This window comes from Williamsia sp. DF01-3 (assembly GCF_023051145.1).
Lineage (GTDB): Bacteria > Actinomycetota > Actinomycetes > Mycobacteriales > Mycobacteriaceae > Williamsia.
Genome location: NZ_JALKFS010000005.1, coordinates 2,179,123 through 2,235,414, shown reverse-complemented (window position 1 = coordinate 2,235,414; position 56,292 = coordinate 2,179,123). Strand labels below are relative to the sequence as shown.

Genomic DNA, 56,292 nt, shown 5'->3' with positions numbered 1-56,292 from the left:
CAAGAAGTCGACGTCACCGGTCTCGCGATCACCGGTGAGCTCCCCACGGACCTGGTCGGGAGCTATCTCCGCAACGGGCCCAACCCTCGCTTCGATCCGATCGGGAGTTACAAGTACCCGCTTGACGGCGACGCGATGGTTCATCAGGTCGACTTCGACGGCATCACAGCGGGATACCGGAACCGCTTCGTCCGAACCCCGGCGGTGATCGCCGAGGAGAAGGCCGGCCATGCCCTGTGGTCGGGAATCTTCGACCCGTATTCCCCCTCTGCCGACGACCTCGGTCCGGGCGTGGCGAACACCGGGCGCGATCTTCCCGACATCAATGTCGTCAAACATGCGGGTCGATTGCTGGCCATGGCCGAGACCGCTCCACCGTATGCACTTGACCCTGCCGACCTCAGCACGATCGGCCGCGAGACATGTGATGGCGCAATACTTGTCGGGAGCACCGCGCATCCGAAGATCGATCCGTCCAATGGCGAGATGGTCCTGTTCAACTATGCGTTCGAGGCCCCCTACCTCACCTGGTCGGTGGTGTCCGCAGACGGGAAATGCACCCGTCCGCCCACAGCGATCGACGGCGTGAACGCACCAATGATGATTCACGACATGGCATTGACCGAGAAGTACGCGGTCATCTTCGTCTGTCCGCTGAAGTTCGACATCTTCGGGGCATTCGCCACCGGAGGGTCGCCACTGGAATGGCAACCCGAACTCGGCACCCGGATAGCGCTCGTCCCCCGGGACGGTTCGGCGGTGAGATGGATCGAAACTGAGGCATTCTGGGTGTGGCATTTCGCAAACGCCTACGACACCCCCACCGGAGAGGTGGTCATCGACTACGTCTGGTGGAATCAGCCGGAAGCCCTTGGCATCTCGGACGATCCATCCGTCGGCAACATCACGCGCACGGTGCTCGACCCGTCCAACGGGCGGTGCACGCACACCATCTTGAGCGACTCCGATGTCGAGTTCCCCAGGGTCGACGACCGTTTGTTGACCCGGCCACACGATGCCATCGCCACCGCCGGACACATGCCCGGTGCGCAAGACGGCGTCAACACCGTGTTCTTCGACAACCTGACGTCGGGTGGCCAGACGTTCTGGGACTCCGGATCGGTCAGCGTCGGTGAACCGATCTTCATGTCCGGCGACACCAACAACTACTGGGGGACCATCGGTACCGACATCAAAACGATGTTGTCTGCCTTCTACATCTTCCCCGAAGACAGTCCGGAGACCGGCCCGCTCTGCACCATCGACCTTCCCATCCGCGTACCCGCGGGCCTGCACGGATGCTGGGTTCCGGGCTCGCCCAGATAGGACATCGCAGGGGTACCGGCTATTTCAGTTGCCACTTCACCGTGACGGTGAAGCTGACTGTCTGCTGTCCGGGTTCCAGCGGCACTGCAGTGTCGACCATCGCCGACCGCATCTGATCGGACGCCGAAACCTCTTGGCCACTTGTGGTTTCATCGATGGTCAACACCTTGCCCAGCTCGTCTCCGGACAGGCCGGCATACTGTTGCGCGCGTTCTCGCGCGTCGTTGAACGCCTGCTCTCTCGCGTTGGTCACGAGCTCTGAGTCGTCGTCGATCACAAACGACACGTTGCTGATCCTGGTGGCATCGCCCCCGGCATTGACCGCTGCCGTCAGCACATCGGAAGCTTTTGCCAGATCATGGATCTCGACTCGAAGAGAGTTGGTGGCACGGTAGCCCGTGATCGCACTGGAGCCCCCTGGAGAGGGAGTCGAGTAGTCCGGGGTGAGAGTGACCTGCTGGGTCTGCACGTCCTCCCGCGGTACACCGGCGTCGACCACCGCGTCGGTCAGTGCCTGAATGCTCGCGTTCGCCGCGTTGATGGCACCGGACACGTCGTCGCCCGTTGCTTCCACCCCGAGATCGGCACGCAGGGTATCCGGAGCGCCCTTCACCTCGCCGTTGCCGACAACCGTCACAGACCTCTGGTTCCCGGGATCGGACGGTTCGTCGCTGCCACACCCCACAGCGACCGCGAGCACCAGAGCGGAGCTGGTCAAGGCACAGGCAATTCGCGCTATTGGACGGCCTGATCGCATACGCCGGCGGGAAGTTGGTCGAGACGAGTGGTCAGCCATGCGCTGACAGTATCGAGGATCGCCGTTCCGGCCTCGAAAGTGCCGGAATCGGCAGTGGTGGCCATCGCGATCGCAACGTCGCCGGTGGCTGTCGGCACGATCGCAAGCTGCCGTACGAGGTAACCACTGCCGACACCCGGCCCCCATCCGCCCTTGACGGCAGCGCCCTCAACCATGTGCATTCCCCACTGTTGGTTACCTGCGACTTCCCGCATCAACGTGAGGACATTCTTGCTGTCCGACTGGCAAGGCAGCTGCGACGCGAAATCGGCTGTATCGACGAGACTCCACTCGGTTTGGCCGAATGCGGTGAATCCCGAGCGCACGCGTTGCGACTCGACCACCCGTCTTGGTGTCTCCGGATTCGGCCAACACCCGTTGAACTGCCGCCGCGGCCTGCGCCGGCGTTCCGAGCATCGACCACAGTTGCTCGGCAGCCGCGTTGTCGGAGTTCACGATCGCCTCCGTGATGGCCGACAACGCCATTCGTCCACCGGCCCGCTGGGCGGCAAGGGCAAGTGGCACCTTGATCGTGGACCAGGCGACATCGGTGTCGAGGTTGCCGAACGCCTGAGCCGGCAGGTCGCCGCCCACTGGTCCGATCGCGACACCGACAGACCCCGGTTGCTGGGACAGAACCGCCGTCAGTGCCTTCGCCAAAGATGGCGATACCCCGTTCGCGACGGCTGGTGATGCGTCCGGGTTCGCGGGGGGCGACCCGGTAGCGGGAACTGATGCGCCACTCGGCGTGACGGTCACCGTGGTGACGGAGGTTCGAGGCGTCGATGATCCGGGGTTCGCGCACCCCGTGACCCACAGTGCCGCACACAGCATCACCGACACTGCGGCGACCGCGCGGAATCGGTCAGTAGAGATGGACAACGGCATTTTCTCCGCCCGTGCACGTGGTTGCAGTCGCGGTCGGCACGCAGTTCATCGTGTACGTCTGCCCGGTGATCGGGCTGGTAGCCACCACCGGCCGGGCTTCACCGGGTGATCCACCCCTGACGTACCCGGCTCGAACCTCTTCGGCGAACGCGCAACTGGTCACGGGTGACCCGATCGCCGAACCGGTGAAGACGCCGAGCGGGCCATAAATTGGCGGACACAGTGTGGAGCCCGCCGGCGGGACGCCACGACCGGCAGGCGCGGCAATCTGCGGCGCTTGTTGACTTGCCGGCGCTTGAGTTTCGGTGAACGTACTCACCGCTACGTCCGCGTCGGCACCGGACTCGTCCTGGCTGCGCACAAACCATACGAGCAACGCTGCGAGACCAATGAGGGCAAGAACAATGAGCCCCAGCAAAAGCCCGATGAATGCCTTCGACTGCGAGGCCGGTTGCATTCCGGCGCCTGGCCCCGCGCCGGCGAATCCCGGATTCGCGTAGTAGCCGGCTGATGCTGCAGGCTGGTAGCCCGGCCCCGGGGACATCGGCCCGCTCTGCATGGTCGGATTGAATGCTGCGCCGAAACCCTGGTTCGTACCGACGCCGGCGTAGCCGGCACCGCTTCCGAAGCCCGGACCAATTGGTCCATCCGCCACGGTGTAACCCTTTGTCGGATGCGATTTCGTAAGTGCTTCCCGAGCCGCGTTGGCCAACAGGCCCGCACTGCCGAATCGGTGCTCGGGTGACTTCGCAAGACCTTGCGCTATCACCTGATCGAATCCAACGGGGATCCCTGGGTTCTGCCGACTCGGCAACGGCGGAGCACTCATCACGTGGGCTTTGACTGCGGAAGTCAGTGTGTCCGCCTGATAGGGAGTTGATCCCGTCAAGCATTCGTACAAAACACAAGTCAAGGAGTACACGTCGGCCGCAGGAGTGACCAGATCGTTGTCGAAGCGTTCGGGCGCCATATAGCGATAGGACCCGATTGCCAGCCCCGCAACCGTCAATTGGGAGTCGTCGCCGGAATGCGCGATGCCGAAGTCCACAAGATAGGCAAAGTCGTTCTCATCCAGCAAAATGTTCTCGGGTTTGATGTCGCGATGGATCAGCCCATCGGCGTGCGCGGCGTCAAGTGCGCCGGCCACCTGCTCGACGATCGAAACTGCACGGGAAGGATTCATCGCGCCGCCGCTACGAAGCACGGCACGTAGGTCGGCGCCGGCGACCAATCTCATATCGATGTACAGAACCCCGTCGATCTCGCCCCAGTCGTGGATAGGGACAACATGTGGCTCCTGCAGCCGGGCAGCAGCGTGCGACTCGCGCCGAAATCTCTCCTGATACGTCGGGTCTTGAGCGAGTTCGGGATTGAGGAGCTTCACCGCGACCGTACGGTCTTTCACCGTGTCGTAGGCCCGATAGACCTCGCCCATTCCGCCCCGACCAATCATTGCGTCAAGCCGGTAGACCCCGAACTGTGTTCCTGTCCGAGTGCCCTCGGTCATTGTTCGCCTCCGATTACCAGGTGCGATCCCCCGCGACCACTGAAAACCATCATCCTAGTTCGGCGTCGTGGCCAAAAAACAGGATTGTGGTCCGAACGTGCCACATATGGCTGGGGTAGGCGCTGGTAACGGTCCGCTGCTACGAATCAGCAGTCGCTGGTTCGTCTCGGTCCGTCTCTGTCTCTGCCAACGGTCGAGCTCCGCTCCGCTCCGTCTCCGCCGACGGTCGAGCTCCGCTCCGCTCCGTCTCCGCCAATGGTCGAGATCCGCTCCGCTCCGTCTCGGTCTCTGGTCGAGGTCCGCTCCGCTCCGTTTCCGCGGGCCGCCAACTCCCCATCCCCAAGAAGATCATCACGATCTGCTTCTCGGTCCGCTCGATGAGATCGGCCTCTTCTTGGGTGTTGCGGCGATCGAGTTCGACCAATTCGGCTACCGCGTGCAGCATCACCGTCACGATCAGGTCGCCGGCGAGCTCGAGATCGTCGGCGGGCCACTCGGACAGCTCCGGGATGCGCGAGAGATCGATGGCGAGCTCGCGCGAGAACAACTTGAGCTCGGTGTCGATGGCGCGGCGGACCTCACTGATACCGCCGTATTGTTCGCGAACCAGAAACCGGAACTGTGCTTCGTTGGCGTGCGCCTGCCGGACCAGCACCGCCAGCGACTCCTTCGCCGTCGGCACCGCCGCTCGCGCTGCAAGGTCACGACGTCCTTCTCGCAACATCCTGCGCAAGGTCCGCATGGCGTCTTCGACGAGCGTGACACCGACCTCTTCCATCGACGCGAAGTGGCGATAGAACGCAGTCGGAACGATGCCCGCACGTTTGGTGACCTCACGCAGGCTGATCGAGGAGAAGCTGCGTTCTCCCACCAACTCCAGGGTCTGATCGAGCAATGCCTGTCGAGTGCGGCTCTTCTGTTCGGCACGCGTCCGCGTCGCGTCGGCAATGCGTTCGGTGGAGGCCGAGTCACGACGTGCAGCACTTCGGCTACTCGAACTGTGGTGTTTCGAACTCCGCGACACGCAGGTCAGTGTACGTCCGTGCACCGGCCGATTCGGGTACCGCGTCCGGCCCACGCTGCGAAAGACCCTGAGAAGGTGATGGCGGTTACACCGAGAACCCTTGACTTCGCAGACCCATGGGATGCGACACTGTTTGTGTACAGTTGTTCACTGAACGGAAGGAAGTGCGGATGCCGAAGTCACTCTCCGGAATTCTCGGCTCGGTGCTAGAAGTAGCCCTGACGCCCCACCCTGTGGACCGCTATCTCGAACTGTTCGACCCTCGCATCACCTGGAGTGATCTCCGGGCCGAAGTACTACGGGTCGATCGCCACTCACCGCGATCGGTAACCCTCACCCTCAGGCCGACCCGTCAGTGGACAGGCTTTGAACCCGGACAATTCGTGCAGCTCAGCACCGTGATCAACGGTGTTCGGCACAGCCGTTGCTACTCGCCGGCCAGCAGCGCGAAACGCCAGGACGTCATCGAACTGACCCTGACTGCCCACGACGACGGCTTCGTCTCCAAGCACCTGCGCGACCACGCGCAGGCGGGCCAGGTCCTCGGTCTCCAACCGGCCACCGGGACATTCACGATGCCCTCGGAACGTCCGGATTCGATGCTGTTCATCAGCGGCGGGAGCGGCATTACACCCGTGCTCTCAATGTTGAGAACACTTGTTGACGAAAAGCACCGGGGCGACGTCACGTTCGTCCACTATGCGCGCAGTCCGCAGGATCACCCCTACGCCGACGCGCTGGCTTCGATCGCCACTGCCCGCCCCGACTGGACGATCACCACACACTTCACCCGACCCGGCGACGAGCAGTCGGCAGGAGGCTCGGCGCGCACGTACTTCTGCGCCGACCACCTCTCCTATGTGGATCTCGCATCCACCGAGGTGTTCCTCTGCGGGCCTCCGGCACTGCACGAGTCCGTCACCGATCACCTCAGTGCCAATGGCGCCGAGGAACGGCTACACACCGAGCAGTTCGTATTGGTGACCCCGGCAGCCGACGACGGCGCTCCAGCGCACGGTCGTCTGCAATTCGCCGGAAGCGGCAAGGAGACCGACAACGACGGCTCGTCGATTCTCGAGCAGGCAGAGAACACCGGCCTGTCACCCGAGTTCGGCTGCCGGATGGGGATCTGCTTCTCCTGCAGTGCGGTCAAGAAGTCCGGGCTGACGAAGAACATCCTCACCGGCGAGACCGACAGCGAAACCGACAAGCACATCCAGCTCTGCATCAGCGCGCCGGTCGGCGACTGCGTCATCGACATCTGACGCTCGCCGCCAACGCCCACCCACCACCATCAGGAGTCCTCAATGACAAGCACTCAACTGGTACTCACGGACGATCAGGTCGACGAGCTCGGTCGCGAGCTCGACGCCCTCAAAGCACGGGTCGTCGCCGACCTCGGCGAAGCCGACCGCGAATACATCTACTCGATCATCAAGGCTCAGCGCACCCTCGAGGTCGCCGGCCGCGCACTCATGTACTTCCCGTTCATCCCGCCGGCCTGGCTTGCCGGAGTGGGCGCACTGAGCGTGTCGAAGATCCTCGACAACATGGAAATCGGCCACAACGTGATGCACGGTCAGTACGACTGGATGCGCGAGCAGAGCCTGAACTCGCGCGAGTTCGAGTGGGACACAGTGTGTCCCGCCGACCAGTGGCGCCACAGCCACAACTACATGCACCACACCTTCACCAACATCGTCGGCCAGGACCGCGACATCGGCTACGGCATCTTGCGCATGGACCGCGACCAGAACTGGAACCCTTACTACCTGGGCAACCTGATCTGGGCCAGCGCCCTGATGGTGCTGTTCGAGTGGGGCGTGATGCTGCACGACCTCGAGGTGGAGAACATCGTCCAGGGCAAGCGCAAGTGGACCGACATCAAGGGTCTCGCCAAGGGGATGTGGCGCAAAGCCCGCCGCCAGGTCCTCAAGGACTACGTGGTCTACCCGGCGCTCACCGGACCGTTCTTCGTCACCACGCTGGTCGGCAACGTCAGCGCCAACCTCATCCGTAACCTCTGGACCTTCTCGATCATCTTCTGCGGCCACTTCCCCTCGGGCGTACAGACTTTCACCCAGGAAGAGACCGAGAACGAGACCCGCGGCCAGTGGTACCTGAGGCAGATGCTGGGGTCGGCCAACATCACCGGCACACCCCTGTTCCACATCATGAGCGGCAACCTCTCGCACCAGATCGAGCACCACCTGTTCCCGGACATCCCGGCCAACCGGTACCCGCAGATCGCAGGCGAGGTCAAGGAACTGTGCGAACGATACGGATTGCCTTACAACACCGGCAGTTTCAGCCACCAGATCGGCTCGACCTGGCGCAAGATCGCGCGTCTGTCGCTTCCGAATTTCCTGGTGGCAGATGACGCCCAGTTCAGTGTTAAGGTCGAGTCCAAAGTCGCCGCTTAGCACCCGTCACCAGGGGCTGGGCCGCTGTCAGCGCAGACACGGAAGGGTCCCATGGTCTCGCGATTCGAGCGAAACAAAGACACAGCCCAGGAGATGATCGAGTCGACCGCCCACCGGGTGGGACGGATCGCCTCGATCATCACCGGGGCGGTCATCGATGTCACACGGGAGATCGGCGACCTGATCTCCGACGGTATCGAGATGCGGGAAGCGGCGAAGAAAGCTCGGGATGACAAACCCGACGTATAAACGCCGCAATCTCGCGATGGCGATATTGACCTTCGCGATGTTCATGGATCTGATGGACGTCACGATCGTCAATGTCGCCATTCCGTCCATCCGGGACGACCTCGGCGCGAGCCCGGCACAGATCGAGTGGCTCGTCGGCGGGTACGTCCTGGCGTTCGCGGGCGTTTTGATCACCGCCGGCCGGCTCGGTGACCGCTACGGCCGCCAACGGATCTTCCTCATCGGAATCATCGGATTCACCCTCGCGTCTGTCCTGGCCTCCACCGCCCAGACCGGCAGCATTCTGGTCGCCTCGCGTGTACTGCAGGGATTCTTCGCCGGATTGATGGTTCCCCAGGTACTCGCCAGCGTGCAGGCGTTGTACCGCCCCAAAGAGCGGGCACCGATCTTCGCCATCCTGGGAACCATCACTGCCATGGCGGCGGTGATCGGGCCGGTCCTCGGCGGCTGGCTGGTCACCAACAACCCCATCGGCGGCGAGTGGCGCTCCATCTTCTTCATCAACCTGCCGATCGGCATCGTCATCGCTGTCGCCGGGTTCTTCCTGGTCCCCAACACCAAATCCGAGGAAGTCCGCGACCTCGACATCGTCGGTGTGGTGCTGGCGGTGGGTGGCGTGCTGCTGCTCGTCTACCCGCTCGTCGAGGGCCGTCAGCTCGGTTGGCCCGCCTGGTCATTCGTTCTGATGGCGTTGTCGCCTGTGGTGCTGACCGCGTTCGTCTTTCAGCAGAAGCGGCGGACGATCACCGACGCACTGATCCCCCTGCGCCTGTTCGGCAACCGCGGGTTCGTGGGCGGATCGGCCATCCAGTTCCTTTTCCAGGGGTCCATCACCTCGTTCTTCCTGATCCTTGCTCTCTACGTCCAGGTCGGTCTCGGATTCGAGGCCATCGCGGCCGGCGCTATGACACTGCCCTTCAGCATCGGGGCGGTGTTGGCCGCCGGTGTCGCAGCCGCGCTGACCACCCGGCTCGGCCGGAACCTTCCGCTGATCGGGGGCTGATGATGAGCTCGGGAACCGCCTGGACCATCGTCACGATCCGGTCGGCCGACGAGAGCTTCTCGAGCTGGGACACCGTCATCCCGATGGGTCTGGCCGGGCTGGGCCTGACCATCATGCTGGTTCCCCTGCTCGACATCGCGCTGTCGACTGTCGACGTGGAGGACTCGGGAGCGGCGTCCGGCACCCTCAACACGTTCGCGCAGATCGGCGGCGCAGTCGGCGTCGCCGTCACCGGCGTGCTGTTCTTCGGGGAGGCGGGACGCTACTCGCAGCCAGAGTTGTTGCACGCGTTGTCGATTGCTGCCTGGGTTCCCATCTGCGGCTACGCATTGTGTGCCGCGGCGAGCTTCCTGCTGCCCGGGCTGGGTGCGGTGCGCAAGCATGCCGAAGAGCAGGAGCGTATCGCCGAGCTCGAGGAAGCCCGACTCGCCGCCGAAGCCCGATGATGGTGGGTTCGGGCGGGCGTTTGACCAGGTCACGCTCACCAGAACCCACCACTTCCGGGTTTCGGCCGGTGAGTCCGTAGCCTGTCTCTGTGCTGACTTTTCCCAATCCGGTCAACGACTACGCTGCCCGATCCACCGCCGGGCTGGTCGTGCTCCTGGCCGTCGTCGCCGTCGCGGTGAACAACCCCGTCGTCTACGCGCTGTTGGCGGTCGGGTTCGCCCTACGTGTCGCGTCCGGCCCGACTCTGTCGCCGTTCGGTCAGTTGTCCGTGAGGGTGATCGTGCCGTACCTGATCAAGAAGACAAAGCTGGTCCCCGGGCCACCCAAACGATTCGCCCAGACCATCGGGCTTGTCGTCAGCGGCGCGGCGTTGATCCTGTCGCTTCTCGGACTCGGGCTCGCCGCACAGATCGTCACCGGCATTCTCATCGTCGCAGCGCTGCTCGAATCGGCGCTCGGATTCTGCCTCGGCTGCACCGTCTTCGGCTTCCTGCAACGCCACGGCGTCATCCCCGAGAGTGTCTGCGAGGCGTGTAACAACATCTCGCTCCGGCGCCCGGCCGGTGAACAGGTCAGCTCTTAGCGAGAAGTGACAGCGCGATTCCGTCGAGGATGTCGTGTTCGGAGACGACCATCTCTCGGATCGGGCTCTGCTCGGCGATCACCCGGGCCAGTTCCAGCGTCACCAGCGACCCGCCACCGATGACGTCCACCCGGCCCTCGTGCATCGGCCCCAGAGCGGCACGCTCGGCGCGCGGCATCCCGACCAGATCCCAGCAGACACGGGCGAGGTCGTCGAAGCCCACTCGGGACAGATGAATGACCTCCGGGTTGTACTCGGACAAACCCGAAGCCAGTGCGGCAAGGGTGGTCATCGTGCCCGCGACGCCGACGAAGGTGCGCGCATCGGCCACCGATACATGCGTAAAAGCTTCTGCCAGAAGCTCTCTGATGACCTCCTGCGCCTCGTCGATCTCGGATTTCGTGGGCGGGTCGCTGTGCAGGCACCGTTCGGTCAACCGCACGCAACCGACGTTCGCCGAGTACGCGGCGTGCACTCCCTGCTCGTCGCCGACGACCACCTCGGTGGAACCGCCACCGAGGTCGACGACAACAAATGGACCCTGTGCCGGATCGAGATCGCCCACAGCCCCTGCGAACGACAATCGGGCTTCCTCGTCGCCCGTGATCACCTCGGCCACACCGCCCGGAACAACCTCGCCGAGCAGTTCCCGGGTCATCGCGAAGAAGTCGTCCCGGTTCGCCGCGTCACGCGTGGCCGAGGTGGCGACCATCCGCACAGCGCTCACGCCATGCGCCTTCATCACGTCCACGTACTCGGCCAGAGCCTGCCGCGTGCGCTCGATGGCTTCAGCGGCGAATGCGCCCGTCGCGTCGACCCCTTGGCCCAGACGGACAACACGCATCTCGCGGTAGAGGTCCACCAGACCGCCGTCGCCGCCGCACGCCACCAGAAGGCGAATGGAATTGGTGCCGCAGTCGACCGCGGCGACAACCTGGGTCATTTCGGGGTGTCCGCTGCCGGCGTCCGCGGCCAATCCTCCGGTACCGCGGTGCCTCGCAGGCCGGCGTCTGCGGCAAGGGAGACCGCCTCGTCGCCCAGAGGGTTCACTCCCGGACCCTTCGCGAGCGAGTGCGCGATGAGGACGTGCAGGCATTTGACCCGCTGTGGCATCCCCCCGCCGGTGAAGTCTGTTCCGAGCGGTTCGATGGCATCACGCTCGGCGAGATAGGACTCGTGCGCTCGCCGGTAGTGCTGGGCCAACTCCGGGTCGTCGGCGAGACGCGCGGTCATGTCACGCATCACCCCGGCCGACTCCTGGCGGCTGGCCTCAGCCGTGAGCCGCGGGTCGGTGAGGTAATAAAGCGTGGGGAACGGCGTGCCGTCGGGCAGTCGCGGCGCCGTCTTGACCACGGCGGGCCGTCCGTCGGGCGTGCGGTAGCTGATCTCCAGCACCCCGCGCGGCACCCGGCCGAGCTGCTCGGCAACCGCGTCGAGATCTTCTTGCGAGACAGCCGAACCCGCTTCTGACCCCTGCTCGGACTCCGCCATCACTTCTCGGGAACCGAGATCGAGTTGTACAGGCTTGTGTACCAAGGGTTGGCCGCCACCCTCTCGGCTTCACGTTCTTCTTCTGTCTTCTCCGGAGGAACCGGGTACTGCATCAGCAGCGGCTTCTCCCCCGGCATCACGAACTGCAAACGCTCGCGGGCTTGCGCTTCGATGTAGGCCGGATCGTTCTGCTCGGCCACCTTCTCTTCGTACTCCTGCACCTGCACCTGCAGCTGAGCGTTGCTGGCGCGGAGTTCGTCGAACTCGGTCTGCTGCGAGAAATACGTCCGCATGGGCACCGCCAAGGTCAGCGCCAGAAGACTCAGAACCGCCGCGAGTACCACTGCCCGCTTCGGGTTGATGTTCTCCCACCGCGAGGAGAGTGCCGACGCGGTACGGGGGAACGTCGTCGACGATGCCGCGGATTGCCGATTCGCGCTCCGGGAACGGGCGGGCCCAGGACTGGGCGCACCTCGTGACCCGGAGCGCGACGGCCCGTGCTTCACGTCGGCCGAGGTCCGTCTCCGGTTCCCGCGGGGCGCATCGGAGCCGCCCCGCCTCCGGTTTCGTCTCTCGGCCATCATCATCGATCCATCAACCCGTTCGGTACCGATCAGCCTTCGAAGGAGAACCGCGGGAAGGCGAGGTCACCGGCGTACCGGGCGGCGTCGCCGAGGCCTTCTTCGATGCGGAGCAGCTGGTTGTATTTCGCGACGCGCTCGCTGCGAGCGGGAGCGCCGGTTTTGATCTGGCCACAGCTGCACGCCACTGCCAAATCGGCGATGGTGGTGTCCTCGGTCTCTCCGGAACGGTGACTCATCATCGACTTGTAGCCGTTGTTGTGTGCCAGCGCGACAGCGTCGAGGGTCTCGGTCAGGGTGCCGATCTGGTTCACCTTCACCAGCAGTGCGTTCGCCGCGCCGCGGTTGATGCCGTCTTCGAGGCGCTCGGGGTTGGTGACGAAGAGGTCGTCGCCGACCAACTGGATCTTGTCGCCGATCGACTCGGTGAGGGCAACCCAGCCGTCCCAGTCATCCTCGGACAGCGGGTCCTCGATGGAGACCATCGGGAACTCGGTGATCAGTGCCGCGTAGAAATCGGCCATCTCGGCAGCAGTGTGGGTCTTGCCCTCGAAGGCGTAACCCGTTCCCTCGGTGTGAAACTCGGTGGCTGCCACGTCCAGGGCCAGAGCCACATCGGTGCCGAGCTTGAGACCCGTCTTGCCGATGGCCTCGCTGATGAGTTCCAGAGCTGCGCGGGTACCGGCCACGTCGGGGGCGAAGCCGCCCTCATCGCCCAGCCCGGTGGCAAGACCCTTGGCCTTGAGCACGGACTTGAGGGAGTGGTACACCTCGGCGCCCCAGCGCAGTGACTCCTTGAACGTCGCTGCACCGATCGGCGCGACCATGAATTCCTGGACGTCGACGCCGGTGTCGGCGTGTGCGCCGCCGTTGAGGATGTTCATCATCGGCACGGGGAGGATGTGGGCGTTCGGTCCGCCGAGGTAGCGGAACAGCGGCAGGCCGGCCGACTCGGCGGCGCCCTTGGCCACGGCAAGCGACACACCAAGCAACGCGTTGGCGCCCAGTCGCGACTTGTCCGGCGTGCCGTCCAGGTCCAACAACGCCTGGTCGACGAGACGCTGATCGTCTGCCTCGATGCCGATCACAGCGGGAGCGATCTCCCCGAGGACGGCCTCGACCGCCTTGGTGACGCCCTTGCCGCCGTAGCGGTCGCCGCCATCGCGCAGCTCGACTGCCTCGTGCTCACCGGTCGATGCGCCGGAAGGCACCGCAGCGCGGGTGAAGGTGCCGTCGTCCAGTACCACCTCCACCTCGACTGTGGGATTGCCCCGCGAGTCGAGAATCTCGCGCGCTCCGACCTGATCGATGCTGGCCACGGCATATCTCCTTCGAGTTGGGATGTCACTCCACGTTCAGCGCACGCACCATCGCGGGTGCGGCGAGTATCGCTACAAAGACTAGTGCCCAACCCCTCGCCATACCGACTTGACTCACCGACCGGGCGGCTGGGAAATCGAGACGGCGCGATCGAGACGGTGGGGAATCGGTCAGTAGGCGACGTTGACCGAGTAGGCGTTGGCGTGGTCACGCACATCCAGTACGTACTGCATCGAGTTGTTGTAGACCTTGACCGCGTTCTCCCAACCCTCGGGAGTGGTCATGTCGCCGCCGGACACGCAGAGGTAGCGCGCCGCAGACAGCGCTGCGTCGTCGATGTTGTCCATGTCGGCACGCCCATCACCGTTGGCGTCGACGCCGAAGCGTTCCCACGTGGTGGGGATGAACTGGAAAGGCCCCATGGCGCGGTCGAGCTGGTCGTCACCGTCGAGAACGCCGCCGTCGGTGTCGTTGATGGTCGCGTTGCCCTGTGTCCCGTCGAGCGGAACACCACGGATCTCCGGGGACACGTCCCCGTTCGCCGCGATGTCGGCTCCGCGGTAGCGCCCATGTTTGCTTTCGACCCCGGCGATCCCGGCGAGAGTGGTCCAGGTGATGCCGCACTCGGGGTGTTGCTGGCGCTGGATCTCCGCGGCATTGCCGTACGCCTCCAGTGCCACCAACGGGATCCGGGTCTGTTCGGAGATGGGAGTCGCCCAGTCGCGCAGCAGTTCTGCCGTGCGCCCGGGGGTGTTGATGTCGATGTAGGGAACGGGCGCACCCGGATTGGGCGGTATGCCCTCGGGGATGGCGACCTTCGATTTCGACGGCAGATCGAGGCAGCCTGCGGTCAGGAACATCGCCGAGGCGATGGCCGTGGCAGCCACTGTCCGTCCGGCGGTCGACCGCACACCGATTCGGGGTCGTCGCCGTCGCGAAGGCACCACCGTCATCCTCACTTCCGTCCTCGTGAACCGCTCACCGGTCACTCACCCACTGTGCCCGACACATCTCCGGCGACACGGGAACGAATCGCCGATGCCCTGCCGCCGCCCCGACCACTATGCCCGATATGTCCGTATTCGCAGGTAACGGGCGTGTACACCCAGCCAACCAACTCTCGGGCGCCGCTCGGAGTTCCTGCAATCTGGCTGTACGATCGCCGAATTAGGCAACGCGACCCTAATCTGATGCACGAGGAGCCCACACCGTGAACCTGGCTGACACCGGCTCGGCACCATCGGTGGGGACGCAGCTGTTCGGCAGTGGGCTGATCGGTCTGCGTGAGGGCCTCGAAGCCGGGATCGTCGTGATGATCCTCGTCGCGTTCCTCGTGAAGTCCGACCGCCGCGACGCGTTGAAGTGGGTGTGGCTCGGGGTGGGCGCTGCGGTCGCCATGGTGCTGATCATCTTCGCGGCCATCCACTACGGCACGTCCACCCTCACCGGGCTCACCGCTGAAGCGATCGCGGGAGTCACTTCACTGGCCGCAGTGGTCATCGTGACGTTCATGGTGCTGTGGATGAAGAAGGCCGCGGCGTCGATCTCCGGTGAACTCAGGCAGTCGATGACCCGGGCCCTCGAAGTGGGGGCCGGCGCCGTTGTCCTGCTGTCATTCCTGGCCGTCGGTCGCGAAGGCGTCGAGACCGCCCTCTTGATGGTCGGATACGCGGAGAACACATCGGGAAGCAACTGGCCTCTGATCGGTCTGATCATCGGCGTGGTCGGGGCGGTGGCGCTGACCGTCCTCCTGTACCAGGGCACCGTCCGGATCAACTTCCAGAAGTTCTTCACCTACACCGGCGCGTTCCTTGTCTTCGTCGCCGCCGGGATGTTCGCCTACGCGATCCGTGCACTGCAGACCGTCAACTGGATCCCGGGGTTGTCGAACATCGCCTTCGACATCACCGACCACTACGACCAGACGTCCTGGTACGGCACGGTTCTGGCCGGCATCTTCAACTTCCGGCCCGATCCCACCGTGCTCCAGGTGACCGGCTGGGCGGCCTACCTCGTCATCGTCATGACCGCGTTCCTGTGGCCGACAAGGCGTGAGAATCCCGCCACTCCCCCGGCACCGACCCCCACCTCGGCCACCGTCTGATCGACGCCCGGCCTCCCGCGCCACCCAAGAAAGGCAGCACCCCCTTGAAGAATCCCACCCGAGCCACGAAAGTCGTTGCACTCATGTGCGCGGCTGTCGTCGGCCCCGTGTTCCTCGCGGCATGCACCGACAAATCGGAGCCGTCCGAAGGTGACATCGCGGTGACCTCAACCGATGAGAGCTGCGACCTCGCGGCCACCGACGCCCAGACCGGCGACGTGTCGTTCAACGTGACGAACAACGGCAACAAGATCACCGAGTTCTACGTGTACGGCAACAACAATCGAGTGCTCGGCGAGGTCGAGAACATCGGCCCCGGTCTGACCGGCAAGCTGACGGTCGAGATCGTCGAACCCGGCACGTATGAGACGGCATGCAAACCGGGCATGGTAGGCACCGGTATCCGCAAGCAACTCGAGGTCACCGGGGAGACGAAGGAAAAGGCCAAGGCCCCGGCCGACGTCGAACAGGCCAAGGCCAGCTACCTCGATTACGTGCGCGGGCAGGTCAACGGATTCGCCGCGCAGACCGCCATCTTCGTCGAGGCCGTGAAGTCGGGCGACCTGGAGGCCGCGAAGGCGCAGTTCGGCCTCACCCGCACATTCTTCGAGCGGATCGAGCCGGTTGCCGAGTCGTTCCCCGACCTCGACCCCGCAATCGACATGCGTTGGGATGACACCGAAGACGGCGCCCAGCCGTTCACCGGTTTCCACCGTCTCGAGCGTTTCCTGTGGCCGCCGCAGCAGTCCGATGTGGGCGAGAACCCCGGTGATGTGACCCAGGCCGACTTCGACAACGCCCAGAAGACAGACAACAAGACCGAGGCAGACAAGGCCGCGGACGAACTGCTGGCCAACGTGAACGAGCTCAAGACCGAGGTCGACAAGCCCGACTTCACTTTCGAGACAGGCTCTTTCGTGAAGGGTCCGCAGGCGCTGATCGATGAGGTCGCGGCCACGAAGGTCGGGGGCGAGGAAGATCGTTACAGCCATACCGATTTGTGGGATTTCGCAGCCAACGTCGATGGTTCCGAGACGCTGATCGCTGCGATGCAGCCCATCATCGCCGCCAAGAATCCCGAACTGATGGACAAGATCACGGCACAGTTCGCCACCGTCCGGCAGTCCGTGGAGCAGTACCGCGAAGGTGACGGATACAAGTCGTACGACCAGGTGCCCGAAGAAGCGCGCAAAGCGTTCTCCGACCAGATCGATGCGCTGTCGCAGAGCCTGAGCCTGGTTCCGGGGCTTGTGATGGGTCAGTAGTGGAGGGACCCGACGACAGGCGGGCCGCCGACAAGCCGGCCGACACCCCGTCCGAGCAGCCCCGACACCATGCCGGCGTGACCCGCCGGGTGGTGCTGGGTGCCGCCGGCGTGGGTGCGGTCGCAGCTGCGGCCGTCGGCGGCGCTGCGGTGGGACGGTCCACCGCAGCCGAATCGCAGGCCGACGCCAACGCCCACATCGTCCCGTTCTACGGCGAACGGCAGGCGGGCATCATCACCGAGGCCCAGGACCGCCTGCACTTCGCCTCGTTCGACGTGATCACCGACTCCCGAGAAGAGCTGGTGGACATGCTGCGACGCTGGACCGCCGCGGCCGAGCGGATGACCCGCGGTCTCGACACCGTCGAAGGCGGTGCTCTCGACATGGGCGACTACACGCCCCCGGCCGACACCGGCGAGGCCATCGGCCTGTCCGCTGCATCGTTGACGCTCACCATCGGCTTCGGGCCCGGACTGTTCGGGCCGAGCGCGTCCAATCCCGCCGGGGTGGACCGCTTCGGCATCGCCGACCGCAAACCCGCTGCGCTGGTTGACCTCCCACCCTTTGTCGCCGATGCCATCGAGCGCACCCGCAGCTTCGGCGACATCGCCGTGCAGGCCTGCTCGAACGATCCACAGGTGGCGGTACACGCAATCCGGAATCTGGCGAGGATGGGGTTCGGCGTGGTGAGTGTGCGGTGGTCGCAGCTCGGTTTCGGTCGCACGTCGTCGACCACCACATCCCAGGCGACACCGCGGAACATGTTCGGCTTCAAGGACGGAACAGCCAACATCAAGGCCACCGACACCAAGGCGCTCGACGAGCATGTCTGGGTGGCCGAGAGCGACAACCCCGCCGGCGCACAGTGGATGACCGGCGGGTCGTACCTGGTGGCCCGGCGCATCCGGATGGACATCGAACCGTGGGACCGGGCGATGCTCCTGGAACAGGAACAGATCGTCGGCCGCTTCAAAGGCAACGGCGCCCCTCTGGGCAAAGTAGACGAATTCGACGAACCCGACTTCGCGATCGGCGACGGCACCGGACCGCTCATCGCCCGCAATGCCCATGTGCGCCTGGCACATCCGAACAACCTGGACGGCGTGCGGATCCTGCGCCGCGGCTACAACTTCACCGACGGTTCAGACGGCTTCGGACACCTCGACGCCGGTCTGTTCTTCATCGCCTATTGCCGCGACGCGCACAAGCAATTCGTCCCCATGCAGCGTGCGCTCTCCACCAAGGACGCGATGATGGAGTATCTGATGCACACCGGCAGTGCACTGTTCGCCTGCCCACCCGGGATCAACGAGGGCGAATACTGGGGTCAACACCTCTTCGAATAGTCCAGCCCCTCCGGAAATGGTGGGTTCGGGCGAGTGAATCCGCAGGTCGGGCTCACCCTAACCCACCAATATCGGGTTATCGGGGGAGGTTGGTGCGCCAGAACTCGGCTGTTCTCGGCCCGGGCCCTGCGGCCTCGGCAACGCGGATGTCGGCCATGAACTGGAGAACCGCGGCGCGCAGGGCGTCCTCGACACTCGGCCCGTCGGCAACCACCCGGACAGAACGTACGGCGTCGGGAACGAGGTCGTCCGGAAAACCGGCAGCGGCAAGGCGTTCGAGTACCTTCTGGGCCAGCGCCAGGGCCGGCTGACCGGTGGCGATGCCGTCGAGTACCGATCCCCTGGCCTTCTCCGCCGCCTTTCGGGTCTCCCATTCCTCGAGTTGGGTCTGCAGGTCGATGTCGTTCCCGCTGAGCACACCCTGGGTTCGAGCCGAGATCTTCGTGGTGAAAGCCCGTGCCACATCGTCGATGTCGAAGGGGTCATCGGGCCGGTCGGCCGCGACCCGGGCGTGGAACAGCACCTGCAACAGGATGTCGCCCAGTTCCTCGAGCAGATGGTCGCGGTCGCCGGAGTCGATGGCGTCGAGCAGTTCGTAGGTCTCTTCGACGAGGTACCGGCGCAGCGACTCGTGCGTCTGATCCCGCTCCCACGGTCCGTCACGGCGCAGTCGGTCCATCAGCTCGACGGCCGCGAGAAGCTCCCAGCCGCTGGGCCGTCCGGTCACGCGCCACCTGCCGTGCCGGCCGCCGCAGGAACGGCCGCACGCATGTTGACCGAGCCCGGCGTGCGACCGTCGACAACCAGCAGGAGGTCGGCGACCACCTGCACCAACTCGACGTCGCGGACCCTGTCGCTGCCGATGCCGCCGGTACGCGGGATGGGTAGGCCGACCACGCCGGTGGTCGCACGATAGACCACGCTCGGGTAGATCCGCTTGAGTCGGACCTGTTGGGAATCCATGAGTTTGAGCGGCGAGATCTTGATCTGACTGCCGGCCACACCCACCTCTTTGACCCCGAGTTCGCGCGCCAGCATCCGCAACTTGGCCACCGACACCAGCCGTGCGACCTCTTCGGGCAGCGGACCGTAACGGTCGACCAGTTCGTCCACCACCCCGCCGATCTCCTCGGCCGAGTCCGCGGCGGCGAACTTGCGGTACGCCTCCAGGCGCAACCGGTCCGAATCGACATAATCGACCGGGATGTGCGCATCCACCGGCAGATCGATCCGCACCTCGCGGTCTTCCTCGGTCGCGATCGGCCGTCCGTCTGCGGCTGCCCGGTAAGCCTCCACCGCCTCGCCGACGAGTCGCACGTAGAGGTCGAATCCGACCCCCGCGACGTGGCCGGACTGTTCGGCGCCCAAAACGTTTCCGGCGCCACGCAATTCGAGGTCCTTGAGCGCGACGGCCATACCGGCGCCCAATTCGTTGTTCTGCGCGATGGTCGACAATCGCTCGTAGGCAGTCTCGGTGAGCGGCTTGTCGCCGTTGTACAGGAAATACGCGTAACCGCGTTCGCGGCTGCGACCGACTCGGCCACGCAACTGGTGCAGCTGCGACAGTCCGAGCACTTCCGCGCGGTCGACGATGAGGGTGTTCGCGTTCGAGATGTCGAGGCCGGTCTCGATGATCGTGGTGCACACCAGGACGTCGTATTCGCGGTCCCAGAAACCCGTGACCGTGCGCTCGAGAAGGTCCTCGCCCATCTGGCCGTGTGCCACCACGACCCTGGCCTCGGGCACCATCTCCTTGATGGACGCCGCGGTCTTGTCGATGGTGCTCACCCGGTTGTGCACGTAGAACACCTGACCATCACGCAGCAACTCACGCCGGATCGCGGCCGCGACCTGCTTCGCCTGATAGGCACCGACATACGTGAGAACCGGGTGCCGTTCCTCGGGCGGGGTCAGGATGGTCGACATCTCGCGGATACCGGCCAACGACATCTCCAGCGTTCGCGGAATCGGTGTGGCCGACATGGTCAGCACGTCCACGTGGGTACGCAGCGCCTTGATGTGTTCCTTGTGCTCGACGCCGAAGCGCTGTTCTTCGTCGACCACGACCAGGCCGAGGTCCTTCCACCGCACACCCGAGGCCAGCAGTCGGTGGGTGCCGACCACGATGTCGATGCTCCCGTCGGCGAGACCGTCGGTGACCTTGCGTGATTCGCGGGTGTCGGTGAAACGGGACAAGCCGGCCACGGTGACCGGGAACCCGGACATGCGTTCGGTGAACGTCTGCAGATGTTGTTGCGCGAGAATGGTTGTGGGCACCAGCACCGCAACCTGCTTGCCACTCTGCACGGCCTTGAACGCCGCGCGGACGGCGATCTCGGTCTTGCCGTAGCCCACGTCACCGACCACCACACGGTCCATCGGGACCGGCCGCTCCATGTCGCCTTTGACCTCGCCGATCACGGTGAGCTGATCGATGGTCTCGGTGAACCCGAAGGCGTCTTCCATCTCCCGCTGCCACGGGGTGTCGGGCGCGAACGCGTATCCGGGCGCGGCGTGCCGGGCCGCATACAGCTGCACCAGTTCGCCGGCGATCTCGCGAACAGCCTTGCGCGCCTTGCGTTTGGTGTTCTGCCAGTCCGACCCGCCGAGCTTCGAGAGCGAGGGCGCCTCACCGCCGACGTACCGCGACAGCTGATCGAGCGAGTCCATCGGGACGAACAGTCTGTCGCCGGGATGACCCCGCTTGCTCGGTGCGTATTCGATGACCAGGTATTCGCGGCGCGCGCCGCCGATCGTCCGCTCGATCATCTCGACGAACTTGCCGATGCCGTGCTGATCGTGCACCACCATGTCGCCGGCGTTCAGTGCCAGTGGGTCGACCTGGTTGCGTCGCTTGGCCGGGAGTCGTCGCCCGTCCTGGGCGCCGGTCACCCGCGCACCGGTGAGGTCGGCTTCGGTGGCGACCACCAGGCCCGCATCGGGCAGCACCAGTCCCGAGGTCAGCGCGCCTCGCAGCACCGACACCACGCCGGGCTCGGGAACGGAGCCCGGCTCGGCCAGTCGCGCCGCCACCTCGGCCTCGCCCAGTCGTTCCACCAGGCGCTCGGCTGTTCCGGCGCCGGCCGCGACCACAGCGGCGCGATTACCTGCGCCGATGTGAAGGCGCAGGGAGGCAAAGGTTTTGGTGAGTTCGTCGCGGTCTCCGCGCGGTGCGGGCCCGGGCGTGACCGCGAGTTCGGTGCCCATTCCCATCGGACTCAACGTCCACCACGGCCGTTCGGCCTCGACGGTCTGCGTGTGGACCTCACCGAGTGACCGGTATGCGCTGGCCTCCAGGTGCAGGATGCCTCCCAGGTCGATCGGGGCGTCGGCCCCGCCACCGGCAGCAGTCCACGACGCCTCGAGGAACTCGGCGCCGGTGCGGGCGAGATCCGAGGCGCGGGTACGAACCTTCTCGGGATCCAGGACCAGCACGTGCGTGCCCGCCGGCATCACCTCGGTGAGCAGTTGCATCTGCCCTGGGACAAGTGCGGGGATCAGCGCTTCCATGCCCTCGGTCGCGATCCCGTCGGAGAGCTTGGTGAGCATCTCCACCAGCGGACCGGTCGAACTACGCTCGACATCGTTGCCGGTCCCGGCGATCTCGCCTGCGAGCTCTGCCGCACGATTCCGGACCCCGGTGGTCAGCAGCAGTTCCCGGCACGGATGGATGTGGACGAGCTTCATGTCCACCTCGGGCTGACTGCGCTGGTCGGCAACCGAGAAGGCACGCTGCTCGGTGATCTCGTCGCCCCAGAACTCCACGCGCACCGGGTAATCGGTGGTGGTCGGGAACACGTCCAGGATGCCGCCGCGCACCGCGAACTCGCCTCGTTTGCCGACCATGTCGACGCGGGCGTAGGCGAGTTCGACCAGTTTCTCGATCAATGCATCGAAGTCGACCTCCGCTCCCTCACGCAGGGTGATCACGTCGAGGTCGCCGAGTCCCGGGGCCATCGGTTGCACCAGCGAACGCACGGTGGTGACCACCACGCTCAGCGGTGGGCCGTAGCTGCTGTCGTCGGGATGCCGGAGGCGATGCAGCACTCGCAGCCGCTGGCCGACCGTGTCCGCCGACGGCGACAACCGCTCGTGCGGCAGCGTCTCCCACGACGGGAAGTTGCTGACCCTCTTGCCGATCATGTCCCGGAGTTGGGCCGTGAGCTCATCGGCTTCGCGCCCGGTCGCCGCGACGACGAGCACGGGATCCGGGGAGGCCGCCGCCATTGCCGAGATCAGGAACGGCCGGGCGGCGGGTGGGCCCACCAGCTCCAATTCCGGGGCTCCCAGCTGGGCCACCACCCCGGTCAGGGCCACGTCCGACGCCGCGATCTGCGCCAAACCCGACAGCTGTCCCGTGAAAAATGCAGCAGAGGGCCCAGTCACACGACCAGTTTACGGGTGCGAACAAGGGCCGCCGGGCCGGGACCGTCGTGGACCGGAACGAAACCCGGGCAACACCCTCGTCGCCGGAGACCGGGCAGTTACGCTAGGCCGCATGAAAACCCGCTGGTCGGTGGCCAACCTGCCACGTATGGACGGCAAGCGTGTTGTCGTCACCGGTGCCACGAACGGCATCGGATGGGAAACCGCGCGTGGCCTGGCGCGTGTCGGGGCCCAGGTGGTGCTGGCGGTACGCGACCTCGATCGCGGCAAGGAGCGTGCCGAGCAGATCGCCGACGAGACCAGAGGCGCCCACCCCGAGGTCGTCGAACTCGATGTCGCCGATCTGTCCTCGGTTCGTCGATGCGCCGACGGTCTCGGACCGCTCGACATCCTCGTCAACAATGCGGGCGTGATGGCGTCCGAGCGGCGTACCACCGTCGACGGGTTCGAGATGGCACTCGGAACCAACTTCCTCGGACCGTTCGCGCTCACCAACCTCTTGCTGCCCCAGATCGCCGAGCGCGTCGTGATCGTCGGATCCACGTCGCACAAGACCGGTGAGATCAACCTGGACGATCCACATTTCGAGCACCGCACGTGGACACGTCCCACGTCGTACTCCCAATCCAAGTTGGCCGACATGCTGTGGGCGCTCGAACTTGATCGTCGATTGCGCAAGGCTGGTTCGACGATCACCACTGCCATCACCCACCCCGGATGGGCCACCACCGGCATCCTCGGGGTCACCGGGATCGCACCTCTGGACAAGGTGATCGAGGCCGCCGGCGCGGTGCTCGCCAACACGCCGGAACAAGGCGCGGCGGTCACGCTGTACGCGATGAATCCCGATGTGCCGTCGGGAGCGTATGTCGGACCCGACGGTCGATTCGGCCTGCGCGGCGATCCGGTTCTGGTCGGGCGCACCCCGAAGGCCTGCGACTTCCGGACCGCCGGCCTGCTGTGGGAGTTCGCAGAGCGCGAGACCGGCACGGAGTTCGGTCTGTGAGTGTGGTGATCCGACCGGCCACCGCGCCGGATTGTGTTGCGGTGGCCGACATCTACCGCCACTACGTCGAGAACACGGTGATCACGTTCGACTACGACTCGCCGTCCGCAGCCGACTGGAAAGCCAAGCGTGCGGATCTGAACGCCCAGCGGATGCCGTTTGTCGTCGCCTCGGACGAGACCGGCGCGGTGCTCGGGTTCGCGTACGTGGCGCAGTATCGCGTCAAACAGGCATACGCCTGGACAGTGGAGAACACCATCTACCTCAGCCCCGACCACACCGGAAAGGGCTATGGAACCGCGTTGATGAACGGGCTTCTCGACGCGGTGCGATCGACGTCGATCCGCCGGATCGTCGCGGTGATCGCCGACGTGCCCGGTACGGGCTCCATCGCACTGCACACCAAGGCCGGTTTCTACGACGTCGGCAGGTTGCGGCGGATCGGCTACAAACACGGCGCGTGGGTCGATTGCGTGCAGATGCAGCTAGACGTGAACGAATCGGACGATCCACCTGCCTGAGTACCCAGCGCGGGGATTAAACGGACCGCGGTCCGAGTTGATATTGTCATGTCTGTGCCGCGCATGCCCGCCTTGTTCCTCAGTCACGGTGCGCCGCCGTTGGTGGATGACACCCGGTGGGTCTCCGAACTCCGTGCGTGGTCCGGCGATCTGCCCCGGCCGTCGGCGATCCTGATCGTGTCGGCGCACTGGGAGTCGGCTCCGCTGACCATCGGTTCGACCGATCCCACCGTGCCGCTGACCTATGACTTCGGCGGTTTCCCCGAGCACTACTACCGCGCACGCTACGACGCCCCCGGGGCCGTCGACCTCGCCGCCCAGGTCGCCGCGTTGATGCCCGACGGACAAGCAGTCCACCACGACACTCACCGCCGACTCGACCACGGTGCCTATGTGCCGCTGACCGTGATGTACCCCGAGGCGCAGATCCCGGTACTGCAGGTCTCGCTGCCGACACTCGACCCAGAGAAGTTGCTCGACCTCGGCCGGCGACTGCGCCCGTTGCGCGACCTGGGCGTCCTCATCATCGGGTCCGGGTTCACCACACACGGGCTGCCGTTCCTGCGTGACCCACGCCCCGACGCCCCGGCACCCACCTGGTCGAAGGAGTACGACAGTTGGGCCGCAGAACGATTCGCCGCGGGCGACGTGGAGTCACTGGTGCGTTTTCGGACCGAGGCGCCGGGCATGCCGTACGCCCATCCGACGGTCGAGCACTGGTCGCCGCTGTTCGTGGCACTGGGCGCAAGCGACGACCCGGAGCAGCAGGGTCAGCAGATCATCGACGGATTCTGGATGGGCCTGAGCAAACGTAGCCTGCAGCTGAGCTGACGAGTCGATACTGCGACAGCAGCCTGGGGCTACCCTTTCTCGGTGTAGTCCGGACCGACGAGATGTGGGTCAGATTCCAAGTGCGACAACCCGTTCCAGCAGAGGTTCACCAGGTGGGCGGCCACCACCTCCTTGGACGGCTCACGGACGTCGAGCCACCACTGGGCGGTCACGGTCACCATTCCCACGAGGGCCTGTGCATACAGGGGCGCCAGTGCCGGGTCGCGGTCGCGGCGCTGAAAATCACTGGCCAGCAGGTGCTCGACCTGGCTGATGGCGTCGGTCAGCAAGCTCGAGTACTTACCGGTCTCACCCGCTGTGGGGGTACCCCGCACCAGGATCCGGAACCCCTCGGTGCGGTCTTCCATATAGGTCAGCAGGGCCAACGCCACCTGCTGTATCCGAAACCTCGACCGGTTCTGGGTGAGCGAGGACGTGATCATTCCCAACAGGGTTTCCATCTCGCGGTCGACCACCACGGCGTAGAGGCCCTCTTTGCCGCCGAAATGTTCGTACACAACAGGTTTGGAGACGCCTGCGCGCTGAGCGATCTCCTCGACAGAGGTCGAGTCGAAACCGCGTTCGGCGAACAGCCCACGGGCCACCTCGATCAGCTGGTGGCGCCGCTGTGTTCCCGTCATGCGGGCTCGCGGGGCGCGTTGCACCTTCTCTTCGTGAGCGGTGGGACGGTCGACGGTCACCTCGGTCCCTCCTGTCACTCGTTGCTCCGCCACCAGGACTCGAACCTAGAATGCCTGAACCAAAATCAGGAGTGTTGCCGATTACACCATGGCGGATTGCGCTCACGATTGTGCCACGCGTCCGGACACCGAGCGCAACAGGTCCGGACTGCGCACAGCTCAGTCCTTGGGGCCGCCTGCGACGTAGATCACCTGTCCGGACACGAAACCGGCACCTTCGCTGACAAAGAACGAGGCCGTGTGCGCGATGTCATCGGGCACACCGGTCCGCGCGACCGGGATCTGCGAAGCAGCGGCCTTCTTGAAGTCCTCGAAGGGAACGCCGACGCGTTCAGCCGTCGCCGCGGTCATCTCGGTCTCGATGAATCCGGGGGCGATGGCATTGGCGGTGACGCCGAACTTGCCCAGTTCGATGGCCAGGGTCTTGGTGAAGCCCTGCATGCCCGCCTTGGCGGCCGAGTAGTTGACCTGGCCACGGTTGCCCTGGGCCGAGGTGCTCGAGAGGTTCACGATCCGGCCGAACTTGGCGCCGACCATGTGCTGCTGCACCGCACGCGACATCAGGAAAGCACCGCGCAAGTGCACGTTCATGACCGCGTCCCAGTCCGAGACGGGCATCTTGAAGAGCAGGTTGTCGCGGGTGATGCCGGCGTTGTTGATCAGGACGGTCGGGGCACCCAGTTCACTCGCGACACGTTCGACCGCGGCGGCCACCGAGTCCTCGTCGGAGACATCGGCGCCCACGGCCAGCGCTTTGCCGCCGGCGTCGGTGATCGCCTTGACGGTGTCGGCACAACTGCCCTCGTCGAGGTCCAGCACTGCCACCGCCAGGCCGTCGGACGCGAGACGCTTGGCCACCGCCGCACCGATGCCGCGGGCCGCTCCGGTCACGATCGCCGTTCTCTGTTCGCTCACAAACAACTCCTTGTCGAAGAAACCTGATTCGTCCACCCGGCCGGCCCGAACCATCACTGCGCTGCCCGGTCGATACTCCCCCAGTTGTATCAAGACCCCCCCGAAGGTGCGTAGGATCGGGCCGTTCCCCCGCTTCCAACCGCATGGGAGTTCTATGTCCGCGGCCCCCGTATCCGCGCCTTCGTCGTCCGGACCGACCGCAGTTCTGGTTCTCGCCGCAGGCGCAGGCACCCGGATGAAGTCCGCGACCCCGAAAGTCCTGCACACCATCGCCGGCCGCACGCTGCTGTCCCACGCGCTGCACGCCGCAGACGACATCGATCCCGACCACCTGGTGGTCGTCGTCGGCCACGACCGCGCCCGGGTCGAGACCGCGTGCTCGGAGATCGCCGCCACGTTGGGCCGCCAGGTGGTGACGGCGGTGCAGGAGCAGCAGAACGGCACCGGTGACGCCGTGCGCGCCGGACTGTCGGCACTGCCCGACGGGTTCGACGGCACCGTGCTGGTGACCGCGGCGGATGTCCCCCTGCTCGACGGACCGACACTTCATGCGCTGATCAGCGACCACACCGCGTCGCCCCGTGCCGCGGTGACAGTGCTCACGTCCACCGCGGAAGACCCCACCGGGTACGGCCGGGTTCTACGCACCCAGGACGGTGCGGTCACGGCGATCGTCGAACAGAAGGACGCCACGGAGCAGCAACGGGAGATCACCGAGATCAACTCGGGCGTCTACGCCTTCGACGCGCAGACCCTGATGGGGGCCCTGGCCGAGTTGTCGCCCGACAACGCACAGCACGAGCTGTACCTCACCGATGTCATCGAGATCGCCAACCGGCACTCGAAAGTGGTGCGCGCCAAGCACATCGACGATGCCGCCTTGGTCGCCGGCTGCAACGACCGACTGCAACTGTCCACCCTGGGCGCCGAACTCAATCGTCGGGTCCTCGCCCGCCACATGCTGGCCGGCGTCACGATCATCGATCCGGGCACCACCTGGATCGACGTCGATGTGACGATCGAGCCCGACGTCACCATCGCTCCCGGTACTCAGCTGCTCGGAACCACCGACGTCGCGACCGGGGCGCAGATCGGGCCCGACAGCACTCTTGCGAACGTCACCGTGGGGACCGGCGCCTCGATCATCCGAACCCACGCGACCGACGCGGTGGTGGGCGCCGACACCCAGGTCGGCCCCTTCGCCTACCTGCGACCCGGCAGCGTGCTGGGCGATGGCGGCAAGATCGGGACCTTCGTCGAGACCAAGAACGCCGACATCGGGCCCGGCGCCAAGGTGCCCCACCTGACCTATGTGGGCGACGCCACCATCGGCGAGGGCACCAACATCGGCGCCTCGAGCGTCTTCGTGAACTACGACGGTGTGAACAAGAACCGGACCGTCGTCGGCTCGCACTGCCGCACCGGGTCCGACACGATGTTCGTCGCACCGGTCAACGTCGGTGATGGCGCCTACACCGGAGCGGGTACCGTCTTGACGCAGGATGTGCCCGCGGGCGCCTTGGCGATCTCCGGTGGCAAACAACGAAACATCGACGGTTGGGTGCAAGCCAAACGGCCCGGCACGCCCGCGGCCCGGGCGGCTGCCGACGCACTCACCGTCGCCGATCACGTGCAACAAGAAAGTGAAGATCAGTGACCTGGACCACCACCGACAACCAGAAGAGCCTCATGCTGTTCTCTGGTCGTGCACATCCCGAGCTGGCCGACGCGGTCGCCCGGGAACTCGACATCAAGGTCACCCCGCAAACCGCCAGAGACTTCGCGAACGGTGAGATCTTCGTGCGTTTCGAGGAGTCGGTCCGTGGCTCGGATGCTTTTGTGCTCCAGAGCTGCCCGTATCCCCTGAACAAGCACCTGATGGAACAGCTGATCATGATCGACGCCCTCAAGCGTGGGTCGGCCAAGCGCATCACCGCCATTTTGCCGTTCTACCCGTATGCGCGTCAGGACAAGAAACATCGTGGGCGCGAACCCATTTCGGCTCGCCTGGTTGCCGATCTGCTGAAGACCGCGGGCGCCGACCGCATCATCACGGTCGACCTGCACACCGACCAGATCCAGGGCTTCTTCGACGGACCGGTCGACCACATGCACGCGCAGGGTCAGCTATCGGAGTACGTCAAGAACAAGTACGGCACCAAGCACATCACCGTGGTCTCCCCCGACTCCGGACGTGTCCGCGTTGCCGAGAAGTGGGCCGACTCGCTCGACGGTGCTCCGCTGGCCTTCATCCACAAGACACGCGACCCCCTGGTGCCCAACCAGGTGAAGTCCAACCGTGTTGTCGGTGACGTCTCGGGACGCACCTGCGTGCTGATCGACGACATGATCGACACCGGCGGCACCATTGCCGGCGCGGTCCAGGTACTCAAGGACGCCGGCGCGGGCGACGTGATCATCGCGACCACACACGGCGTGTTCTCCGACCCCGCTGCCGAGCGACTCGCCAACTGCGGAGCCCGTGAGGTCATCGCCACCGACACGTTGCCGATCGGGCCGGAGAAGCAGTTCGACAGCCTCACCGTGCTGTCGATCGCGCCGCTTCTGGGCCGCACCATCCGTGAGGTGTTCGAAAACGGTTCGGTGACAAGCCTGTTCAACGGAAGCGCATAGGCACTCCGGTGGCGACCATTTACCACAACCCCAAGTGCTCGACGTCGCGCAAGGCATTGCAGCGAATGCGCGACGGCGGGGTCGAGCCGACGATCGTCAAGTATCTGGAGACACCGCCGAGCCGTGTCGCCCTGGAGAAGATGATCGCCGACGCCGGCATCGAGGTCCGTCAGGCCGTTCGCAAGCGCGAGTCGCTGTACAACGAACTCGATCTCGCGGACGCGACCGACGACGAGTTGCTCGACGCGATGGCCACCAACCCGATCCTCATCGAGCGACCGTTTGTGGTGACCGACAAGGGCACCCGCCTCGCCCGTCCGGTCGAATCGATCGACGACATCCTCTGAGAAGAAGAACGGCCGCCTAACCGCCGAACGGCGCGATGGCGGTCAGGGTGGGCTTCGGTAGCGGTCGCTGCACACGCGGCACGGCGATGGCGGCCAGGCCGCGAAGTACACCCTTTGTCATGTCGAAGAAGTCGAAGTAGTCGCGCCAGACGGTGATCAGGCCATCCTCGATCTCGAACCGGCCACAGACCCAGAACTGCATCGAGAACCTGCCGAAGGTGAGTTCGTCGATGCGTTCGGTCAGCACCACGGGACCGTCGGTGGTGACGTTGATGAACTGCACGCCGAAGCCCGCGCGAGGGTTCTCCATCACCTTGAAGAGCTTGGCAACGCGGGACTTGCCGCGGATCGTCGAGACGCCCACGTTGGTGTAGTCGATGTCGGGGTGAACCAGCTCCATTGCCGCCCCTAGGTCGCCGAGGGCGAGCAACTCGAGGAACGACCGGGCGATCTCCGCCTCAGATCTGTCGGTCTCTGTGTCGAAATCGTCTGTCATACCGGCGACGCTACCCGCCGGTGCCGCGGCGTGGTCGCCGAAGCCGGCGAGCCGGTCACAGCGCCGCCCATCAGCGCGAATCGGAGACGCGGCACGGGTGCGGTATAGTCTGACCCGTTGTCTCGGCGAGGGTGATCTCGATTGTCACCGTGATCGGCGCGGCGTGGTTCTCCCCTTCGGGTGCACTGTGGCTGTCTGTCGATGTTGTCGTGACCCACAGACCCACCACCCGTAGCACCGAGGAGAACACCCATCATGGCCAACGCCAATCAGGCCAGCAATCTGAGCGTTTCGATCCGCACCGAGAGCGGCAAGGGCGCAGCCCGTCGCACCCGTCGCGCAGGCAACGTGCCCGCCGTGCTCTACGGCCACGGCACCGAGCCCCGACACCTCACCATTCCGGCCCGCGAGTTCGCCGCGATCCTGCGTAACAACGGTCTCAATGCCGTCATCGACCTCGACATCGAGGGCGAGACCCAGCTGGCACTGACCAAGCAGGTCGACGTGCACCCGATCCGCAACTACATCGAGCACGCCGACCTCGTCGTGATCAACCGCGGCGAGAAGGTCACCGTCGAGGTCGCGATCGTTGTCGAGGGCGACGCCGCCCCCGGCAACCTGGTCACCCAGGACGCCAGCGTCATCGAGATCGAGGCCGACGTGCTGTCGATCCCTGAGCAGATCGTCGTGTCGGTCGAGGGCAAGGAAGCCGGCTACTCGATCAGCGCTGCCGAGCTCGAACTGCCCGAGGGCGTCACCCTGATCTCCGATCCCGAGACGTTGATCATCGCCGTCAACGAGGCCCAGAAGGCCGAGACCGAATCGGACGCCGATGCTTCCGAGCCGGCCGAGACCGCCGAAGCGGCCGACGAGGGCGACTCCGCCGGCGAGTAGATCAACGCCGCAACGATTCTGCCGTCTCCGGCCCGCGCACCTCGGTGTCGCGGGCCGGAGTCGTCTGCGGCGCCTGTCTCGACGAGGCGCCTACCGACGTCCCCAGCAGCTTGATCGTCACGCCCGCCGCGCTGACCACGACGCCGGCAACCTCCCACACCCCGAGCTGATCGCCGAACATCGGCCAGGCGATCACCATGGTGGTGGGCGGCACGAGCAGCAGCAGAGTGCTCAGGTGCATCGGTCCGGCCTCCCGATTGACCCACAGGTAGGCACCCCAGCCGCCGAACGTCGCAAAGACAACGGCCCATCCCAGCGACCACGCGAAGTCGAACGTCATCGGCGGAATCACGTCCCCCACAGCCGCATTCACAGCCCAGAAGATGACGGCACCCACGACACACTGCACAGCCAGGGCGGCCGCCATCGGCTCGGGCGGTCGCAGTCGCCGCTCGGTGAGCGTGGCCGCGACCAGGGCGAGCATCCCGAACGTGCACAGCAGGTAGGCCCACCAGGGAACGCCGCCGGCGTGCATCTTGCCCCCGACCACGAGTCCGACACCCACGATGCCGACGGTCAGGCCCATCCACTCACGGGCTCCTATCCGCTGACCGAGCACGGGCACCGCACACGCCGCCACCACCAACGGCTGCAGTGAACAGATCAATGCGGTGATGCCGGGACTGAGCCCCGCACCCACCGAGGCGCTGATCGCCCCCAGGTACAGACCCTGCATCACGATCGCCAGGCCCACCTGTCGCATCACGCCTGCGCGGGTGATGCGCAGACGCCTCACCACACAGAAGCCGATCAGCAGGATGGCAGCCACCGCGAACCGGCAGCTGAGCAGCATGTGCCAGGAGGAGTAGCGGGCGGCGAGTTCTGCTCCGAGATAACCCGAGCTCCACGTGAGCACCAGAACCGACGAGGCTTTGATCATGGCGACAGGTAAACACACCGGTCGGTATACTTGCAGTGTACCGAGCCACCGACGAGGAGATCCATGACCGTTCCCGCTGTCCTCGACGTACCGACCGAGGCGCCCATGACCCCCGCAGCCGAGCGAATCCTTGACGCCGCGGGGACCTTGTTCTACACCCACGGCATCCGAGCCGTCGGTGTCGACTCGATCGCCGAGACCGCCGGCACCACCAAGAAGACGATCTACGACCGGTTCGGATCCAAGGACGGGCTGATCGTCGCGTATCTACATCGCCGAAGTCTGCGGTGGCGCACCCTCGTGCTCGACTTCATCCGTCCCCTTCCGGTCGGACGCGCACAGGCCCTGGCCGTCTTCGACGCCACCGATGAATGGATGGCGTCGTGGGTGCGCGGCTGCGGCTTCATCAATGCGTATGCCGAACTCGGCGGAACCGACCATCCCGGTGTCGAGATCATCGTCGAGGAGAAGGCGTGGGTGCGTGACCTGTTCGCGCACACATGTACCGCAGCCGGCTATCCCGAGCCCGATTTCCTCGCCGGGCAGTTGACGCTGTTGCACGAGGGCAGCATCGTCGCCCGGACCGCGGGGGCACAGGACGATGCATCACGGGTTGCGAAGCTGACCGCGCAGGTGCTGCTGGACGCTCCGGCGCGCGAACCGTCGTGATGGGCGCGGATGACAGAATGAGCGCGTGACCGAGAGCATCGTGATTGTCGGCCTGGGCAATCCGGGCACCCGCTACGAGAAGACCCGCCACAACGTCGGGGCGATGGCGGTACAACACCTGGCGCACAAGCTCGGCGAGAAGTTCAAGGTACACAAGAAGTCCGGGGCCCAGATCGCGGTCGGACGGTTGGCCGGCAGTCCCGTTGTCCTGGCCGTCCCGACGTGTTTCATGAACGAATCAGGCCGCCAGGTCGGACCGTTGGCGGCGTTCTATTCCGCAGGTCCGCAGTCCTCGGGACCACACACACTCGTGGTGGTCCACGACGAATTGGACATCGAGTTCGGTGCCGTCCGCCTGAAGCAGGGTGGCGGCGAAGGTGGCCACAACGGCCTCCGCTCCATCTCGCAGGCCGTGGGCAGCAAGGATTATCTCCGGGTCCGGCTCGGAGTGGGCCGACCACCCGGTCGTCAGGATCCCGCCGACTTCGTCCTCAAGCCGTTCTCGACGTCCGAACGCACCGAGGTGCCACTGCTGCTGGAGAACGCGTCCGACGCGATCGAATTGCTGATCTCGAACACCCTGGAAGACGCTCAGAACCGCGTGCACGCGTGGTGAGCTGACAACCGCGCCGTCGCGCCGGAGAAGCTCGATTTGTGAGGTGGCACTCGCTAGCCTGTTACAAGCTTCGCCGGCCGACCGATACATCGAAGAAGCCGCAATGAAAAGAGGAACGCATGCCTGTCATCGCTGACAAAACCGGGATCAACAACGTCGGGATTCTCGGCATCGGCGCCTATCGGCCGGATCGCGTGGTCACCAACGCAGAGATCTGCGAGACTATCGACTCCAGCGATGAATGGATCTACACCCGCACCGGAATCAAGACCCGGCGGTTCTGCGGGCCGGACGAGAACGTCACCACGATGGCCATCGATTCCGGACGCAAAGCCATTGCCAATGCGCTGCTCAGCGGTTCGGACATCGACGCCGTCATCGTCGCCACCAACACCCACCTGCTGCTCACCCCCGGTGCCGGCACCGCCGTCGCCACCGCGCTCGGCGCCAACGGCGTGCCCGCCTTCGACGTCACCGTCGGATGCGCCGGATTCGGCTACGCGATGGGTATCGGCGCCGACATGATCCGCGGCGGCAGTGCCACCAACGTTCTTGTCATCGGATCCGAGCAGCTCTCGATCGCGCTCGACATGACCGATCGCGGCAACTGCTTCATCTTCGGTGACGGCGCCGGCGCCGTTGTCCTCGGAGCCACCGAAACCCAGGGCGTCGGCCCGGTCATCTGGGGCAGCGACGGTTCGCAGTACGACGCGATCCGCCAGGACATCGACTGGCTCGAGTTCATCGAAGGCGACCGTAAACAGCGCCCCTACCTGCGAATGGAGGGCACCAGCGTTTTCCGCTGGGCGGCATTCGAGATGGGCAAGGCAGCTCAGCGGGCACTGGACGCCGCAAAGATCGACGCGCAGGAACTCGACGTCTTCGTCCCACACCAGGCGAACGCACGGATCAACGACCTGCTGGCCCGCGGCCTCAAACTCCGCGACGACGCTGTTGTCGCCGGCGACATCGAGACCACCGGCAACACCTCTGCCGCCTCGATCCCGCTGGCCATGGAGGACCTGCTGTCCAACGGCAAGGCCAAGCCGGGCGATACCGCACTGCTGCTCGGTTACGGCGCCGGCCTCAGCTACGCCGCGCAGGTGGTCACCCTCCCGCCGGTTCCTTTCGAGTAGCACCTCCACCGAGCGGGCCGCTCGGCGGTGGCGGCGATTGGTACCCGAACGCGCTGGTCTGTAGCCTTTTCTGAGTGAGTTCCGACCCGACCGCTACACCTGCCGAAACCCCTACCGCCAACAAGGCCGTGGTGGCCCGCGAGGTGGCCCGCCGTCGCACATTCGCGATCATCTCGCACCCGGACGCCGGTAAGTCGACGATGACCGAGGCGCTGGCCCTGCATGCGCGGATGATCAGCGAAGCGGGCGCCATCCACGGCAAAGCCGGCAGGCGCTCGACCGTGTCGGACTGGATGGAGATGGAGAAGGCTCGCGGTATCTCCGTGAGCTCGACCGCACTGCAGTTCAACTACCGGCTCGACAAGACCAGTAGCGGTGTCGACGAGGTCAATGTGATCAACCTCGTCGACACGCCCGGTCACGCCGACTTCTCCGAGGACACCTACCGGGTGCTCACGGCCGTCGATGCCGCCGTGATGCTCATCGATGCGGCCAAAGGACTCGAGCCGCAGACGCTCAAGCTGTTCCAGGTGTGTCGCCACCGCGGCATTCCCATCATCACCATCGTCAACAAGTGGGACCGGCCGGGACGCACTCCGCTGGAGCTGATCGACGAGATCAGCGACCGCATCGGTCTGACCCCCACCCCCTGTACTTCCCTGTCGGCATCGCCGGAGACTTCCGCGGATTGCTCGACCGGCGGACCGGCAAGTACATCCACTTCACACGCACCGCCGGTGGCGCGACGATCGCACCCGAAGAGCTCATCGAACCCGAGGACGCCCTCGCTCGCGAGGAGGACGACTGGACCACCGCGGTCGAGGAGAGTGAACTGCTCTCGGAGATGGGTCAGGACCATGACCAGGAGATGTTCCTGGCCGGCCAGACGTCGCCGATGATCTTCGCCTCCGCGGTGCTCAATTTCGGTGTACGCCAACTGCTTCAGGCGCTGATCGAGTTGGCACCGCCGCCCACGGGCCGCGAGGCGATCGACCACACGGTCCGCGAGGTCACCGACGCGTTCAGCGCCGTGGTCTTCAAGGTGCAGGCGGGCATGGATTCCTCGCATCGAGATCGACTGGCCTACATGCGCATCGTCTCGGGGGAGTTCGAGCGGGGCATGGTGGTCACCCACGCTCAAACCGGGAAACCGTTTGCCACCAAATACGCCCAAGCCGTGTTCGGCCGAGACCGCTCGACGGTGGACACCGCCTACCCCGGCGACGTGGTGGGTTTGGTCAATGCCATGGCGCTGGCGCCCGGCGACACCCTTTACTCGGGTCCGAAAGTTCAATTCCCGCCCATCCCCTCCTTTGCCCCCGAACACTTCTCGGTGTGCCGTGCCGAATCGGCAGGCAAGTACAAGCAGTTCCGCAAGGCCATCGACCAGCTCGACTCCGAAGGTGTTGTGCAGGTGCTGCGCAACGATATTCGCGGCGATGCCTCCCCGGTGCTCGCCGCTGTCGGTCCGATGCAGTTCGAGGTCGTGACGGCACGGATGAAGACCGAGTTCGGGGTCGAGACGAGCTTCCAGGGCCTGCCTTACCAGTTGGCCCGTCGGACCGACGCCGAGAGTGTGGACGAACTGAACCGGCAGCGAGGGGTGGAGGTGTTCACCCGCAGTGACGGGGCACTCCTGGCTCTCGTCAGCGACAAGTGGCGGCTGCAGTACATCGAGAAGGAACACGGCGACCTTACTCTCGAACCCCTGGTGGCGGCGGCAGATTGATGCGGTCACGGTTCCACCGGGTCGCGATGGCGGTCGTCGCATGCGCTCTGGTGACGGCCGGATGCGGCGGCCAGTCGAATTCGCCCGAGTACCCCGTGAGTTCATCGACGGTCGCGCCGACGCCGACGGCCCCGCAGAACGCCAGAGTCGCCGATGACCAGTGCCGATCGACACCGCCGGCCGGCCCGATCGATCACAGTCTGCAGAATCTCTCGTTCGCCACCGGCCAGGCCACGGTCGCGATCACGGGCGCCGAACCACAACAAGGCTGCTATCGCTTCGCGCGGTGGGGCAACGCCGATCCGGCGGTCCCGATCGACAGTCTGCTGTTCCTGTTCAAAGACGAAGGCTCCGACGGCGTCACCATCGACATGCTCGTCGGCGACCTGACCACCCGCACCGCCCTCAATGCGCGGGTGACGGTTGTCGTCGACGGGACCGCCTACGGGGCCGACACCTGTGCGACGACGGTGACCGCCCTGTCCAGCACCGCGGTCGCCGGTGAGTTCAACTGCCCGACCGCAACTCGCGTCTTTGGCAACCCTTTTGCTCCGCTCGACGACACCGAGCCCGAACCCAGCCAGTCGTCACCCCTGCCGACGGTCGCGGTGTCGGGTTGGTTCACCGTCGCTCCGGACGCGGGCTAACGCGAGACGTCGAAAGCCGCCGATGTACCGGTGAAGCCGGTGATCGTGCCCTCCGAATTCTTCGAGTCGCCGAAGTAGCGGATGCGGAACCTGCCGGCCGTCCCGGCAGGAATGTTCCACAGGACGGTGATCACCGAGGTGTCGGTACTGTTGACCGGTCGCGCCCAATGCATCTCGGTCGACCATGCGTTGTCGTCGTAGACCCGGTCCCACGTCCCGGCCGTCCACTGTTGCACTTCGACATAGGTATCTGACGTACGGAGATTGTTGTTGGGGTGGGCGCCGACGAACTCCACGGCCACCGTGCTCGCGCCTCGATAACGAGGCTCAGGACCCCTCAGTACTTCTCCGAAACGGTGCCCCGCGATCGGGACGTCCGGAGGTGGAGGCGGCACGAGATCCGGTTGGATGCCGGATTTGTTCAGCGGCGCCGGTCCCCGTCCGAGATCGGAACCCCTCGCCATGGCCCCGGCGAGGGCGTCGAAACTCTGCATGTACGCCGGCAGTGTCCACCGGCCGAATTGCGTCTCCCCACCCTCGTACTGCTGTGACACATACTCTTCCGGGGTGGTGACGTACTGGCTGTATCCGTTGGCGAAGCCCTGCAGCAGTACGTTGTCCGCCGAGATCTGCAAGGCATGTGCCACCACTTGCCGTACGCGGAGCCCTGAGACGATGGTGAACTCGGCAGGGGCAGCCGCAAGCACGAGATCGCCTATCCGGATGATCTGGACCGGCATGATCTGAGGTATCCATGGCCACGGTGGGAGCAGCCCCAACGGAAACGCGATGAGCTTGGGAGCCTGCGCGTCTCGCACCCATGGCGACACCTCGGCGTCGAGCCCACCCACCGCGGCCACCAACGGATTGACCTGCCCCTCATAGAAGAACGGCAAGGGCTGTTCGAAGTTGTCTTCCGAGCTGGTTGCCACCGCGCCGGCGCCCATCATCGCCGGGCTGGTGCGCGCCGGCTTCCCATCTGGGGTGTACGTACCGTCGATGGCGACGTCGGAGAAGTCGACGTAGTGCACCACAGATTCCACCCCGGTGCGAGTCATCGGCGAGGCAGAGCGGGATGCCTCACGGCCCGCCTGATATTGACGCTCACCGATGATGGCGCAATTGGCCCGGTTGTCGGGCGTGGGTCCAGATGGACTGAACGGCACCAGATCGAGGTTCGGGGTCATGTCTCCGGCATTGGTCTGCGGGAACGCCGCGATCACGCCCGGCTCATCACTCTCCCATCGGTGGCTGGCATAACCCTTGTTGTCCACCGTGATCAGGCGATTGTGGTCGGCGATCGAGGTTCCGTGCGTGGAGAACCAGGTGATCACGCCGATGTCCTTGCCTGCCTGCGCCAGCCGGAGCACGGTCACTGCTGGGTCGATGGCGTCGGGGAACGCATTCTTGTCATGGGGCGGGTTCAGATCGAAGGCGATTCTCGAACGCTGCGCGCTCGCATTGTGCAGCTCGGTTCGCCCGAGCTTCACCGTGCCGGGTGCAAGAGAGTCGTGTGCGCGGCAGATCGCGGCAAATATCCCGTTGACCTCCGCGTCGTAGGAGTTCTTTTTGAAGCCGAACGCGGCCAACGTATACGCGTAGTCCCATGCGGTACCACCACACGAGTTGTGGTTGTGGGTGGCGTTGAGGTTGACGTTCTTCTCGGTGTACAGATCGCCGTACCGTGCCCGCAGCTTGACCAGCACTCCGATGTGGATCGACTCGAACAGGCACGAGGAGTCAGCCGTCACGAAGACCACCCGCTGACCCGAGGCACTGTCTGCGATGATGTATGCCCTTGCGTGATAACGCATGTGCAGTCCCGCGGCGACCTGCTGGGGCTGGGAGTAGCCCATCATTCCTTGGCCTGCCACCGCGCCCGTCATGTCGGAACGTCCGGCTCCCACGAGATAGCCGGTCTGCGCCGGTGCGGCCCCCGCTTGTGCGGAACCGAGCACTCGAGAGGCACCGACCGCCACGGTGGTCGCAGCGGCGCCGCCGAGAACGCGGCGTCGGGAGACTTCTGGTCCGTCGAACTTCATGGTCACCGATCCGTTTGTTCAGTCGCCGAGTACCGACGCGAGGTAGGGGTTGACAAACACTCGATCGGGATCGAGTTCCTCACGCACACTGAGAAACTCGCCGAACCGCGGATACACCGACCGGAGGTGACGAGCGTCGCGGGTGTGCATCTTCCCCCAATGGGGGCGCCCACCGTGGTCGGCCATGATCCGTTCGACCTCGTCGAAGTAACCGTCCACCGGGTCTGCGTGATACCGGTGGACGGCGACGTACCCACTGTCCCGTCCACTCGCCGTCGACAGCATGAGGTCGTCCGCGGCCGCCGCACGAACCTCGATCGGGAAGCTGACCCTGAACCCTCGCCGGTTGATCATGTCGCGTACCTCGTTCAGCGCCTGCGGTACCCGGTCCAGCGGGATCGCGTATTCCATCTCCCGGAATCGAACCCGACGAGGTGAGACGAAGACCTTGGTCGATGCATCCGTGTAGGTCCGAGCCGACAAAGCGTTCCCGGCCAGTGAATTGATCCTCGGAACCGCCGAAGGAAAGCGGGCCCCGACCTCACAGGTGACGCGAAACAGCCCGTTGCTCACGACCTCGTCGTCGATCAACCGCCGGACCACGCCCGGGCCGGACCTGGGTGTGTCAAGGGGAAGCCTGGTGTTGGTCTTCGTCAGTGCGAAACCGGTGTGCGGGAACCAGTAGAACTCGTAGTGGTCGTGGAGCGCGACCTTCTCGAGGAACGAGTCGATGACGTCGTCCACCTGCTCCGGACCTTCCTGGGCGCGCAGGGTGAATGCGGGTACACACTGCAGTGTGACCTCGGTGATCACACCGAGTGCACCGAGCCCGAGTGCGGCGGCCGAAAGCAGTTGGGGCTCGGAGGTATCCACTGTTCGGACGTCACCGTTGCCCGTGACCAACTGCACTGCGGTGATCTGTGTGCTGATCCCACCGTGGCGCAGGCCGGTGCCATGGGTCCCCGTCGATGTTGCACCTGAGATGGTCTGGGCATCCACGTCGCCGAGGTTCGCCATGGCCAACCCGTACGGCGCGAGAAGACCAGGGATCTCGCGCAAGGTGGTACCAGCTCGCAGTGTCGCCCGGCCCGTGGCCGTGTCGACGGCGACGAGTCCGCGTTGCCCTGACATGTCCAGCTGAATCTCTGGAGCAATCGCAATGGCACTGAAGCTGTGTCCCGACCCCACGGCCTTGACGGTCACACCGTTGGTGCGAGCTCTCGCCACCACATCGGCAACCTCATCGGTGCCTCGTGGCGTCACCACCTCGGCGGGGTTCACCGATTCCGTCCGGCCCCAGTTCCGCCACACCGCCGTCACAGAAAGCACTTCCCTTCGCCGCGATAGGTCGGCAGTTCACCGACCACCCTGCCGCCGTCGACCACGAGGATCGAGTTGACGTGTTCACTAAGTTCGCCGGACTTGGTGTGCCGCATCCACACCCGGTCGCCGACCCGCATCTGTTGTGCGGCCTTGCCGGTCAGTGGCGTCTGTACTTCCCCGGCCGCCTCGCGCGGCAGGTAGTCGAGTCCCGCCGGCCACACCGGCAGCGGCAACCGGTCCCGGGCCGGCGGTCCTGACGCCACCCACCCACCGCCCAGGCACGTGACGATGCCCCGCGCCGGGACGCGAACAACCGACAAACCAAAGGACATGGCCGGCGCCGGCTTGAAGTAGGCATAGTTGTCGAACAGGTGGCCGCCGAAGAAACCGCTACCCGCAGCGATGTCCGTGATGGACGGGTCGGTGGCGGTGACCTCGATCGAACCGGTCCCCCCGGCGTTGACGAACTCGAGGTCCGCGATGGTGCGCAGGGCATCGACCACCCGTCCCCGCCGATCGATCAACTCGGCCATCGACCGCCGCTGCATCTCGGCGATCATCTTGTTACGCAAGCGCTTGCGCGGAATTGCATCGCCCACACCGGCCACCTGGGCCTCGTACGACATCACTCCGACCAACCTCACACCAGGCCGCGCAGCCACCTCATGCGCGAGCCGTTTGGCTTGCGCGGCCGTGCGAATCGGCGATCGCCGAACACCGATGTGGCCGAGCAGTCGGGAGGAGTAGGACGCGTCGACGTCGATGGCGACCCTGACGTCAGCAGCGCCCGGTGGCACTGCATGCGCGATGAGGTCGAGGTGGTCCACCGAATCGACCAGGAGGGTGACCCTCTCGGCCGCCACCGGGTCCGTCGACAGTTTCGCGATCGCATGCGAGTTGGCTGTCGGGTATCCCACCAGTACGTCGGTCACAGCTGCCGCAGTGGCGAGCCAGTGGGCTTCGGCGACGTCGTAGGCCAATACACCGGCGAAGCCATCGGCGGCCAAGATCTCACTGATCACCGAACGCACCCGCAACGATTTGGAGGCGATCCGAATCGGCACTCCGCCGGCTCGCGCACGCAGATCTGCCACGTTGTGCCGTAGCGCCGTCAGTTCGAGTACTGCCACCGGCCCGTCGGGCGTACCGTGGTCGCGCACCGCCTGATCGATGGCACGCCAATATGTTTCGGGTTCTGCCGCCCACGGCCACTCCGGTCGCATCACGGCTCCGTCCAGTCCGAGCTCGGTCATCGCACACTCCTGACCCGGAGCACCGACAGACCGCCGAGTAGCCCGAAGAACGCCGACGCGACGAACAGCCCGGTGAACCCGGACGTGAGGTGGACGATGAAGGCCCCGAGCAGCGGGCCCAGCGCTTGGGGCACGGCCATCGCGATGTTCATGATCCCCAGATCCTTTCCGTAGTGGTCGGCGTCGGGCAGCACTTGCGTGGCCAACGCTTGGTCGACGGCGAGGAAGCAGCCGAATCCCGCGCCCAACAATGCGGCCGCGACGATTGTCGTGGCGAGGCCGGGAACCAGCGCGATCACGAGTGCAGCAGCGCTTTGGAGCACCCCGGCAACGAGGACAAACGGCTTGCGCCTCCCGATCCGGTCACTCAGGGCGCCGGATCCGACCGCGACCGCGATGACGAACACCATGTAGACCGCGGTGAGAGCCAGCAGCGACTCCTCGGGCTCGGACACCTCGAGCCCGAACTGGAGGTAGAAGAACAACAGCGATGTCCCGAGCGCATTGCCGATGTTGACGAGCACCCGTCCCAGTAGCGTCCAGCCGAAGTCCGGTTGTTCGCGCGGCGAGATCCACAGCTCGGCGAACAGCGCGCTCACACTGAGGCGCCGTGTCACGACCGATTGCACGGGAGGATCAGGAACCCAAAGGGCAAAGGGCACAACAAATACGACGAGCAACAGCGCCAGCAAGGCATACCCGGCGACGTAGTGTGCACCCACCGCGGTGAGCACAGCGATACCGGCAATGGTGCCGATCGCCTGCGGCGCCGACACCCAGCTCGACACCACCCCGCGCTGCGGGACGGGCACCTGGTCGCTGATCAGTGCGGTCAGTGCCGCTGCGGCCATGCTGAAGCCGGTCAGCGCCAGGCACCAGAAGAGGGCCAGCCCCCAGTAGGTGTGCTGCGGACCCAGCATGACAAGCGCGGCCGCGAAGACCGCCGTGCCGGCGAGGATCCAGGGGCGCCTGCGGCCGAATCGTCCGGTGGTCCGGTCACTCAGGGCGCCGGCGAGCGGGAACGCCACCAGAGCGCACACCGCTGACATCCCGGAGATCGTTCCGAATGTGGTGACGCTGCGTTCCCAGTTGCTCTGCTGCAGTACGTCTCCCACGCCCAGCCAGTCATTGATCTGTTCGGGCAGCGCCAACTGGAACGGCGCAAGCTGCGCCATCCAGATACCCACCCAGGCCAGCGCGAACAGCGCCACCCACCGTCTCGATACCCTGGGCTGCGTCGTGATGGTCACGGCGACACCAGATGTGAACGCAACATGGTCACGGTGGCATCGATGATCCGCTCTGCGATCTCACGGTTGCCGGTGCTGAGGTACGCCAACGTCAGACCATCGGTGGCCGCGACCACCAGCGGTGCGAGATGGCTGGGCGCGGTGGCCCATTCGACATGCATCGCCTCGGCCGCCGCTTCCAGCGTCGTCTGCGCTATTTCGTAGTACCGGTCGTAGAGGCGCTGCGCGAAGTGCTCGAGTCCTTCTGTCCGCCTGGCATATTGCGCCAGTGTGATCATCGCCGATTCACGCCCGGGGTCGGCGATGATGCTCTCGAGATACGACATCAGCCCGGCTTTGAGGAGGTCGCCGATGTCGGCCGGCAGAACCCATTCGGATGCACCTTCGGTGCGACGCTCGGATTCGTCCGGCCCGGAATCGACAGGCCCAGAACCAATTGACTCAGGGCTCGGCGACGGAGGACTCAAGGGCGCGATGAAGGTGGCGAGTTCGTCAGAGGTTCCACGCGCCACCAGCTCGGCGAGTAGTTCGTCGCGCGATTCGAATGCGTAGTGGAAACTGGCGAGTGACATCGAGGCAGCAGCGCTGATCCGCCGGGTGGTAGCGGCTTCGACCCCGTGCTCGGCGATCACCCGGAAAGCTGCCTGGACCAGCAGATCTCTGCGGGTCTCCACGGACATCCTCGCCACGGACCACCCTTTCGCCACCGAGCGAGTGGGTCAGATGACCCACTCGTGGTGTCGAGAGTATGGCACCGGAAGTCACCACGCTGTACGAATGGCCAGGTCGACCAGAATCAGCATGGTCACAACCCACCGCTGCGGGGCCGGACTCGACCTCCGGTCAGGTGACGCTAGCCGACGATGCGGGCAACCACTGCTGGATCCACATCGGCGAGGTCGGCCGGGTCGAAGCGCGGGTTTCGATCCTTGTCCACCAGCACGGCCCGAACCCCTTCGGCGAAGTCGTGAGTGCGGGTGATCTGTTCGGCGGCGTTGAGCTCTCGTTCGAGGCACTGATCGAGCGTTGAGCGGCTACCGAGGTCGATCATGGCAGCCGTCACGGCGAGGCTGGTGGGTGACGCCTTGTCGAGCAGGGCAACCATCTCCGTGGCCCACTCGTCCACCACGGCACCGCGCAACCCGCCCACGATCGCCTCGATCGGGTCGTCGCTGAAGTACTCGGCGATCTTCGCCAGCGGCAACTCGGTCCCGGTGACGGGCTCCGCGCGTCCTGACAACGCCTGACCCAGCGGCACTCCCGAGCGGATGTCGTCCGCCAGGTCCCCGAACAGATCGCTGGGCACGTAGTGGGTGGCCAGGCCGAGCGCCACCGCGTCCGCGCCACGCACCCGCGCGCCGGTGAGACCGAGCCAGAGCCCGACGCCGGCAGGCAGTCGCGGCAAGAAGTAGGTGGATCCGATGTCCGGGATGAACCCGATTGCTGTCTCGGGCATTGCGATCATGGCCTTTTCACTGACCACGCGAACCTCACCGTGCACGCTGATGCCGAGTCCACCACCCATGGCTGCACCGTCGATCAGCGCGACATAGGGCTTGGGGTATTCGGCGATCAGCTGGTCCAGTTCGTATTCTGCGCTGAAATACCGTGTGACAGAAGCGTGGTCGCCGGCAACGGCGGCGTCCCGGATCGCACGGATGTCGCCACCTGCGCAGAATGCCCGGTCGCTGGCCGAGGTGACCAGCACGAGTTCGATGGCCGGATCGTCAGCCCACGCCGTGAGGACGGGAAACATGTCGTCCACCATCGTCTGGTCCAGGGCATTGAGCGCCTTGGGGCGATCGAGGATGATCTCGCCGACCCCACCTGAGACCTGTGTACGGATGAACGACATCGATTCCTCCTTCTCAGCCGACCTGGTCGGCGAGTTCCATCCATGACTCCTCGGCCGCTTCCCGCTCTGCGACAACGTCTTTGAGCTCGGCATTGAGCTTCATCAACTGGTCTGCGTCGGTCGCGGCCGCGGCCAGCAGTTCGTGTAGTTGCTTCTCGCGGTCGGCCAACCGCACCACCTGCTTCTCCAGGCGTTTCAATGACTTCTGCATGTCCCGCTCGCTGCCGGAGCCCTTTGCCGCACCAGCACCCGTCGCCGGGCTCGCGCCGGGGCGCGACGGGGCCGCCGAGGTCGGCGCCGGTCCGGCCGCGAGCTTCTTGAGGTATTGCTCGATGCCGCCCGGCAGATTGGTCAATCGGCCGTCTCCGAACAGTGCCCAGGTGCTCTCGCAGATCCGCTCGATCAAGAACCGGTCGTGACTGATGACCACGAGCGTGCCCGCCCAGTTGTCGAGCAGATCTTCCAGTTGCTGCAACGTGTCGATGTCGAGGTCGTTGGTGGGCTCGTCGAGCAGCAGCACATTGGGCTGCGCCATCAAGACTCGGGTCAACTGCAGTCGGCGGCGCTCCCCACCCGAGAGGTCACCGACCGGCGTGCGCTGCTTGGCCGGGGTGAAGCCCAACCGTTCGGCCAACTGGCCGGCCGATATCTCCTTGTCACCCAGCGTGATCCGGCCGGCCACATCTTCGACCGCCTCGATCACGCGCATGTTGACGGGCAGGTCGTCGAGTTCCTGGCGCAGCCAGCCGATCGAGACGGTCTGACCTTCGATCCTCTTGCCCGCGGCAGGCGGTGTCTCACCGGCCAGCGTGCGGAGCAGGGTTGTCTTACCCGAGCCGTTGATACCGACGAGTCCGATCCGCTCCCCCGGCGCCAGGCGCCAGGTGAGCTCGTCGAGCAGGACGCGTCCGTCCGGGGTCGTCAGCCGTGCATCTTCCAGCTCGATGACAACCTTGCCGAGTCGCCGTTTGGCAAAACTGGCCAGCGCCACCGAATCTCGCGGTGGCGGCACATCGGCGATCAGCTTTTCCGCCGCCTGGATCCGGTACTTCGGCTTCGACGTACGAGCCGGGGGGCCACGCCGCAGCCAGGCGAGTTCTTTCCGGGCCAGGTTTTGCCTGCGCTCCTCGGCAGCGTCGGACAACCGCGACCGTTCTGCGCGGGCGTACACCCAGTCGTTGTAACCACCTTCGTAACTCTCGACGTTGCCGTTCTGCACCTCCCATGTCTGGGTGGCGACGCGGTCGAGGAACCACCGGTCGTGGGTGACCACCACGAGTGCACTGCGCCGCGAGACCAGATGGTCTGCGAGCCAGGCAATGCCCTCGAGGTCGAGATGGTTGGTGGGCTCGTCGAGGATCAACAGGTCGAGGTCCTGGACCAGTGCGGCTGCCAGCGCGACCCGGCGCCGCTGTCCACCCGAGAGGTCGGTCACCAGAGTGTCCAGACCTAGTGCGCCGATGCCGATTCCGGCCAGCACCGAACGGATCCGGGCGTCGCCGGCCCACTCGTGTTCGGCCACATCGAGGGGTCCGAGCACAACCTGGCCGATGGTTTCCTCCGGCGGCAGATGTCCGCGCTGGGTGACCACCGCCATCCGCAGACCGGTGCCCCTGGCGACACGGCCTTCGTCGGGGGGTTCGATACCCGCCAGGATCTCCAGCATCGTGGTCTTGCCACCACCGTTGAGGCCGACGACCCCGATCCGGTCGCCTTCCTGCACACCGAGGCTCACCTTCTCGAGCAGCGGCTTCACCCCGAACGATTTGCTGATGTTCTCGACGCTGATGAGGTTCGCGCCGTTTGTCTTTCGTGCTGCGGTGGTCATGCGGCCCCTTCGATCAGGCGTGCGCCGGCCACCGGTCCGGACGCGGTCCGGACTGCGCGGCACACCCCGGCTCCCGACAACTCGGCGGCGGTGGTCACGGCGGACGTCTCATCGGCACACAGGAACGCGCAGGTCGGTCCGGAGCCGGACACGATCCCGGCCAGCGCCCCGGCGTCGACGCCTGCGCGCAGTGTCCTGCGTAGCGCCGGTCGCATGGACAGCGCGGCCGGTTGCATGTCGTTGTGCAGCAAGGCCGCCACGCGCGCGGGGTCCCCCGACGCCAGCGCCTGCAAGAGTTCGTCGGGCGATTCGGTGTAGGTGCCGGCGTCCTCTTCCGAGGAGTACGACTTTCGGAGTTGATCGAGTTCGCGGTACACGGCGGCGGTACTGAGTCCTTCCTTGGCCACGGCCAGCACCCAGTGGTACTCGCCGCGTGAGAGCACGGTGGTCAATTTCTCGCCACGCCCCGTGCCGAGCGCGGTACCGCCCCGCACCGCAAACGGGACGTCGCTGCCCAGTTCGGCCGCGAGGTCGCGCATCTTGTCGCGACCGATGTCCAGTCGCCACAAACGTGCCAGTGCCACCAGCGTCCCGGCGGCATCCGCGCTTCCCCCGGCCATCCCCCCGGCGACGGGAATCCCCTTGGTGATGCTGATGGCGACAGCGGGCTCGCGACCGGCGACCCGGGCCATCAGCTCCGCCGCGCGCCAGGCGAGATTGGTCGCATCGAGCGGTACCGCGCCGGCGCTGTCGCCGGTGACGGTGATCGACAGTGCGTCGGCCGGGACCACCGAGATGGTGTCCGACAGCGAGAGCGCCTGGAAGACGGTGGTCAATTCGTGATAGCCGTCACGACGTGGCAAACCCACCCCCAGGTGCAGATTCACCTTGGCAGGCACCCGAACGGTGACGGGGCGTGGGACGACAGACAACACGGTGTTCAAGTCTATGCGGCCCACCTAATCGAGCTGCGCGGCGAGCGCGACGTAGTCCTCGATGGCCAGCCGCTCACCGCGCAGACCAGGGTCGATCCCGGCGGCGACCAGCATGCTCTCCGCCTGTGCGGCAGAACCGGCGAGTCCCGAGAGGGCGGCACGTAATGTCTTGCGCCGCTGGGCGAAAGCCGCATCGATCACCGAGAACACCCGCCGTCGATGCACTTCGTCGATCGGCCACGGCGCCTGGGCGTACCGGCGGATCCGCACGAGTCCGGATTCCACCTTGGGTTCGGGCCAGAACACGCTGCGCCCCACGGTTCCCGCCTGCCCGACCTCTCCGAAGAAGCGCGCCTTGACGCTGGGGACCCCGTAGACGCGGCCACCCGGCCCCGCGGCGAGCCGTTGGGCCACTTCGAGTTGCACCATCACCAGGGCCGAGGTGATGCTCGGGAACTCCGACATCAGGTGCAGCAGAACCGGCACCGCGACGTTGTACGGGAGGTTGGCGACCAGCGCGGTGGGCGCCTGCGGTAGATCGGCTGCCGTGACCCGCAGTGCGTCGGCGGTGACAACGGTGAGTTCACCTGCCTGATCGGGCGCGCGGTCGGCAACAGTGTCGGGCAGACGACCGGCGAGGCGAGGGTCGATCTCGACGGCGAGCACCGATCGTGCCGCGCCGAGCAACCCCAGGGTCAGCGAGCCGAGCCCCGGGCCGACCTCCAGGGCGACGTCATCGCCTCCGACTCCTGACGCCGCGACGATCCGCCGCACGGTGTTCGCGTCGTGAACGAAGTTCTGCCCCAGCGTCTTGGTGGGCCGGATGTCGAGAGCGGCTGCGAGTTCCCGGATTTCGACGGGGCCGAGCAGCGCGGGCGGGTTCGTCAGAGCGCTGCCCGATCAACGGGTGCCTGCGCGGTCAGCGCAAGCCGAGTTTCGAGGAACAAGAGGGCCACGCGCCCCATCCTTGCGCGGCCTGGGTCTTGGTGGCAATTGCGATCTGTTCTTCACGGGTCGCGAGGTCGGCACGTGGGGCGTATTCCTGCCCACCCCACCGGTCCCAGGTGTTCTGGTCGAACTGCACGCCACCGTAGAAGCCGTTGCCGGTGTTGATCGCCCAGTTACCGGTGGCCTCGCACTGCGCCAACGCGTCCCACACCGAGCCCGGCGGCACGTACGGCGCACCCGGTTTGGTGCCCACGGCAACTTCTGCGGCAACCGGTTCGACCTTGACCTCGGCATCGACCTGCTTCTTCGCGGTCTCTTTGCCGTTGACCGTCGTCACCTCGTAGGTGACCTCCTGCGAACCCGGGGTGCCCGGCTTCTTGACGACCTTCCGGTCCTTTACGAGGTTCGGGTCGTCGACCTTGTTCTCGGGCGGCGCGACCGGTTCGGTGACGGTGATCGTCTCGGTGCGGATACGCGTCACCGTGATGTTCATGTTGTTGGTCACCGGGGTGTCGGCCGCCGGGGTCACCTCATCGGTGGGGGCCAGCGGCTTACCCGTGTCGGCGAGGAGTTCGGCGACGGTCTTGGCCGCGATGTCCTTGGTGACCTTCTCGGATCCGTCGGTCAGGTGCACCTTCTTGGGCAGCACCACGTTCACCAGGCCACCGGAGACGGGGAGCTGGTCGGTGGTGGGACCTTCGATCTCGATCGAGTCCGAGACCAGGTTCACCTGCGCCAGTGCCTGCTCGACGGTGGTGGCGTTGGTCTTGATCTCTCGGGGGCTGCCGTCGACGTTCACGGTCAAGGTCTTGAGCCGGTGGAACGTGATGGTTTCACCGTCGCCGACACCTGCGCCGGGGGCGGCTGGACCAGATCTCCGCCAGCCGGGTCGTAGCCCTGTTCCTGGAGGATGCCCTCGACGGAGGTGCGCATCGTGGCCACCGTCTTGAGCTCCCCGTCGACGTCGATGGTGACGTTCTTGTACATCGCGGTGCCCATGATGCCGCCGGCGATGAGCACGATGAGCAGAAGGGCGACAGCGATGCGCGGGGTGCGGGAGGTCGACGAGTTGATACGAGAGAGCACAGACATGATCACGTTAAGATAACGGGATGGTGTGTTTTGTGCAAAGCGACAGGTAAAGGGCCTGTTCAGGCCGTTGTTCAGATGTCGAGACGATAGGCCCTCACGGCATTGGCCGTGATTGCCCCGGCGACCTCCGCGGCGTCCTGTCCTCGCACCTCCGCCAGCGCTCGCGCGGTGTACGGCAGCACGTACGACTGGTTCGGCTGCCCGCGGTACGGGTGCGGGGTCAGGAAGGGCGCGTCCGTCTCGATCAGCAGCAGGTGGTCCGGCACCAACTTGGCGGCCGCCTGCAACGTGGTGGAGTTCTTGAAACTGACCGTCCCGGCGAAACTCAGCAGATAGCCCCGCTCGATGCACTCAGCCGCGATCTGCTCATCTCCCGAGAAGCAGTGCATGATCACCGTGTCCGGCGACCCCTCGCGAGCAAGCACGTCCAGCAGATCCCGATCGGCCTCACGATTGTGGATCATCAACGGCTTGCCGACCCTCTTCGCCAGGTCGATGTGCCAGGCGAACGCCTCGTGTTGTTGCGGCACCGTGGCGCAGTCGTCCGATCGACCCGGCCAGTAGTAGTCCAAACCTGTCTCCCCGACCGCGACAACCCTCGGATCGGTGAGCATCTGCTCGAGCTCCGCCTTGGCAGCGTCGTCCAGCTCATGGGCGTGGGTGGGATGCAGGGCCACCGCGGCGTACGCGCGCTGGTCCCATTGTGCTGCGGCGACAGCCCAGCGGGCGTCGATCATGTCGTCGGCAACCGTGACCACCGCCCGCACGCCGACGGATTCGGCGTGGTCGAGGATGGCGGTCACCGAATCGGCGTCGCGGCCGCCGCAGGCAGCCAGGTGGGTGTGGGAATCGATCAACGGTGCGAGGGGCTCGGGATCCGGTGGCGGGGTCCGGCGACGCTGCTTCTTCAACTCCTTGTTGCTGACCCCGGAGTCGTTGCCGTCGGTGATGTTTCCATCAGGGGTGTTGACGTCAGGGGTGGTGCTCTGGTGGTCGGCCATCGCTACAGGTCCACCTCGCCGCTGATGACGGTGGCACTGTTGCCACCGACCCAGATGTCGGTGCCGTCATCGTCGATGTAGACCCGGCCCGCCCGGCCGAGCACGGTCCCCTGCGAAGCCACGTACGACGCCGGTACCTGCTGCTCTCCACGCAGCCACGTCGCGAGGCCGGCATTGAGGCTGCCCGTCACCGGATCCTCGGGTGCGGCGACCCCCGGGATGAACGCCCGGACCTCGAAATCCGGCCGATCGGCAGGCACGGGCATATCTGCCCGATACGAACCCATCACACCGACGTTGAGCGACCCGAGTGCATCAAAATCCGGGCGGACATCGAGTACTCGCTGCGCGGAGGTGAGCATCAGACCGATCCACCGTGGCCCGTTGTCCACCCAGTTCGAGGCGACCACATCGGACGGCGCGAGACCCAGGGCCGCGTGGATCGTGGCCAGATCCGGGTCGTCGACAGGCCCCGACCGGACCAGCGGAGGACTCGCGAACGCCAGGCGGTCACCCTCGGACCTGATCGTGACCAGCCCGGCGCCGCACTCCTGAACGATGTTGTCGCCCTTGGGAACCCCACCCGCACGCAACCAGGCGTGAGCTGAGCCGAGGGTGGGGTGGCCGGCGAACGGCAGCTCTTCGGCTGTGGTGAAGATGCGCAGCTTGTAGTCCGCCGCCGGGTCGTCAGGGGTCTGGAAGAACGTCGTCTCCGCCAGATTCGTCCAGTTCGCGAAGGCCGCCATCGACGCATCGGTCAAGCCGTCGGCGTCGAATACAACGGCGACGGCGTTCCCCGAGAGGGATCCGGACACGAAGACGTCGACTTGCTGGAAGGGGCGCAGGGGCATGTGTGAATTGTGCCCTGGTCGATTTACCGTTTTCCAATGGATATGGACATGGCCCGCGATGGCGAGACCCGGACGGACATCGAGACCCGGCCGGCCGACGACTCCGATGTGCAGCGCTTGGTCGCCGCTGCCGTTGCCGAGCTGAATGTCCGCTACCCCGGTGACGTGGAGCTCGAACCCCTCCCAACGACCGGCGACCACTTCGTGGCCGTCGTCGACGGAATAGCGGTCGGTGTTGTCGTCTTGATCGGTGTGCGCCCTGGACTCGACGAGGTCAAGCGGCTGTACGTCGAGCCCGGGCAGCGTGGGCGAGGCGTGGCGCGGTCACTGATGAATGCACTCGAGCATCGGGCGAACACACGTGGGACCGACGTGGTGCGGCTCGAGACCGGCACGCGCCAACCGGAGGCGATGGCGCTGTACGAGTCGTTGGGGTACTCCCTCATCGAGAACTACGGCCACTACGCGGGCAGCCCGTTGAGCCGCTGCTACGCGAAATCCCTGCGGTCCGGCGACGAGACTTCATCCTCCGCCCTCGGGGCCGGGTACTAAGGTCGTGACGATGAGTGAGATCGAGAACCGGGTAGGCACGGCGCAGGTCGGCGACATCACGATCGCTTACGAGGACATGGGTGATCCGAACGATCCGGCCGTACTGCTGATCATGGGTCTCAGCGCGCAGTTGACGTTCTGGCAGACCGCCTTTTGTGAGTCCATCGCCGCCAGGGGTTATCGGGTGATCCGCTTCGACAACCGGGACATCGGCCTCTCGACGCATCTCGACGGCGTACGCGTCGGCGGTTCGATGCTCACCAGGATGGCCCGCCACCAACTCGGTCTTCCCAGCGATGTCCCCTACACCCTCGTGGACATGGCCCAGGACGCCGTGGGCCTGCTCGACACCCTCGAGATCGAGAAGGCGCACGTGGTCGGCGGATCGATGGGCGGCATGATCGCCCAGGTCCTCGCGGGCCGACACCCCGAGCGGGTGCTCTCGCTGGCGATCTTCTTCTCCAGCACCAACGAGGCCTTCCTGCCACCTCCGGATCCGCGCAAATTGTGGGCGCTGCTGTCCGGACCCGGAAAAGGTGCCACCCGCGAGGCCTACATCGAGAACGCAGCCAAGGCGATCCGGGCCATCGGCAGCCCGAAGTACGAACTCAGCTGGGACGAGGCCCTTCGACGGTCGACCGCAGCGTACGACCGCGCGCACGACCCCGCCGGCGTGGTGCGTCAGACCTGCGCGGTGATGGGAACCGGGAGCCTGAAGAAGTACACCACCGCGATCACGGCACCGACCGTGGTGATCCACGGGAAGGCAGACGGGCTGATGCGCCCGTCAGGCGGCAAGGCCATCGCGCGGGCGATCAAGGGTTCCAAGCTCGTGTTGATCGACGGGATGGGCCATGATCTGCCCGAACCGCTCTGGCCTCAGTTCATCTCCGAGTTGGTGGCCAACTTCAGCCGGTCCACGAACTCCAACGCCGCACGGTGACGGCGATCACCGGACCGTCGAGCGAAACGGTCTGATACTGCGGGTATTTGGCGCGCAGCAGCCGTAATGCAATATCCACTTCGGGGCCGCTTTCGTGAACGCGGGCACACCCGTCGGCCCGCACCCACCACAGTCGGCTCCAGTCATCCTCGTAGTGATCCACCACCAGGCTGACCTCCGGGCATTCGGCGATGTTCGCCAGACGCCGCAAGGGTCTACCGGACTTCGGCTTGCCGTCGACCGCGGTGTAGATCACATCGCCGGCCACGGCGAACACCACCGGCACCACATGGGGCTGGTTGTCGGCGGACACCGTGCCCAGCCGGGCGACGGGCGAACTGACGAACAACTGTTTCGGGTCGGAGACGGCCACGATTCACCCTAGATCGCCGAGCGGGGACAGGGACGGGGACGGGGACGGCTAAGCGCACTGTGCTGTCAGCAGAGCCCGTCCAGACCTTGTAAGGTGATCCCTCAGGAGTGCCGGGAAGTCTGGTCGGCCACGTGCAACGCGTAAGACATCTGCGTGCCGTGTCATGTCATCACCGACAGATCTGAGGTATCCCGTTGTCTGACAACCAAGCTCCCGAGCCCACCGGACCGACACCGCCAGGTTCGGCCGGACCACCCTCGCGGGGACCCGCACTCCCCATGTTCGCTCGAGGATCGTGGTCGGAGGTATCACGGGTCTCGTCGATTCTCCGAAAAGAGACCGTCGGCGGGGCCTTGCTACTCGTGGCCACGGTGGTAGCGCTCGTGTGGGCGAACTCGCCGTGGTCCGATGCCTACACGTCGCTGGGTGAGACGACCGTGGGGTCGGACGCGCTGGGGCTGCATCTCGACCTGAGTCTGGCGACCTGGGCGGCCGACGGGCTGCTCGCCATCTTCTTCTTTGTCGTCGGCCTCGAACTCAAACGGGAGTTCGTCGCCGGCGATCTCCGCAATCCTGCGCGTGCCGCGCTCCCGATCGCCGCGGCCATCGGCGGCATGGTGGTGCCCGCAGCGATCTTCGTGGCCATCACCTTGTCGGCCGGCGACGGCGCCGTCGAAGGGTGGGCCATCCCCACGGCCACCGACATCGCCTTCGCTGTCGCGGTGCTGGCCGTCATCTCCACCCATCTGCCTTCCGCGCTACGCACATTCCTGTTGACCCTCGCCGTCGTCGACGACCTACTCGCGATCACCGTCATCGCGGTGTTCTACACCGAGGACGTCAACGTGGGAGCGCTCGCGCTCGCGGTGCTGCCGCTCGCCTTGTTCGCGGTCTGTGTTCAGCGACGCATCCGGTCCTGGTGGGTCCTCCTCCCACTCGCCGCGTTGACGTGGGCGTTTGTACACGAGTCGGGTATCCACGCAACCGTGGCCGGCGTGCTCCTCGGGTTCACCGTCCCGGTGATCCGCAGCAAGGCAGCCGGAGGTCCCGACGCAGGGCCCGGCCTCGCCGAACACTTCGAGCACCGGATCAGGCCCATCTCCGCCGGCTTCGCGGTCCCGGTGTTCGCGTTCTTCGCCGCGGGCGTTGCCATCGGCGGTCTGTCCGGGTTCACCGACGCCCTGCGAGATCCGATCGCACTGGGCATCATCGCCGGGCTTGTTCTGGGTAAGCCGCTGGGGATCTTCGGCACCACCCGACTGCTGTCAGCCTTCACCCGCGCGAGCCTGGACACGGCGATTCGCTGGATCGATGTCCTCGGCATCGCGATGCTGGCCGGTATCGGATTCACCGTGTCCCTGCTCATCGGCGACCTTGCCTACGGCATCGGCTCCGAACGCGACGAACACGTGAAGATCGGCGTGCTCACCGGCTCACTGCTGGCCGCGGTACTCGCGGCAGTCCTGCTGCGCATCCGCAACCGGCACTACCGGGCCGTCTGTGCCGAAGAAAGTGTCGATGACAACCACGACGGCATCCCGGACGTCTATCAGACGCCGCAGTCCCGCTGACCGAGTAGTGAGATGAGCCGGTCAGGCCCGGTGATGGCCTGTACACATCGGCGATAAGCTGTCACCCACCATGGCTTCTGCATCGAAACCGCCGTTTTACATCACCACGGCCATCGCTTACCCCAACGGGGCACCACACATCGGGCACGCGTACGAGTACATCGCCGCGGACGCCATCGCCCGGTTCAAACGACTCGACGGCTACGACGTGTTGTTCGTCACCGGCACCGACGAGCACGGACAGAAGATGCAGCAGACCGCCGAGAAGGAAGGCATCGAGACCCGGGCCCTCGCCGATCGGAACTCCGCAGCGTTCCGCACCTTGCAGGAGACCCTCGGTAGCAGCTTCGACCGGTTCATCCGGACCACCGACGCCGACCACCATGTCGCGTCGCAGGCCATCTGGGAACGAATGGTCGCGGCCGGCGACATCTACCTCGACAAATACTCGGGCTGGTACTCGATCCGGGATGAGGCCTTCTACTCCGAGTCCGACACCACCGTGAACGAAGACGGTACGAGGGTCTCGACCGAAACCCAGACGCCGGTGGAGTGGACCGAAGAAGAGGCGTACTTCTTCCGACTGTCCGCCTATCAGGACAAACTGCTGGACCTCTACGAGCAGCACCCGGAGTTCATCGGCCCGGGCACGCGCCGCAACGAGGTGTCGAGCTTTGTCCGCGGCGGTCTGCGCGATCTGTCGGTGTCGCGCACCACCTTCGACTGGGGCGTGCAGGTCCCCGGTCACGACGACCACGTCATGTACGTCTGGGTCGACGCGCTGACCAACTACATCACCGCTGCGGGCTATCCCGACACCGACTCGGAGCGATGGAAAAAGTTCTGGCCCGCCGATCTGCACATCATCGGCAAGGACATCATCCGCTTCCACTGTGTGTACTGGCCTGCTTTTCTGATGAGCGCCGGCATCGAACTGCCCAAACGTGTGTACGCGCACGGATTCCTGCTCAACAGCGGCGAGAAGATGAGCAAATCGATCGGCAATGTCGTCGATCCGTACGTCCTGGTGAACGAGTTCGGTCTCGACCCCATCCGCTTCTTCTGTCTGCGGGAGGTGCCGTTCGGACAGGACGGGTCCTACAGTCACGAGGCCATCGTCGCGCGGGTCAATGCGGACCTCGCCAACGAACTGGGCAATCTCGCGCAGCGAACACTGTCCATGGTCGGCAAGTACTTCGACGGTGTCCTGCCGGCACCCGCCGCCCTCACCGACGCCGACACCACGTTGCTGGACAAGGCCGACGGCCTGCTGGCTCGCGTGCGCACGGAAATGGATCAGCAAGCCATCCACACCGCGCTCGAGGTGATCTGGGAGGTCCTCGGCGACACCAACAAGTACATCTCCGTCGAACAGCCGTGGAAGCTCGCGAAGACCGATCTCGAACGCACCGGCACCGTGCTGTACGTCTGCGCGGAGGTCGTTCGGATCACCACACTGCTGGCGCAGCCGGCCATGCCGGACTCAACGAGCACGCTTCTCGATCTCCTTGCCGTCAAGCAGGATTCGCGCACTTTCGAGTCCATCGGAGAGCGGTTGACCGCCGGAACGGCGCTTCCGAAGCCGACGCCCGTCTTCCCCCGGTACGAACTCCCCAAGAGCTGACGAGATCAGGGCGCGGACGGGTGTTGCGAA

Annotated in this window: 53 protein-coding genes, 1 tRNA gene and 3 pseudogenes (2 of these 57 cut by a window edge); 27 read left to right on the top strand and 30 right to left on the bottom strand. The window is 65.5% G+C overall.

All coding sequences use genetic code 11. From position 1 onward, the window contains the following. Positions 1-1,326: the 3' portion of a carotenoid oxygenase family protein gene (locus MVA47_RS12770; RefSeq protein WP_247208224.1), read on the top strand. It extends 84 nt beyond the left edge of the window; the window shows 1,326 of its 1,410 coding nt (coding positions 85-1,410); the start codon falls outside the window, past its left edge; it ends in the stop codon at positions 1,324-1,326. A gap of 19 nt (positions 1,327-1,345) precedes the next feature. On the opposite strand, the gene MVA47_RS12765 is transcribed toward MVA47_RS12770, so the two are convergent. From MVA47_RS12765 to MVA47_RS12745, 5 genes and pseudogenes are all read right to left on the bottom strand, one after another. Further along, positions 1,346-2,083: an SIMPL domain-containing protein gene (locus tag MVA47_RS12765; RefSeq protein WP_247208223.1), complete on the bottom strand. Its 738-nt coding sequence runs from the start codon at positions 2,081-2,083 to the stop codon at positions 1,346-1,348. Beyond that, positions 2,062-2,298 (bottom strand): hypothetical protein, encoded by a 237-nt coding sequence (locus MVA47_RS12760; protein ID WP_247208222.1) that lies wholly within the window; start codon positions 2,296-2,298, stop codon positions 2,062-2,064. The genes MVA47_RS12765 and MVA47_RS12760 overlap by 22 nt, the downstream gene beginning before the upstream one ends. A gap of 19 nt (positions 2,299-2,317) precedes the next feature. Beyond that, positions 2,318-3,004, bottom strand: coding sequence for a hypothetical protein (locus MVA47_RS12755; RefSeq protein WP_247208221.1), 687 nt, complete (start codon positions 3,002-3,004; stop codon positions 2,318-2,320). Next, positions 2,988-4,517, bottom strand: a complete 1,530-nt coding sequence (locus MVA47_RS12750; protein ID WP_247208220.1) for a serine/threonine-protein kinase — start codon at positions 4,515-4,517, stop codon at positions 2,988-2,990. The genes MVA47_RS12755 and MVA47_RS12750 overlap by 17 nt, the downstream gene beginning before the upstream one ends. Positions 4,518-4,833: 316 nt before the next feature. Beyond that, a pseudogene (locus MVA47_RS12745) lies at positions 4,834-5,565 on the bottom strand (TetR family transcriptional regulator); the annotation flags it as partial. Between the two features lie 146 nt (positions 5,566-5,711). On the opposite strand from MVA47_RS12745, the gene MVA47_RS12740 reads away from it, so the two are divergent. From MVA47_RS12740 to MVA47_RS12715, 6 genes are all read left to right on the top strand, one after another. Next, the gene (locus MVA47_RS12740) at positions 5,712-6,806 is read left to right on the top strand and encodes a ferredoxin reductase (protein ID WP_247208219.1); all 1,095 of its coding nucleotides are present in this window, start codon (positions 5,712-5,714) and stop codon (positions 6,804-6,806) included. 42 nt (positions 6,807-6,848) lie between these two features. Beyond that, entirely contained in the window at positions 6,849-7,964 is a 1,116-nt protein-coding gene (locus MVA47_RS12735) for an acyl-CoA desaturase (protein ID WP_033335513.1), read from the top strand. Positions 7,965-8,015: 51 nt separating this feature from the next. Continuing rightward, complete coding sequence (locus MVA47_RS12730; RefSeq protein WP_023962967.1) at positions 8,016-8,213, top strand: hypothetical protein; 198 nt, start codon at positions 8,016-8,018, stop codon at positions 8,211-8,213. Further along, a complete protein-coding gene (locus tag MVA47_RS12725; protein WP_247208218.1) occupies positions 8,194-9,216 on the top strand; it encodes an MFS transporter in 1,023 nt (340 codons plus the stop codon). The genes MVA47_RS12730 and MVA47_RS12725 overlap by 20 nt, the downstream gene beginning before the upstream one ends. 2 nt (positions 9,217-9,218) lie before the next feature. Further along, a complete protein-coding gene (locus MVA47_RS12720) occupies positions 9,219-9,662 on the top strand; it encodes a hypothetical protein (RefSeq protein WP_247208217.1) in 444 nt (147 codons plus the stop codon). A gap of 89 nt (positions 9,663-9,751) precedes the next feature. Beyond that, the gene (locus MVA47_RS12715; protein ID WP_247208216.1) at positions 9,752-10,246 is read left to right on the top strand and encodes a DUF4395 domain-containing protein; all 495 of its coding nucleotides are present in this window, start codon (positions 9,752-9,754) and stop codon (positions 10,244-10,246) included. Here MVA47_RS12715 and MVA47_RS12710 read toward each other — a convergent pair. The 5 genes from MVA47_RS12710 to MVA47_RS12690 form a co-directional block, all read right to left on the bottom strand. Further along, positions 10,236-11,189: a Ppx/GppA phosphatase family protein gene (locus MVA47_RS12710; protein ID WP_247208215.1), complete on the bottom strand. Its 954-nt coding sequence runs from the start codon at positions 11,187-11,189 to the stop codon at positions 10,236-10,238. The genes MVA47_RS12715 and MVA47_RS12710 overlap by 11 nt on opposite strands. Continuing rightward, a complete protein-coding gene (locus MVA47_RS12705) occupies positions 11,186-11,737 on the bottom strand; it encodes a DUF501 domain-containing protein (RefSeq protein ID WP_247208214.1) in 552 nt (183 codons plus the stop codon). Before MVA47_RS12705 ends, MVA47_RS12710 begins: the two co-directional genes overlap by 4 nt. Beyond that, on the bottom strand, positions 11,737-12,243 hold the full coding sequence (locus MVA47_RS12700; RefSeq protein WP_247208213.1) for a septum formation initiator family protein: 507 nt from the start codon (positions 12,241-12,243) through the stop codon (positions 11,737-11,739). The genes MVA47_RS12705 and MVA47_RS12700 overlap by 1 nt, the downstream gene beginning before the upstream one ends. Positions 12,244-12,350: 107 nt before the next feature. After that, a complete protein-coding gene (gene eno / locus MVA47_RS12695) occupies positions 12,351-13,637 on the bottom strand; it encodes a phosphopyruvate hydratase (protein WP_030170791.1) in 1,287 nt (428 codons plus the stop codon). 171 nt (positions 13,638-13,808) lie between these two features. Further along, positions 13,809-14,498: a lytic transglycosylase domain-containing protein gene (locus MVA47_RS12690; protein ID WP_235189686.1), complete on the bottom strand. Its 690-nt coding sequence runs from the start codon at positions 14,496-14,498 to the stop codon at positions 13,809-13,811. A gap of 350 nt (positions 14,499-14,848) precedes the next feature. On the opposite strand from MVA47_RS12690, the gene efeU reads away from it, so the two are divergent. The 3 genes from efeU (at position 14,849) to efeB (ending at position 18,353) form a co-directional block, all read left to right on the top strand. Further along, positions 14,849-15,742, top strand: coding sequence for an iron uptake transporter permease EfeU (efeU, locus tag MVA47_RS12685; protein ID WP_247208212.1), 894 nt, complete (start codon positions 14,849-14,851; stop codon positions 15,740-15,742). 83 nt (positions 15,743-15,825) lie between these two features. Beyond that, positions 15,826-17,007: an iron uptake system protein EfeO gene (gene efeO, locus MVA47_RS12680; RefSeq protein ID WP_247210741.1), complete on the top strand. Its 1,182-nt coding sequence runs from the start codon at positions 15,826-15,828 to the stop codon at positions 17,005-17,007. Continuing rightward, entirely contained in the window at positions 17,007-18,353 is a 1,347-nt protein-coding gene (gene efeB / locus MVA47_RS12675) for an iron uptake transporter deferrochelatase/peroxidase subunit (RefSeq protein WP_374474187.1), read from the top strand. The genes efeO and efeB overlap by 1 nt, the downstream gene beginning before the upstream one ends. A gap of 76 nt (positions 18,354-18,429) precedes the next feature. Here the strand turns inward: efeB and MVA47_RS12670 are convergent, their stop codons facing one another. After that, a complete protein-coding gene (locus MVA47_RS12670) occupies positions 18,430-19,080 on the bottom strand; it encodes a MazG family protein (protein WP_374474186.1) in 651 nt (216 codons plus the stop codon). After that, on the bottom strand, positions 19,077-22,739 hold the full coding sequence (mfd, locus tag MVA47_RS12665; RefSeq protein ID WP_374474185.1) for a transcription-repair coupling factor: 3,663 nt from the start codon (positions 22,737-22,739) through the stop codon (positions 19,077-19,079). Before mfd ends, MVA47_RS12670 begins: the two co-directional genes overlap by 4 nt. Before the next feature lie 112 nt (positions 22,740-22,851). Between mfd and MVA47_RS12660 the strand changes: the two genes are divergently transcribed. From MVA47_RS12660 to MVA47_RS12650, 3 genes are read left to right on the top strand one after another with little or no spacing between them, the layout of a single operon-like run. Further along, on the top strand, positions 22,852-23,745 hold the full coding sequence (locus MVA47_RS12660; protein ID WP_247208211.1) for an SDR family NAD(P)-dependent oxidoreductase: 894 nt from the start codon (positions 22,852-22,854) through the stop codon (positions 23,743-23,745). Next, a complete protein-coding gene (locus tag MVA47_RS12655; protein ID WP_247208210.1) occupies positions 23,742-24,266 on the top strand; it encodes a GNAT family N-acetyltransferase in 525 nt (174 codons plus the stop codon). Before MVA47_RS12660 ends, MVA47_RS12655 begins: the two co-directional genes overlap by 4 nt. A gap of 48 nt (positions 24,267-24,314) precedes the next feature. Next, positions 24,315-25,097, top strand: coding sequence for a dioxygenase (locus tag MVA47_RS12650; protein WP_247208209.1), 783 nt, complete (start codon positions 24,315-24,317; stop codon positions 25,095-25,097). 29 nt (positions 25,098-25,126) lie between these two features. On the opposite strand, the gene MVA47_RS12645 is transcribed toward MVA47_RS12650, so the two are convergent. From MVA47_RS12645 to MVA47_RS12635, 3 genes are all read right to left on the bottom strand, one after another. Continuing rightward, positions 25,127-25,798, bottom strand: a complete 672-nt coding sequence (locus MVA47_RS12645; RefSeq protein WP_030170774.1) for a TetR/AcrR family transcriptional regulator — start codon at positions 25,796-25,798, stop codon at positions 25,127-25,129. A 24-nt stretch (positions 25,799-25,822) separates the two neighbouring features. Beyond that, positions 25,823-25,894 (bottom strand) — tRNA-Gln (locus MVA47_RS12640). Positions 25,895-25,957: 63 nt separating this feature from the next. Continuing rightward, positions 25,958-26,767: an SDR family oxidoreductase gene (locus tag MVA47_RS12635; RefSeq protein WP_099381791.1), complete on the bottom strand. Its 810-nt coding sequence runs from the start codon at positions 26,765-26,767 to the stop codon at positions 25,958-25,960. Positions 26,768-26,867: 100 nt separating this feature from the next. Here MVA47_RS12635 and glmU point away from each other — a divergent pair, with 100 nt between their 5' ends. From glmU to arsC, 3 genes are read left to right on the top strand one after another with little or no spacing between them, the layout of a single operon-like run. Next, positions 26,868-28,370 (top strand): bifunctional UDP-N-acetylglucosamine diphosphorylase/glucosamine-1-phosphate N-acetyltransferase GlmU, encoded by a 1,503-nt coding sequence (gene glmU, locus MVA47_RS12630; RefSeq protein WP_247208208.1) that lies wholly within the window; start codon positions 26,868-26,870, stop codon positions 28,368-28,370. Further along, a complete protein-coding gene (locus MVA47_RS12625) occupies positions 28,367-29,347 on the top strand; it encodes a ribose-phosphate diphosphokinase (RefSeq protein ID WP_023962927.1) in 981 nt (326 codons plus the stop codon). The genes glmU and MVA47_RS12625 overlap by 4 nt, the downstream gene beginning before the upstream one ends. A gap of 8 nt (positions 29,348-29,355) precedes the next feature. Then, complete coding sequence (arsC, locus tag MVA47_RS12620; RefSeq protein ID WP_023962926.1) at positions 29,356-29,694, top strand: arsenate reductase (glutaredoxin); 339 nt, start codon at positions 29,356-29,358, stop codon at positions 29,692-29,694. A 16-nt stretch (positions 29,695-29,710) separates the two neighbouring features. On the opposite strand, the gene MVA47_RS12615 is transcribed toward arsC, so the two are convergent. Further along, on the bottom strand, positions 29,711-30,190 hold the full coding sequence (locus tag MVA47_RS12615; RefSeq protein WP_247208207.1) for a limonene-1,2-epoxide hydrolase family protein: 480 nt from the start codon (positions 30,188-30,190) through the stop codon (positions 29,711-29,713). A gap of 255 nt (positions 30,191-30,445) precedes the next feature. Here MVA47_RS12615 and MVA47_RS12610 point away from each other — a divergent pair, with 255 nt between their 5' ends. Next, positions 30,446-31,084: a 50S ribosomal protein L25/general stress protein Ctc gene (locus MVA47_RS12610; RefSeq protein WP_247208206.1), complete on the top strand. Its 639-nt coding sequence runs from the start codon at positions 30,446-30,448 to the stop codon at positions 31,082-31,084. 1 nt (position 31,085) lies between these two features. Here MVA47_RS12610 and MVA47_RS12605 read toward each other — a convergent pair whose 3' ends face one another. Continuing rightward, on the bottom strand, positions 31,086-32,024 hold the full coding sequence (locus tag MVA47_RS12605) for a DMT family transporter (protein ID WP_247208205.1): 939 nt from the start codon (positions 32,022-32,024) through the stop codon (positions 31,086-31,088). A gap of 63 nt (positions 32,025-32,087) precedes the next feature. Between MVA47_RS12605 and MVA47_RS12600 the strand changes: the two genes are divergently transcribed. The 5 genes and pseudogenes from MVA47_RS12600 (at position 32,088) to MVA47_RS12580 (ending at position 36,821) form a co-directional block, all read left to right on the top strand. After that, the gene (locus MVA47_RS12600; RefSeq protein ID WP_247208204.1) at positions 32,088-32,693 is read left to right on the top strand and encodes a TetR/AcrR family transcriptional regulator; all 606 of its coding nucleotides are present in this window, start codon (positions 32,088-32,090) and stop codon (positions 32,691-32,693) included. A 25-nt stretch (positions 32,694-32,718) separates the two neighbouring features. After that, entirely contained in the window at positions 32,719-33,309 is a 591-nt protein-coding gene (gene pth, locus MVA47_RS12595; protein WP_247208203.1) for an aminoacyl-tRNA hydrolase, read from the top strand. Positions 33,310-33,428: 119 nt separating this feature from the next. Beyond that, positions 33,429-34,445, top strand: coding sequence for a beta-ketoacyl-ACP synthase III (locus MVA47_RS12590; protein WP_247208202.1), 1,017 nt, complete (start codon positions 33,429-33,431; stop codon positions 34,443-34,445). A gap of 200 nt (positions 34,446-34,645) precedes the next feature. Further along, positions 34,646-36,174: pseudogene (locus MVA47_RS12585) on the top strand (peptide chain release factor 3). Between the two features lie 26 nt (positions 36,175-36,200). After that, entirely contained in the window at positions 36,201-36,821 is a 621-nt protein-coding gene (locus MVA47_RS12580) for a hypothetical protein (protein WP_247208201.1), read from the top strand. Here MVA47_RS12580 and MVA47_RS12575 read toward each other — a convergent pair. From MVA47_RS12575 to MVA47_RS12510, 12 genes and pseudogenes are all read right to left on the bottom strand, one after another. Then, positions 36,818-38,863 (bottom strand): neutral/alkaline non-lysosomal ceramidase N-terminal domain-containing protein, encoded by a 2,046-nt coding sequence (locus MVA47_RS12575; protein WP_247208200.1) that lies wholly within the window; start codon positions 38,861-38,863, stop codon positions 36,818-36,820. The genes MVA47_RS12580 and MVA47_RS12575 overlap by 4 nt on opposite strands. Before the next feature lie 18 nt (positions 38,864-38,881). After that, on the bottom strand, positions 38,882-40,192 hold the full coding sequence (locus MVA47_RS12570; RefSeq protein WP_247208199.1) for a D-arabinono-1,4-lactone oxidase: 1,311 nt from the start codon (positions 40,190-40,192) through the stop codon (positions 38,882-38,884). Then, a complete protein-coding gene (locus tag MVA47_RS12565; RefSeq protein WP_247208198.1) occupies positions 40,180-41,439 on the bottom strand; it encodes an alanine racemase in 1,260 nt (419 codons plus the stop codon). The genes MVA47_RS12570 and MVA47_RS12565 overlap by 13 nt, the downstream gene beginning before the upstream one ends. After that, entirely contained in the window at positions 41,436-42,689 is a 1,254-nt protein-coding gene (locus MVA47_RS12560) for an MFS transporter (protein ID WP_247208197.1), read from the bottom strand. The genes MVA47_RS12565 and MVA47_RS12560 overlap by 4 nt, the downstream gene beginning before the upstream one ends. Next, on the bottom strand, positions 42,686-43,369 hold the full coding sequence (locus tag MVA47_RS12555; RefSeq protein WP_247208196.1) for a TetR/AcrR family transcriptional regulator: 684 nt from the start codon (positions 43,367-43,369) through the stop codon (positions 42,686-42,688). The genes MVA47_RS12560 and MVA47_RS12555 overlap by 4 nt, the downstream gene beginning before the upstream one ends. A 173-nt stretch (positions 43,370-43,542) precedes the next feature. After that, complete coding sequence (locus tag MVA47_RS12550) at positions 43,543-44,544, bottom strand: enoyl-CoA hydratase/isomerase family protein (RefSeq protein ID WP_247208195.1); 1,002 nt, start codon at positions 44,542-44,544, stop codon at positions 43,543-43,545. Positions 44,545-44,557: 13 nt separating this feature from the next. Next, on the bottom strand, positions 44,558-46,372 hold the full coding sequence (locus MVA47_RS12545) for an ABC-F family ATP-binding cassette domain-containing protein (RefSeq protein ID WP_247208194.1): 1,815 nt from the start codon (positions 46,370-46,372) through the stop codon (positions 44,558-44,560). After that, positions 46,369-47,307, bottom strand: a complete 939-nt coding sequence (locus tag MVA47_RS12540) for a 4-(cytidine 5'-diphospho)-2-C-methyl-D-erythritol kinase (RefSeq protein ID WP_247208193.1) — start codon at positions 47,305-47,307, stop codon at positions 46,369-46,371. The genes MVA47_RS12545 and MVA47_RS12540 overlap by 4 nt, the downstream gene beginning before the upstream one ends. Positions 47,308-47,331: 24 nt before the next feature. After that, positions 47,332-48,195: a 16S rRNA (adenine(1518)-N(6)/adenine(1519)-N(6))-dimethyltransferase RsmA gene (rsmA, locus tag MVA47_RS12535; RefSeq protein ID WP_247210736.1), complete on the bottom strand. Its 864-nt coding sequence runs from the start codon at positions 48,193-48,195 to the stop codon at positions 47,332-47,334. Positions 48,196-48,226: 31 nt separating this feature from the next. Beyond that, positions 48,227-49,347 (bottom strand): annotated as a pseudogene (locus tag MVA47_RS26750) (transglycosylase family protein). Positions 49,348-49,418: 71 nt separating this feature from the next. Next, positions 49,419-50,348, bottom strand: coding sequence for a TatD family hydrolase (locus MVA47_RS12515; protein WP_247208191.1), 930 nt, complete (start codon positions 50,346-50,348; stop codon positions 49,419-49,421). Between the two features lie 2 nt (positions 50,349-50,350). Next, on the bottom strand, positions 50,351-51,199 hold the full coding sequence (locus tag MVA47_RS12510; protein ID WP_247208190.1) for a PhzF family phenazine biosynthesis protein: 849 nt from the start codon (positions 51,197-51,199) through the stop codon (positions 50,351-50,353). Positions 51,200-51,235: 36 nt separating this feature from the next. Here MVA47_RS12510 and MVA47_RS12505 point away from each other — a divergent pair, with 36 nt between their 5' ends. Together MVA47_RS12505 and MVA47_RS12500 are read left to right on the top strand one after the other, a co-directional pair. After that, positions 51,236-51,751 (top strand): GNAT family N-acetyltransferase, encoded by a 516-nt coding sequence (locus MVA47_RS12505; protein WP_247208189.1) that lies wholly within the window; start codon positions 51,236-51,238, stop codon positions 51,749-51,751. Positions 51,752-51,761: 10 nt separating this feature from the next. Continuing rightward, the gene (locus MVA47_RS12500) at positions 51,762-52,694 is read left to right on the top strand and encodes an alpha/beta fold hydrolase (RefSeq protein ID WP_116915893.1); all 933 of its coding nucleotides are present in this window, start codon (positions 51,762-51,764) and stop codon (positions 52,692-52,694) included. Here MVA47_RS12500 and MVA47_RS12495 read toward each other — a convergent pair. Next, positions 52,660-53,067, bottom strand: a complete 408-nt coding sequence (locus MVA47_RS12495; RefSeq protein ID WP_247208188.1) for a TIGR03668 family PPOX class F420-dependent oxidoreductase — start codon at positions 53,065-53,067, stop codon at positions 52,660-52,662. The genes MVA47_RS12500 and MVA47_RS12495 overlap by 35 nt on opposite strands. Positions 53,068-53,345: 278 nt before the next feature. On the opposite strand from MVA47_RS12495, the gene nhaA reads away from it, so the two are divergent. From nhaA to MVA47_RS12480, 3 genes are all read left to right on the top strand, one after another. Then, entirely contained in the window at positions 53,346-54,638 is a 1,293-nt protein-coding gene (nhaA, locus tag MVA47_RS12490; protein WP_247210735.1) for a Na+/H+ antiporter NhaA, read from the top strand. A 70-nt stretch (positions 54,639-54,708) separates the two neighbouring features. Further along, a complete protein-coding gene (gene metG / locus MVA47_RS12485; protein WP_247208187.1) occupies positions 54,709-56,262 on the top strand; it encodes a methionine--tRNA ligase in 1,554 nt (517 codons plus the stop codon). 20 nt (positions 56,263-56,282) lie between these two features. After that, a protein-coding gene (locus tag MVA47_RS12480; RefSeq protein WP_247208186.1) for an aminodeoxychorismate synthase component I crosses the window boundary here: on the top strand, positions 56,283-56,292 show its 5' portion. 1,169 nt of this gene lie beyond the right edge of the window; 10 of the gene's 1,179 nt are visible here — the first part of the coding sequence; its start codon is at positions 56,283-56,285; its stop codon lies beyond the right edge, outside the window.

What these genes read in the sequence shown, in the direction of transcription:
- MVA47_RS12765 (WP_247208223.1), bottom strand. Translation starts at nt 2,083, where the DNA reads ATGCGATCAGGCCGTCCAATAGCGCGAATTGCCTGTGCCTTGACCAGC.
- MVA47_RS12760 (WP_247208222.1), bottom strand. Translation starts at nt 2,298, where the DNA reads ATGGTTGAGGGCGCTGCCGTCAAGGGCGGATGGGGGCCGGGTGTCGGC.
- MVA47_RS12750 (WP_247208220.1), bottom strand. Translation starts at nt 4,517, where the DNA reads ATGACCGAGGGCACTCGGACAGGAACACAGTTCGGGGTCTACCGGCTT.
- MVA47_RS12740 (WP_247208219.1), top strand. Translation starts at nt 5,712, where the DNA reads ATGCCGAAGTCACTCTCCGGAATTCTCGGCTCGGTGCTAGAAGTAGCC.
- MVA47_RS12735 (WP_033335513.1), top strand. Translation starts at nt 6,849, where the DNA reads ATGACAAGCACTCAACTGGTACTCACGGACGATCAGGTCGACGAGCTC.
- MVA47_RS12730 (WP_023962967.1), top strand. Translation starts at nt 8,016, where the DNA reads ATGGTCTCGCGATTCGAGCGAAACAAAGACACAGCCCAGGAGATGATC.
- MVA47_RS12725 (WP_247208218.1), top strand. Translation starts at nt 8,194, where the DNA reads ATGACAAACCCGACGTATAAACGCCGCAATCTCGCGATGGCGATATTG.
- MVA47_RS12720 (WP_247208217.1), top strand. Translation starts at nt 9,219, where the DNA reads ATGAGCTCGGGAACCGCCTGGACCATCGTCACGATCCGGTCGGCCGAC.
- MVA47_RS12710 (WP_247208215.1), bottom strand. Translation starts at nt 11,189, where the DNA reads ATGACCCAGGTTGTCGCCGCGGTCGACTGCGGCACCAATTCCATTCGC.
- MVA47_RS12705 (WP_247208214.1), bottom strand. Translation starts at nt 11,737, where the DNA reads ATGGCGGAGTCCGAGCAGGGGTCAGAAGCGGGTTCGGCTGTCTCGCAA.
- MVA47_RS12690 (WP_235189686.1), bottom strand. Translation starts at nt 14,498, where the DNA reads ATGTTCCTGACCGCAGGCTGCCTCGATCTGCCGTCGAAATCGAAGGTC.
- efeO (WP_247210741.1), top strand. Translation starts at nt 15,826, where the DNA reads ATGTGCGCGGCTGTCGTCGGCCCCGTGTTCCTCGCGGCATGCACCGAC.
- MVA47_RS12660 (WP_247208211.1), top strand. Translation starts at nt 22,852, where the DNA reads ATGAAAACCCGCTGGTCGGTGGCCAACCTGCCACGTATGGACGGCAAG.
- MVA47_RS12650 (WP_247208209.1), top strand. Translation starts at nt 24,315, where the DNA reads ATGTCTGTGCCGCGCATGCCCGCCTTGTTCCTCAGTCACGGTGCGCCG.
- MVA47_RS12635 (WP_099381791.1), bottom strand. Translation starts at nt 26,767, where the DNA reads ATGGTTCGGGCCGGCCGGGTGGACGAATCAGGTTTCTTCGACAAGGAG.
- glmU (WP_247208208.1), top strand. Translation starts at nt 26,868, where the DNA reads ATGTCCGCGGCCCCCGTATCCGCGCCTTCGTCGTCCGGACCGACCGCA.
- MVA47_RS12615 (WP_247208207.1), bottom strand. Translation starts at nt 30,190, where the DNA reads ATGACAGACGATTTCGACACAGAGACCGACAGATCTGAGGCGGAGATC.
- MVA47_RS12610 (WP_247208206.1), top strand. Translation starts at nt 30,446, where the DNA reads ATGGCCAACGCCAATCAGGCCAGCAATCTGAGCGTTTCGATCCGCACC.
- MVA47_RS12605 (WP_247208205.1), bottom strand. Translation starts at nt 32,024, where the DNA reads ATGATCAAAGCCTCGTCGGTTCTGGTGCTCACGTGGAGCTCGGGTTAT.
- MVA47_RS12600 (WP_247208204.1), top strand. Translation starts at nt 32,088, where the DNA reads ATGACCGTTCCCGCTGTCCTCGACGTACCGACCGAGGCGCCCATGACC.
- MVA47_RS12590 (WP_247208202.1), top strand. Translation starts at nt 33,429, where the DNA reads ATGCCTGTCATCGCTGACAAAACCGGGATCAACAACGTCGGGATTCTC.
- MVA47_RS12580 (WP_247208201.1), top strand. Translation starts at nt 36,201, where the DNA reads ATGGCGGTCGTCGCATGCGCTCTGGTGACGGCCGGATGCGGCGGCCAG.
- MVA47_RS12575 (WP_247208200.1), bottom strand. Translation starts at nt 38,863, where the DNA reads ATGAAGTTCGACGGACCAGAAGTCTCCCGACGCCGCGTTCTCGGCGGC.
- MVA47_RS12565 (WP_247208198.1), bottom strand. Translation starts at nt 41,439, where the DNA reads ATGACCGAGCTCGGACTGGACGGAGCCGTGATGCGACCGGAGTGGCCG.
- MVA47_RS12555 (WP_247208196.1), bottom strand. Translation starts at nt 43,369, where the DNA reads ATGTCCGTGGAGACCCGCAGAGATCTGCTGGTCCAGGCAGCTTTCCGG.
- MVA47_RS12550 (WP_247208195.1), bottom strand. Translation starts at nt 44,544, where the DNA reads ATGTCGTTCATCCGTACACAGGTCTCAGGTGGGGTCGGCGAGATCATC.
- MVA47_RS12545 (WP_247208194.1), bottom strand. Translation starts at nt 46,372, where the DNA reads ATGACCACCGCAGCACGAAAGACAAACGGCGCGAACCTCATCAGCGTC.
- MVA47_RS12515 (WP_247208191.1), bottom strand. Translation starts at nt 50,348, where the DNA reads ATGGCCGACCACCAGAGCACCACCCCTGACGTCAACACCCCTGATGGA.
- MVA47_RS12510 (WP_247208190.1), bottom strand. Translation starts at nt 51,199, where the DNA reads ATGCCCCTGCGCCCCTTCCAGCAAGTCGACGTCTTCGTGTCCGGATCC.
- MVA47_RS12505 (WP_247208189.1), top strand. Translation starts at nt 51,236, where the DNA reads ATGGATATGGACATGGCCCGCGATGGCGAGACCCGGACGGACATCGAG.
- MVA47_RS12500 (WP_116915893.1), top strand. Translation starts at nt 51,762, where the DNA reads ATGAGTGAGATCGAGAACCGGGTAGGCACGGCGCAGGTCGGCGACATC.
- nhaA (WP_247210735.1), top strand. Translation starts at nt 53,346, where the DNA reads ATGTTCGCTCGAGGATCGTGGTCGGAGGTATCACGGGTCTCGTCGATT.
- metG (WP_247208187.1), top strand. Translation starts at nt 54,709, where the DNA reads ATGGCTTCTGCATCGAAACCGCCGTTTTACATCACCACGGCCATCGCT.